Below are 57,671 nucleotides of genomic sequence, written 5' to 3'. Positions count from 1 at the left end.
TCACCGCCCTTTCTTTGAACGATATGTCACTGAATAAAATCGGCATCAAAAAAGGACTGCCCGAAACAGAAGACCAAGCACTGGTGTACCTGTTCATGGCATCTTCACAACAAAATCAGGACGAATATATCACCACATTAAACGATTTCCTGGAACAATATCCCAACAGCGCGGACGGATATATACGCCGTGCCACTACTTATATGGGATTTAATGATGATGAACACAACGCTTTGGCAGATGCCGACCTGAAGAAAGCACTGGAAGTGACAGCCAACAAGAGTGAAACGCAATATAATATCGCTAAATTAATTTATTCGTACACCATCTCTTTAGGTGACAAGAAACCATACGGTGACTGGAGTTACGACAAAGCTCTCTCCATTATTCATGATGCCATGCAGGCCGACAACCAACCCATTTACACACAATTGGAGGGAGACATTCTGTTTGCTATGAAAAAATATCCTGAGGCATACGCCGCTTATGAAAAAGTGAACCAGTCTTCCATAGCCTCTGCCGCTACATTTTACTCGGCAGCCAAAACCAAACAACTGATTGAAGGAACAGATATGAACGAGGTTATTGCCTTGATGGATAGTGCTGTGGCACGTTTCACCAAGCCTTATACATCGGAAGCGGCTCCTTATTTCTATGAACGGGCAGAGATAAAAGCCCAGACAGGCAAATACCGTGAAGCGGTAATAGATTATGATACTTTTTATGATGCCATCGGTGGACGCGTTACAGCCGCCTTTTATCTGCAACGCGAACAGGCGGAAATACAATGTAAAATGTATCAGCAAGCTATCAACGACATTAATAAAGCAGTAGAAATGACTCCTGAGGATGTAGCCATGTGGGTGGAAAAAGGTTCGGTGCATCTACGTGTAGGGCAACATAACGAAGCAATAGAAGCATTGGAAAAGGCTATCTCTTTAGACCCGAAAGCCGCAGCCGCATATCGTATGCTGGGATACTGCCAGATACAATTAAAGAAAAACAAAGAAGCCTGTGCAAATTTTGCCAAAGCAAAAGAACTGGGCGATGAAGTGGTAGACGGACTGATACAGAAGTATTGCAAATAATACCGGGAAGCTCCATCTGAAATCCGCGAATCTTGCTACATGATTTCTGAAATCTTGTTGCATGATTCGCGGATTTTTGCTACAAGATTTCAGGAAACATTCCCTGTCATTCATGAAAAAGCAGGAAAGAAAAAAATTCTACTTATCTTCCAACTGCCGTATAATCAGTACCCGTTTCGTATCTTCCGTCACCCGGAAACGGTCATCGCTACGCTCTCCTACCAGCCATACAATCCGGTCTGCTGAGCAAACCACATACTGATTTTCTTTCTGGAAAAGAGAAAACTTACGATCTGTCAGATAATCGCTGACCTTCTTTTTCCCTTTCATTCCGAAAGGAACAAACTTATCCCCCTGCCGCCATTTACGCACCGTGAGAGGTAGTACCACCTTATCCGCATCCAAACAGGCCGTATTCTTATTCCTGGGGATGACAAAGTCCGGCATTATTTCCTGCGTTTCCATTGCAAGCCGGAATGGGGGCACATTTTCCTCCACTTCCTCATCCGCCGGCTTCCTCCTGCGAATAATCAGCTCCGTCCTGTCGCGCAACACCTCCCATCCGGCAGAAACGAATCTTTTTCCCGACTGGGCAGACAAACTGCGGAATACATCTCCTATCTGAACGGAATTGAAACCTAACGGATGAAGAATCTCAAACAGCAAAGCCGCCGGAGCACTCTCTTCCATCAAACGAGAAATAAGAATATGGCCGGACTTTTCCATCACCCTTTCTTTCCCCGCCTCTATTTCCTTATTATATATAAGAGAAACATCAGTCAGACGTCTGGATGTTTCAGCTATACTTTCACTGACAGAAGGATTCAGCTCACGCAACATCGGAAGAATATTCAGACGGATTTTATTACGCATATATTCATCTTGCAGATTGGTACTGTCTGTAACATAACCTTGACGCAAACAACGCAAATAATCCAAAATATCCTGACGGCTCACCTCCAACAAAGGCCGTACAATGCAGCCGTTATGCGGACTGATACCTTTCAAGCCATTGATTCCCGCGCCACGTATCAAATTCAATAAAAAAGTTTCCACACTATCGTCCCGATGATGGGCTACGGCAATAACAGCCATCCCCCTCTCCTTACGCAGTTGTTCGAACCAATCATAGCGCATTTCGCGAGCTGCCATCTCAACAGAAACATGATGCCTTGAAGCATAAGTGACTGTATCAAAATGAGTAACATGCAAAGTCACTCCCAGCCCTTTACACAACTCATTGACAAACCTTTCATCTCTATCGGACTCCTCACCACGAAGATGGAAGTTACAATGGGCAGCCTCACAATGATACCCTAAAACAAGCAAGACACGCAACAAAGCTACCGAATCTGCTCCGCCACTCAATGCCACTAACACCTTATCATGCAAAGTGAAAAGTTGTTTTTCCTCTATATACTTCTGAATATTCCAATGAAACATGACACAAAGATAAGGGTTCTGCAAGACAAAAACAAAGTGCCTGTTCTTTATTTAAAAACAATCTAAATAGTTTGCATACTTCTAAGTAATAACTTATCTTTGCGAAAAATTTAAAACAAGATGCGTTTATCCGAATTAAGAACAGGAGAAAAAGGCGTAATAGTCAAGGTTTTAGGTCACGGTGGTTTCCGCAAGCGAATCGTTGAAATGGGTTTTATTAAAGGAAAAACCGTAGAGGTAATCTTGAACGCCCCTTTGAAAGACCCTATAAAATACAGACTACTAGGTTACGAGATCTCTCTCCGAAGACAAGAGGCAGATATGATTGAGGTGGTAAGCGAGCAGGAAGCACGCACGATGCAAAACCCTTACCATGGTTCCATAACAGAAGATGTACCCGTGTCCGAATCAGAACTGGTGGCACTGGCAAAAGGCAAACGCCGTACAATCAATGTAGCCTTAGTAGGTAATCCTAATTGTGGAAAGACTTCGCTATTCAATATTGCATCCGGCGCCCATGAACATGTAGGAAACTACAGTGGTGTGACAGTAGATGCCAAAGAAGGTTTTTTCGACTTCCAAGGTTATCATTTCCGTATTGTAGATTTACCCGGAACCTATTCTCTTTCAGCCTATACTCCGGAAGAACTTTATGTACGCAAACATATCATTGAAGAAACTCCGGATGTAATCATCAATGTGGCAGACTCTTCCAACCTGGAACGTAATTTCTATCTTACCACCCAATTGATTGACATGAATGTGCGTATGGTCATCGCACTGAATATGTATGACGAACTGGAAAGCAGCGGCAACAAACTGGATTACATCAAGTTAAGCCAATTGATCGGAGTGCCTATGATACCTACTGTCTGCCGGCGGGGTGAAGGCATAGACCAACTGTTTCATGTTATCATCGGTATTTACGAAGGCGGGGATTTCCTGTCACAAAAGGGCGAAATACGTTCTGAAATTCTGGAAGATCTGAGAGACTGGCACAAAACCTATGTACCCGACCACGAATTCGGAAGTCACAAAGAAGAGGAAGATGCCCGCCCACGCGGATATATGCGCCATATTCACATTAACCACGGTCCTGAACTGGAGCGCAGTATCGAAGAAGTAAAAAAAGCAATCAGTCAAAACGAAGACATACGCCATAAATACTCCACCCGCTTCCTATCTATCAAATTACTGGAAAACGATAAGGAAATAGAAAATTTCATCTCTACACTGCCTAATGGCAAAGAAATCATAGCGATACGCAACAAGGAAACCTTACGTATCCGTAAAGTGATGAACGAAGACAGCGAGCAAGCTATTACGGATGCTAAATATGGTTTTATTACCGGAGCTTTGAAGGAAACATTCACCGACAATCATTTGGAAAAAGAACAAACAACCCGCGTGATAGACAGTATTGTGACACATCGCATTTGGGGATATCCTATTTTTTTCCTGTTCCTTTACATCATGTTTGAGGGAACCTTTGTTTTGGGTGACTACCCTATGCAAGGTATTGAATGGCTAGTAGACCAGTTGGGCAACCTGATACGGAACAATATGGCTGAAGGTCCTTTGAAAGACTTACTGATAGATGGTATTATCGGTGGAGTGGGCGGTGTTATCGTTTTCCTGCCGAATATCCTCATATTATACTTTTTTATTTCTATATTGGAAGATTCGGGGTATATGGCACGCGCTGCATTTATCATGGATAAAATAATGCACCGGATGGGACTGCATGGCAAGTCCTTTATTCCACTGATTATGGGATTCGGCTGTAATGTACCTGCCATAATGGCAACACGTACTATAGAAGACCGAAAGTCCAGACTAATCACCATGTTGGTGAATCCTTTAATGTCCTGTAGTGCTCGTCTTCCCATATATTTAGTTATGATAGGTGCTTTTTTCCCTAACTGCGCCAGCTTTATGCTACTTTGCATCTACACAGCAGGCATTTTATTGGCAGTAATAATGGCCCGTATTTTCAGTAAATTTCTGGTGAAAGGAGAAGATTCTCCATTTGTGATGGAACTCCCCCCCTATCGTATGCCTACCTCTAAAAGTATCATGCGCCATACATGGGAAAAAGGAGCACAATATCTGAAAAAGATGGGAGGCATTATCATGATTGCCTCAATTATTATCTGGTTTCTAGGGTATTATCCACAACATGATGCTTACGAAAACGTGGCTGAGCAACAAGAAAATTCATATATCGGACAAATAGGCAAAGCCATAGAGCCTGTTATCAAACCGCTAGGATTTGACTGGAAGTTAGGAATCGGACTTATTTCAGGTGTGGGTGCTAAAGAACTGGTAGTAAGCACACTAGGAGTATTATACACAAATGAAGGAGATGTGGAAAATGTGAATCTTTCTAACCGCATCCCCATTACTCCACTGGTTGCATTAGCTTACATGCTGTTTGTATTGATTTACTTCCCCTGTATTGCCACTTTCGCAGCAATCAAGCAAGAATCCGGCAGTTGGAAATGGGCCATATTCACAGCAGGATACACCACTGGATTGGCTTGGCTTGTTGCATTTACTGTATTTCAAATAGGAAGTCTTATCGTTTAATAAACCTAAAATTATTTGTTTATCAAGCATGGAGTTACAACAAATTATAGTTATTGCAATTGTATGCCTCTGCACCATATGGATAAGCATACGTATCTTTCAGTATTTCAAGCGCATAAAGAACAATAGCAATCCGTGTGAATGCTGTAGTTCGGACTGCGCCATGAAGTCTATGCAGAACAAGCCAAAGTACGGTTGCGAAAAAAATGCAGAAAAAGTGAGAAAAAAATAGCAGAATATTTGCAGATTAAAAAAAATGTCGTACCTTTGCAACCGCAATCGAGAAACAAAGATTGCTAACGACAAGGTTCCTTGGATGAGTGGCTTAGTCAGCGGTCTGCAAAACCGTGTACGGCGGTTCGAATCCGCCAGGAACCTCCAAAAGCGAAAATGGATTAGAATGAAAATTTCTAATCCATTTTCGCTTTTCAGCTACTTACGTCCTCTATGGTAGAAGTAGAGAAGGGTGGGCTTTCCACCCCCGCGACTCCACTGGAGATGTTGAGGCTTTATAGCTCCCTCTATAAATTATATTACAGACATCCATCTGCATGCGAAATCAAACAACAAACCGTTTTCACCCCGTATGACGAATGTGAATATTTTATGGACGGGTGCGATATAATGTTAGATCAACTTTATTCTTATCCCCTGGGATTAAAATGCATTATATGCCATGAGCAAAGGAATTATAGTTGTAGAAGGTGCAGAAGAGGAACATTACAACTTATTAGGCAAAGACAGACTTCATCCTATCATCAACGTATACCCTGAAGAAAATGACATTTATAATAAACTAGATAGTTTATTAGCTAACCCAAATTTCTCAATTATCCGCCGACAGCATTGAATATATCAAAAAATACCATTGCCCAATAAGGTGGCTAAAGAATGTTTGGATTTTTGGGAGAAAAATTAATTCCATCCATTAGCACTTCACTATCAGCATCTTATTACTTCCATCAAAAAAAATATATCTAAAAAAAGAGCAAAATGTTTGCATAATTCAATTTATCCCCTTATCTTTGCACCGCGTTTGAGAGATAACGCTTCTGAAAAGAAGGAAGTTTGGGTGAGTGGCTGAAACCACCAGTTTGCTAAACTGACGTACGGGTAACCGTACCGGGGGTTCGAATCCCCCAGCTTCCGCAAGCGGGTCATAAAAGTAGTTTATGACCCGCTTTTATTTTTCAACGATTTGAGATCAAGGCTTTCGGAAGCCCTAAAAAGACGGCTCAAAATACTTCATTAAAACTTCAGGGAAGATAACCAGTAGTAACTTATGTAGATTGCGATCAGAATCGCATTGGGTTGTTTTTTTAATCCAACCGCACTGATAGCTTACTTTCGCGTATTAACATAACATACCCACAGTTTTTTCGGACTGACCATTAAATTCCTATTTTATAGTAACAGCACAAAAAAAATCATTTTTTATTTTGCAGATTAAAAACAAACTTTTAACTTTGCAGCGTCTTAGAAAAAGAGTTAAGAGCAACTGATGGCGGTATCGTCTAGTGGCCTAGGACGCGGCCCTCTCACGGCTGAAACTCGGGTTCGATTCCCGGTTCCGCTACCTTTAGAAGCTAATTGGTTTATTGTCACCAATTAGCTTTATTTTTTTATAAAACTAAAATAAAAAGAGTACTTATCATTTTTTCATTTATTGACTACTTTATACTTAAAAATGCACAAGTATTCGCATTATACCGGGTCAACGTAACAATCTGAGGGATTTTATATTTAAGCATATAATTTAGCAAGTCTATATAAGAAAAAAGCTCTATCTCTTACTCCTCTGAACTGTGCTCTAAATGCTTTGATTTTAGCATAGAATGACTCAGCTTCGGCATTGGTTGCCCTCCTTTCAAAAAAATTGATTATATCCAGATAATGTGTTTGTATAGAACGTGCGACCCTTCCAAAGGTGAGGAACCCTGATTTATCTACTTCATCATACCACCTTGCCAGCCTTGTCAAAGCAATATCCTTAAACTTACACTGATGATAGATTAAGCCTAACCGCATAGACAGATAATATCCTTTCTTTATATCGGGATATTCCTTGAAAAGAATTTCAGCCCGTATTCTTTGAGACTGAGTCCATAAGGATTCCTTCTTGTAAAGCAGATAAATACTTCTCGCTAACAACTGCTTTCTTATATCTCCATTAGCGAAAACAGGTGCATGATACATCTTTCCACAGGCCTTTGCATAAGCAAGCTGAGTGGACTCTTCATCCAAAGCCTCCCAGCGAGCTTTTACACGCATCTCCTGCACCGCTTCATAAGCTAACTTCTGTACGTGAAAGCGATCGGTAACACGTTTGGCCGCAGGAAAGCAGATGCGTGCAATCTGCTCCATGTTAGGAGCCATATCCAAAGTAATCTCGCGCACTTGGTAACGGCGGCGACGGGATAGCTTAAGCAGGACAGAAGTGACCGTATGAACGTCCGTACCTTTAATGATAGCAATCATACTACCTTTACCACCGTGAGCTTCTTTATTGGTCAGGACAGTATAGAGTTCCCCACGCGAGAGGGCTACCTCATCAATACAGATACAAGCACCGATATTCTTTTCGAATAGTAGCCAACTCTCTGCATGAACAAGTTGGTCCCAATGGAGATAACCACTTAGATGGTTACGGTATTGACGCTCCAATAAATCCCCGTCAACTCCAGATAAAACACCTAAGAGCTTGCAACTGATCGGATAGCTATCAATATAGTTCTTTTAAAAAAGACGCAAAATCTTGCGTCATACGAGTACCTTCAGCCACCATACGCCAGTTACGAGAGATATACTCATTATGCTTCTTTAAGAGCCAGCGACGACGACGAATATTAAGGAAGACCTTCTTGCCACGAAGAGGAAAATCCTGAACAATAACAGGGTCATAAAAGCCTTTACTCTCAGTATCCTGATCTGTATACTTCTCAGGAACGATATTTTTCTCCTCAAGATAGATCACAACTTCATTTACGCTTTCCTTCACATCAACAAGATCAAAGTAATCTAAAGTGCCTTCAGGAAGAAGAAGGCGATAACCGTTTAACTCCATAAGCTATGAATTTGGAAACAAAGATAACAATTTATAAATTTACCCCTCAGCTTTTTACATTGACCCTAAAAATGCACAAGCATTCGCATTATACCTACTAATAGTGATGCATAGCTCACAAAAAAGGAGTACCTTTGCAGCCCTAAATCATCATTAATAATGACAGTATGGAAATGAACAAAGTTTTTAAGGATGGATTGTGGAGTAAGGAAATTAATGTTTCAGACTTCGTATATACCAACATTACCCCTTATGAGGGCGATGCCTCATTCTTGGCAGGCCCCACAGAGCGAACTAAAAAAGTGTGGAACGAATGCCTCAAGGCACTAGAAGAAGAACGTGCCAATAACGGAGTTCGTTCCCTTGATAATGTAACAGTATCTACTATCACCTCACATAAAGCAGGATACATTGACCGTGAAAACGAACTGATTGTAGGTCTTCAGACGGACGAACTTCTGCGCCGTGCCATCAAACCTTACGGTGGTATCAAGGTCGTAGAAAAAGCCTGCCATGAAAACGGTGTGGAAGTAGATGAAAAAGTAAAGGATATCTTTACTCATTATCGCAAAACCCATAATGATGGCGTATTTGATGCTTATACCGAAGAAATCCGCTCTTTCCGTTCACTCGGTTTCCTGACCGGTCTGCCCGATAACTATGCACGCGGACGCATTATTGGTGACTACCGCCGTTTGGCACTGTATGGTATCGACCGACTGATTGAAGCAAAACAAGAAGATTTGCGCAATATCACCAGTCCGATGACCGATGCCCGTATCCGCCTGCGCGAAGAAGTAGCCGAACAAATTAAAGCACTGAAAGAAATAAAAATATTGGGTGAATATTACGGACTCGATTTGAGCCGTCCCGCTACTAATGCACAAGAAGCGGTTCAGTGGGTTTATATGGCATATCTTGCTGCCGTGAAAGAACAAGATGGAGCAGCTATGTCATTGGGCAACGTTTCTTCATTCCTGGATATCTATATTCAATATGATTTGGATCATGGTAAAATTGACGAGTCATTCGCTCAGGAGCTAGTGGATCAGTTTATCATCAAGTTACGTATGGTCCGCCATCTGCGTATGCAATCATACAATGACATCTTTGCAGGTGACCCCACCTGGGTGACCGAATCTATCGGCGGACGATTCAACGACGGACGCACCAAAGTAACAAAAACTTCTTTCCGCTTCTTACAAACACTATACAATCTGGGTCCGTCACCTGAACCCAATATGACTGTACTGTGGAGTCCGGAGTTGCCGGAAGGTTTCAAAGAATTCTGCGCACAGGTTTCTATCGACACTTCTTCCATACAGTACGAAAACGATACGCTGATGCGCGAAGTGCGTAACTGTGACGATTATGGCATTGCCTGCTGTGTGTCTTATCAGGCTATCGGCAAACAAATCCAATTCTTCGGGGCACGCTGTAATCTGGCTAAGGCTCTGTTACTAGCTATCAATGGCGGACGTTGCGAAAATACAGGAACTGTAATGGTGAAAGATATTCCTGTATTGACAGGAGACTTGCTGAACTTTGAAGAAGTATGGTCTAATTATAAGAAAGTATTAATGCAGATTGCACGTGTGTATAATGATGCGATGAATATCATTCACTATATGCATGACAAATATTATTACGAAAAGGCTCAAATGGCATTCATTGATACCGATCCACGTATCAATCTGGCATATGGCGTAGCCGGTCTGTCCATTGCCATTGACTCATTGTCTGCCATCAAATACGGCAAGGTACGTGCCAAACGTAATGATATAGGTTTGACTGAAGGCTTTGATATTGAAAATACATATCCTTGCTTCGGTAATGATGATGACCGCGTAGACCACTTAGGAGTAGATTTGGTTTATTTCTTCAGTGAAGAATTAAAGAAACATCCGGTATACAAAAACGCCCGTCCTACCCTGTCACTGCTGACTATCACCTCCAATGTAATGTACGGTAAGAAAACAGGTGCCACTCCTGACGGTCGTGCCAAAGGGGTTGCTTTCGCTCCGGGTGCCAACCCGATGCACGGACGTGATAAGAACGGTGCCATCGCCTCATTGAGTTCTGTAGCCAAACTACGCTATCGTGATGCTCAGGACGGCATCAGTAACACATTCTCTATCGTACCAAAATCACTAGGAGTGGATCGGGAAACCCGTATAGAGAATCTGATAACCATGATGGACGGTTATTTCACCAAAGGGGCACACCACCTGAATGTAAATGTGCTGAACCGTGAAATGCTGGAAGATGCAATGGAGCATCCTGAAAAATACCCGCAACTTACTATCCGCGTATCAGGTTATGCCGTAAATTTCATCAAATTGAGCCGTGAACATCAGCTGGAAGTAATCAGCCGTTCTTTCCACGAAAGAATGTAACATCACATATACATTAATCGTAGGGGCGGGTTTTAAACCTGCCCTTACCAGTTTAAAGACAAACCATTATGATCAGAGTACATTCTTACGAGTCAATGGGGACGTTTGACGGTCCCGGCTTACGCTTAGTCGTATTTTTACAAGGATGCAATTTCCGATGTCTCTATTGTGCCAACCCCGACACAATTGACACCAAAGGTGAAAGTACGGAAACGGCAATAGACGAAATTGTGCATATGGCTGTCAGCCAAAAAGCTTTTTTCGGTAAAAAAGGAGGTGTGACTTTCAGCGGCGGCGAACCTACATTGCAAGCAAAAGCACTGATTCCGTTATTCCAGCGGTTAAAAGAACAAAACATCCACATCTGTATAGATACCAACGGCAGTATATGGAATGAGGAAGTAGAGGAACTGCTAAAATGGACAGACCTCGTATTATTAGATATCAAGGAATTTAATAATGTGCGACATCGGCAACTGACAGAACGTAGCAACGAACAAACCATACGTACCGCTGAATGGCTTGAAAAAAACGGAAAACCTTTTTGGTTGCGCTACGTATTAGTTCCAGGCTATAGTTCCTTTGAGGAAGACATACGGGCATTAGGAGAGCACTTCAAGAACTATCACATGATTCAAAGAGTAGAAATACTACCTTATCATACATTAGGCGTACACAAATATGAAGCCATGGGAAAAGAATACAAACTGAACGGAATAAAAGAAAATACCCTAGAACAATTGGAAACAGCCAAAACGTTATTTGGTGAATATTTCAATACCGTATATTTAAATTAGAAAAGACAAACTTACCGTCTATCCGGTACTTAAGTTCCGTTAAGGAGATGAGCCCCATAATTTTCGCCTCATCTCCTTTTTATGTATAAGAAACAATATATTTATATCAGCACTACCATCACATCCCGTGCCCCATGAGCACCCATTACCAAGGCCTGCTCAATATCAGCTGTCTTTGACGGACCGGAAATAAAGGTTCCGAAACCATATTCGCCTGTATCTATCAGTTTATATGCTTCATGCATATTGTTCACAATCTTATTCTTATCTAGAAGAATAACCAACTTTTCGGCAATAAAATAAATGGCACGCTGCTTTACATCCTGCTCTATCCATACCCCACCATTCTCCGCAACCCCAATCTTTCCATCTATGACAGCCAAATCCGTCCCATTCAATTCTGCAGGATCTTCCAAATCATCGGGATTAAATGTTGCACAAGTAATACTCTTCAGATTAGAAGCGATGCGTTTGGCTCCAGGATAAGCTTTTTTAATGAAATCATTCACGTTCTCCTCTTTTTCCAAAAAAATGGCTTCTCCTCCTACTTGCTTCATGACGAAATAAAACTGTTCTACCATACTGGGATAAGTCAATGCCATATCTTCCAATGGCTTTAAATCCGGTTTCTCATATTTTACATGTGTAGCACGCCGGATGCTCTGCAATATATCTTCTCTGCTGCTCATAATTTACTTCACTTTACCTTTCTTCCACATTTCATTGAAACTCTCCTTAGCAAATTTCGGCATTTCACGTCCTTTCCCCCAGTCATTCAATCCGTTATAGATAAGGAAACGCGGCACTCCGTTTACCAATGGCGCCCATTTTAATGCCATATTGAATATCGAAGGGCGGTTCATCATGAATTCCATGCCACCGGACATTACCTTTTTCATCCGGTCTGCCTTACCCAATTTATCCAAATCCTGGCGCCACAAATAGATCTGCTCCGCCAAATCCACTTTAGCCGGACATACAAACGAACAGGAATAACACAAAGAACAAGCCGACACATTGTCATAATAATGTAACGGCGCCTTCAACATCCCCAGGTTAATCCCGATAGGGCCGGGAATAAAATAAGTATAAGAGTACCCCCCACTACGTCTATATACAGGACATGTATTCATACAGGCTCCACAACGAATACAATTCAAAGTCTTGATATGCTTTGGGTCGGCTAATATCTTACTACGTCCGTTATCTACAATAATAATATGAAGTTCCCCACCCTCTCTAGGCTTTCGATAATGAGAAGTATATGTAGTAATGGGTTGTCCTGTAGCCGAACGGGCCAACAAACGGGTGAACACTCCCAATGATTCACGATCCGGCACAATTTTTTCCATACCAAAAGCCGCAATCTGTAATTTAGGCTGGGAAGTACCCATATCCGCATTTCCTTCATTGGTACATACCACAATCTCACCAGTAGAAGCTACAGCAAAGTTAGCACCTGTCATAGCCGCCTCAGCATGAATAAATTTCTGACGGAGATTTTTCCGGGCTGCATGTGTAAGGTAAGTAGGGTCAAAATTTCCTTTCTCCGTACCCATCTCTCGCTCGAAAAGCTCACCTACCTGTTCACGTTTGATATGAATAGCAGGCAATACAATATGGCTCGGCTTCAGATGCATCAATTGCAAGATACGCTCTCCCAAGTCGCTTTCTACCACTTCAATCCCTTTGCTTTCCAAAAAAGGATTAAGTTCACACTCCTCGGCCAACATGGATTTGCTTTTTATAAAATGCTTCACTCCGTGCTGGTTCAGAATATTGTAGACAATGTTACAATACTCATCCGCATCCTTTGCCCAATAGACATGAGCTCCGTTAGCACGCGCATTGTTTTCAAACTCCACCAATAATTCGTCCAAATGGCTGTTACTATATAGTTTAGTAGCACATGCCATATTACGCAATTCCTCCCATTCGGGAACTTCTTTACTCAGTCTGTCACGCTTTGCCCTAACCAGCCAAAGTGTTTCGTCATGCCATGCGGCCTGTTTCTTGTTTTTCAGAAACTCCGCAGCTGCTTTTGAATGTTTCGTACTCATAATCCTGCCGCTAAGATTTCAACAATGTGCAATGTCTTGATAGGAAGTTTGTCACGGGCAATGATACCATTCTGATGCATCAGGCACGAACTGTCGGCCCCCACAATGTATTCAGCACCGGTAGCAATATGACGCATCACCTTGTCATGCCCCATCTGCACGGAAACCGCATCTTCCTCTACGGCAAACATACCGCCGAAACCGCAACATTCGTCTTTGCGTTCCGGTTCCACAACTTCCACTCCTTCTACCAAAGAGAGCAAATCACGCAATTTGCTGAAATAAGGAATATTAAGTTCGCTGGCAGAAGAAAGTTTCATCAATCTCACTCCATGACAACTGTTTTGCAGACTCACTTTATGTGGAAACTTGGCTTTCAACGAAGAAGGCTTGACGATATCATGAATAAACTCACAGATATCATATATCTTACCTTCGCTGGCACACCGATGTTTGTCTTCTTTCAACAGACGACTGTAGTTATCACGCACAAAAACGACGCAACTGGCCGAAGGGCCCACTATATAATCGTAATTCTTAAACTGTTCGTCAAAATGACGGGCCAAATCTACCGCTTTATTCTCGAAACCTGCATTCGCCATCGGTTGGCCGCAACAAGTCTGATTGAGAGGATAATCCACATCCACTCCCAAACTTTTCAGCAGCTTGTACGAGGCTATCCCCACCTGCGGATATACCGCATTGATATAACAAGGAATAAATAAACCTACTTTCATTGTCATTAGTTAATATGTGTCCTATATTGAATAACAAAGTTAGAGGATATTTGTTAAGAAAACAACGAGATTTCTAACGAATAATGAAGCGGAATAGGTAAAAAAGCATAATATTGTGAGCAAAAGCCTTACTAATAAAAAAGTACTCCCCGCGAATCACTTCGCAGGGAGCACTTTTAACTAATAACTAACTTTGTGGTTTACGTAATTTCTATATGACTAACTTATAGTGCAAAGATAGAGGTTAGGGACCACATCCACAATCACTTCATTTAGGTATTCTATCTTATTCCACTCACCATTTGTAGGTATTATAAGTTCATCTTCACCTCGCTTAGTTCAACCAGTTTATTTACGATAGCGTAAATAGTCAATCCGGCAGGTGAATGTATCTGTAGCTTGCGCGCAATATTCCGACGGTGAGTTATCACCGTATGAATGGAGAGGAACAGTTTTTCCGCCGTTTCCTTATTTGTCATCCCACGTACCACGCAACAAATAATTTCTTTCTCACGCTGGCTCAACGCTTCCTGTTCGCCATCTGTTTCATCCACACCAAGATTCATCAGGTCTACTAACTTTTTATTTAAAACTTCGATGTCATCATATAGCGCTATACTCTCATCGTATCCCTTCAACAGATTGGTATCTGTGACTGAACACAACAAAGAAACGCATTTGACAGATGCCTGTGGATAGTTCGATTTGAACTCGTCCACGTTAAACCATCCTCCGAAAGTAGGATTTATGATTAGAATATCCGGCTGATGTCCCTGCATACAATTTTGCAGTCCTTCAAGAGAAGTTATTTCCACCGGCTGTATTATAAGATCAGGCATGCGCTTCAGCACAGCCACAAGTCCGCTACGCACAATGACTGAAGTTTCGGCCACCGCAACGTGCACAAGTTCTGTCCGTTTCATTTCCCCTCCTTTTCCAGCCTAAGTACAGCAGGCACAAACAAGTAATCCTCTACGCGGCAATGAGATGCCAAATCTTGTTCACAACTGAATATGTCGAATAATACGGCGTTCAACAAATGGTTATTTCCTTTTGCCGGATAATATTTAATAATGATGTTTTTTAACTCAGTCAGTGTCGCATCTATCTGATCATGCCTGCGGGCAAACTGTGAGATACGGAATCCTCCCGTTTCTCGTCCCGTCATCAGATTCTCTACATAAGTAAACACATTCATATCTTCATAATCCATGTGTTTACGCACTTCTCCGGCATACTGATCAAAAAATTTCAGAATGAGAAATGCAACCTCGTTTTCCGTGGAACAATCTATAGCTTCTATCAATTTACGGCGTATGGTAGGCAGACAGAAATCAAGGAAATAATGATGTGCCTGTTTTAAATAATTCATCAATGAAGGCATAGAAATATCCTTCACATCATCCTCCATCCGGTCGCTATCTTCAATCATGAAGTTTACCACCGCAAGGAAAGTACGACAATCCACTCCATTTTCACGGCACACCTCCTGTACTGTCTTGTCTCCAAACCCTAACGAAAGATCAAAACGGCTCATTACCTGTAGCAATGTATAGTTATCACAGATAAGATAACTCATTTTGTCCGTCAGAGTATATTTACTTGTTTTATACATAGTTATGTTTTTTGTTTCTCTTTATGGCCGCAAAGTTACGGAAAATCACCAGGGTTATCAATCACTATAAATAGGTATTTTCTCTTGTACCCATAATTCCCGTTCAACCGGCCAATGCCAGTCTTTTAATTATACATTAATATATAGCCGTTAAGATAAGTGGCAAGAAGCAACCACAAAAGATAAGGAACAAAAAGATATGCCGAAGATTTCCTCACCGGATAACTTTCTATCATATAATAAATAACAAGCACATCCAGCACCAGAATATTTGCAAAACCTAGCAACGGACTCCGAAAATAAAAGAAGAAAATGCTCCATGTAAAATTAAACAGAAGCTGGAATCCGAATAATCTGATAATCATTTGTCGTCTTATTGTCCATATATGCCAAATCAACCCGATAGAAATTCCCATGCACAGATAGATAAAACTCCAAGCAATGGGAAAAGCTATATCAGGGGGTGTACAAGAAGGTTTTTCCAATGCAGGATACCAGTTGAGTATGGACTCCGACTGAAAATAAGAAGCAGTACAGCCTACACCAAAACAGATAAGTATAGCAATCAGTATGGGGATTATTCTTTTCATAAGGAGAATTGTTTCTATTTATGCCATAATTAACAAACCAACCTCCGGATTTGTTGCAGAAACAGAACACTTCTCCCCTGCAGGTGTCTAAAAAACGTGCTCCCATTCGTTCGCTTACGATGGGAGCACTTACAACACAAAAACTAAACTAGACTTAACTAAACTATTCTATTAAGAAGTTTCACAACTTCCCTTGTCTATGCTGCAAATATAAAAAGATTATTTCTTTTTTGCAAAAGGATATCGACAAAATATCAACTTTTATCATTCAAATATCACATTTTTCAAACAGAATGACTATTCAAATATATCTGTAACTCCTGTTTATAACTATCGGAAATCGGAATATACTCTTTACCGAAAACAATCCGCCCCCGATCAAGCACCTTAATTTTACTCTTTTGCACTATAAACGAGCGATGTACGCGAATAAAACGACTGGAAGGAAGCTTCTCTTCCATAGCTTTCATACTGATAAGTGACAGGATAGCTTTCGGCTCATCCTCCACATGTATTTTAATATAATCCTTCAACCCTTCTATATACAATATCCGGTCTAAAGCAATTCGGAGCAATTTATAATCACTTTTTACATATATACAATCATCCGCCTCATCGGCATCAACACCATTATCCGCCTTTTGTTTCAATTCATACCATTGCACCGCTTTATTCACCGATTGCAAAAAATCGACATAGCTGATAGGTTTCAACAAATAGTCCAAGGCATTGACTTTATAACTATCCAAGGCATACTGTCCGAATGCAGTAGTAAAAATAATCCTTGTTTCAGGACTGACCATGCGTGAAAACTCCAAACCGTTCAACTCGGGCATTTGAATATCAAGGAACAAGACATGCACCTCCTCGTGAAGAGGAATTTCTGTCATAGCTTGCACCGCACTGGAATACCTCCCTACCAACCGGAGGAAAGACGTTTTTTCCACATAGCTTCTCAGCAATTCCAAAGCCAGCGGCTCATCATCTACAATAGCACAATTCAGTATCATAAACTTTTAGTCTGTATAGTTAATATAGAAGAATATACCTGTCCGTTTTCACTGATCCCTTTTATCCATTCGTAATGTCTCGGATAAATCAGTTCCAACCGCTTGCTTACCTGTTCCAGCCCCACTCCACTTCCACTTTTATCTTGCCCGGACTTCGGATGATTGCTGTTAAGGATCTCACATCTCACCGTACCATCCGTATGCCCAAAGATAGAGATACTGATAAAACTGTCTACCGTGGGGCTGATACCATGCTTGAAGGCATTTTCTATCAGCGATATGAAAATAAGGGGAGCGATTTGCAACGCACCTCCAGAGTCTGCCTCCAAATTCACACTCACTTCTACCTGCTGTGGCAGGCGGATACGCATCAGAGCTACATAATTACGGATAAAGTCCAATTCTTTTTCAAGCGGAACAAAAGTCTGCTGATTGTCATAAAGCACATGCCGCAACAATTTACTCAGCTCTTGTACTGCCTCTTGTGCCTTGTCACTATTAAAAGCAATCAAAGCATAGATATTATTTAATGTATTGAGCAGAAAATGAGGATTCAACTGGTTCTTCAAGTTTTTCAGTTCCGCTTCCGTCTTTTGTCTCTCCGCTTCTATCAACCGCTCTTCCGCCTGACGCCAACGCAGGCTGGTACGAATGGCCGCACCCAATCCGGCAACAAAAATCATCATCCCCATATCCCGCGCATAAAATATCCAACGGGGCGGAATATGACGTGCAAACTCAGGAGGCGGAGGAGTGCTTATACTTTCCAGAAATACATGAAGAAGCACACTCAGACAAAGTATCAGCACGGCATTGCTCAGAATATACTTACGCATTTCGTCCGTGAACATATAGCGGGGAACCAGGCACAAGTAATTGACATAGAAGATAATAAAATAGCACAAAGGAACACAACTATGCCTCAAGAATTGGGCCAGATTGAAGCCGCTTCCACGGTCCATGAATACAAGCGGAAAGCCAAAAACGAGCAACCAACTGACAATATGGATACTCATTTCCAAAAAACGTCGTTGTGAAAATAACTGTTTCATACAGGCAAAGATAAGAAAGATTAGATTAGAAATAAGATTTCCATGATTCTTATTCCATAAAATAAGACTGGCAGGAATCAGTGAAACAAAATTGATTTACAAAAAACATTATAAACAGATAATCGGGAAAAGACCGGAACCCAACTAGCATTCCCATAAATCAATTCTGCTTCACCCCCACACCTTTTCATTCCTACTCGTAACGCAAAGCGTCTATCGGATCCAAATCTGCAGCTTTCTTCGCCGGATACCATCCGAAAAACACACCGGTGACGGTACATACCAGAAATGAAAGCAACACACTCCAAGGCTGGATAAATACAGGCCAATGTGCTATCGTTTTAATCATAAAACTGGCTCCACAACCGATAATCACTCCTATCAGCCCCCCCGTGATACTGATCAGGATAGCCTCTATCAAAAACTGGCTCAGGATATCTACTCCTCGAGCCCCGACCGACATACGCAAACCTATTTCACGAGTACGCTCTGTTACAGACACATACATGATATTCATGATACCGATACCACCGACCACCAAAGATATACCGGCAATACAAGCCAACAAGGTAGTCATCAGGTCTGTTGTAGTGTTGAGCATACTACTCAGCTCCTGCTGGGTGCGGATGGTAAAGTCATCATCATCCGTTTCTTTCAGCTTATGTTCACGACGCAGAATGGTCGTTATCTCATCTACAGCCTCATCGGTCATATCTTCTGTCAGAGCCGAAGCAAAAATTCCACTTAGGTAAGTCTGTGCCAGCAATCGTTTCATCACCGTACTGTAAGGAGCCAGTACCACATCGTCTTGGTCCATGCCCATCGAGTTATACCCTTTTGATTTCAGCACACCAATTACCCGGAAAGGAATTTGATTACAACGAATCACTTTCCCTATCGGATCCGATCCGTCGGGAAAAAGATTATCGACAATGGTTTTACCGATAACACAAACCTTAGCTGCCGTACGGATGTCATTCTCGGTAAACATCTCCCCCTGTTCCACGGTGAGCTGACGTATGGTAAGATAATCCATACTTACACCACTCACCGAAGACGGGTAGTTGTTGGCCCCCGCAACAAGTTGTCCCGAAGAAGAAACGTTGGGACTAATGCCGGAGAGATAAGTACACTCTTCGCTCAACTTTTCATAATTTTCCAGTTTCAGTGTCTGCATGGCCGAAGGGTCTTGGCGGACCCCTCCACGCATCTCTGCTCCCGGATGAATCATAATCATGTTTGACCCCATCTCCGAGATTTGTTGCTGGATGCTCTTTTTCGAGCCCTGACCGATGGCAAGCATAGCAATGACTGATGCCACACCGATGATGATCCCCAACATGGTGAGGAAAGCGCGGAGCTTGTTGTTGGCAAGAGCCCGGAGAGCTATTTTAAATAGATTCGTTCCGTTCATAATGATTCTTTTTTATGGTTAGTCCTCATCATTCTTGGGCAAGGCAGCCAGCGCGGCAGCGGCCGAAAGGATCTGAGGATTGATGGTATCTTCCACTACATGCCCGTCACGCAAGCGGATATTACGGCTGCTATACTGGGCTATTTCGGGATTGTGAGTGACAAAAATAAGTGTACGACCTTCGGCGTGTAACTTTTGGAAAAGTACCAGAATTTCGAAAGAGGTACGGGTATCCAGATTACCGGTCGCCTCATCAGCCAAAATAACGGCAGGATTATTCACCAGAGCACGGGCAATGGCCACACGCTGCATCTGTCCGCCGGACATTTGGTTGGATTTATGTTCCAAACGGTCACCTAGCCCCACGGCTATCAGTGATTCAATGGCACGTTTCCGTCTTTCGGAAGCCGATATGGACGAGTTATACATCAAGGGCAACTCCACATTCTCTACGGCAGTCGTCTTAGGCAACAGATTATAGTTCTGAAATACAAAACCTATTTTACGGTTGCGCAACACAGCCCGCTGAGGTTTGCTCATGGTACGCACGGACACACCATCCAACAGGTATTCACCACTGGTAGGGGTATCAAGACATCCCAAAGTATTCAGCAGAGTGGACTTGCCGGAACCAGAAGTACCCATGATAGTGACAAACTCTCCTTCATAAATGGTAAAAGAGATGCCACGCAGAGCGTGGACGGTTTCATCGCCTACCTGGAAGTTCCGTTTTATATTTTGTAATTCGATTATCTTTTTCATATGATTTATTCTTTCAATGTAAACGGAAGCATTACCTTTTATTACTTGTTCTTTTTCTTATTGCTTCCCGGAGGGCCTGGCATGAACGGACTTCTCTCACCTTCTCCGGCAGACGGCTCTTCCATTCCAGGCATAGCACCTTTCACTTCCGTTTCTGTCACTACCGGCGTATTTTCAGTGATGCCACTCACAATCTCTGTCTTGCTGCCATCAGTAATACCTATTTTCACAGGATGGGCGGTAAAGGTATTGTTATCCAGTGTCCACACTTTATGACTGCTCTGGCAATCGTTTATCTTACGACCTCCCACTATGTCTTTGTTGGGAGTAAAGCGCAAAGCCTTGTTGGGAACGGTCAACACATTATCCTTGGTCAATGTATAAATGGTAGCGTTGGCGGTAAGACGCGGTTTCAGTTTCAAATAAGGATTATCAGCTGTTATCACTACCTCATAAGTAACTACAGTGGTACTGGTGGTTGTTGAAGAGCTGCTGCTCGTGCTGTTCGTACTTCCCAAACGAACCTGTCTGACTACTCCTTCGAACACATCGTCGGGATAAGCATCCACGGTAAAGGTTACACGGGCTCCTTCCTCCACCCCGGCAATATCGGCTTCATCCACATCGGTCACCACCTGCATCTTGGTCAAGTCGGCAGCGATGGTGAACAGTGTCGGAGTTTCGAAACCGGATGCTACGGTCTGTCCTTCTTCCACATCACGGCTGGTCACCACTCCATCGATAGGCGAGGTGATGGTTGCGTATGACAGGTTACGCTCAGCCTTTGCCAGAGCCGCCTTGCTTTGCTCCAATGCACTTTGGGCACGTTGGAAATTATAAACCGTTTCTTCATAGTCCATATCGCTGATTAATTGCTTCTCGTGCAGTTTACGGTTGCGGTCATATAATTTCTTTTGGTAATCGTACTCGGCCTCATTGCCGTCATAAGTGGCCTTTGCCGACTGAAGTTCACTTTGCAGTGTCACTTTATCCATCTCGGCTATCAATTCTCCTTTCTTTACCACAGAATTGTAATCCACATAAATCTTGTCAATAATACCAGATACCTGCGTACCCACTTCCACCTCTGTCACCGGCTCTATGGTCCCGGTAGCAGTAATGAAATTGCTGACATTACCTTTCGTTACGGTTTCCGTTGCGAAATCGACCGTACTTTTTCCCTCCGGTCCGCCAAGCATCCAGTAACCGCCTGCCACGACCACTACGGCTACCGCTGTAGTAAGGATCATTTTCTTCTTTTCCATAATATAATATGTATAGCGTTATGATTATAATTTTATATCCTGACCTGCATAGAAGTTCAGTAGAGTCCGATCCAAGATAGCCATATACTTGGCCTGAATACGTTGCTGCTGTGCACTGAGCAGGTTATTTTTCTCGGTAAGCAACTCTACGGTATTCTTCATTCCCAAGTTGAATTGCTCGCTGACCATCTCATAACTGGCCTGGCTACTTTTCAGCTTACTCTCAGCCGCCGCATATTGCTCTTGAGCATTAGTAGCGTCCAACCACAGACTTTCTATATTCTTATAGAGTTCCTTTTGCTTGTTTATCAAATCGAGTAGACTACTATCATATTGCAAACGTGCCTTCTGCACAGCACTTTTGTTCTGGCGATTATCAAAAATCGGAATGTTTATATTCAATCCTATCATATTATTCCAGCCATATTTCATTTGTTTGCTCCAGCTATTATCACTGGCACTGTTTGTCATACTCCCCGTAGATGCACTCAGACTGATGGTAGGGAGATAGCCGGCTTTAGCCACTGATATGTCCAATTTGGAATTCTCTATGCTCAACTTGCTGCTTTGAATTTCCGGACGTGATGCCAAAGCCTGCTGATAAACATCCTCCTGAGCAGGTAACGGTTGCAAAACATGTTCATCGGCGAGTTCGGGAAGAACCAAATCCATTTCTTCCGTACCATCCAGCTCCAACAACTGCTTCAACTGCAATTTATAGTCACGCAAGGAACTTTCGGAGATCACCAACTGATATTTGTCACTGCCTACCTGTGATTCCAATTGTGCCAAATCGGCTTTTGAAATACTTCCTTTATGAAAGAGTTCTTTGCCCCTGTCGTATGTAGCTTGGCTCACCTGTAAGGTGTTCTGGTTAATTTTCACCGACTCGTCGGCATAAAGTATCTGGATGAATATTTGTGCAATCTGCTCTTGCAAAGAGTTTTCTGTTTCGGCTACGGTAAGCCCTGCAATCTGCTGACTCGTCTTCTTTTGTTTGATGGCATTCAACCGTTTGTTACCATTCCACAATGTCCATTGTGCATTCAGACCATAGTTTCCATTATAAGTGGTTTTACTGTCACTACTGATGATTTCCGTTCCGCTTACCGTGTTACTGGTTTCCTGATACGGACGGTTCGTCACATTCTGTCCTGTGCTGAACGACAGACTGGGAAATAGTGCGGCTTTGGCGGTTTTCACGTCTACCGAACTCTCTTCCAGTGAGATTTTGTCCTGCTGCAATTGGATATTTTTCTCCAATGCATAGTCAATACAGTCGTCCAGCGTCCACTTTTTGGCCTCTTGCGCGGAAACCGAAGTGACCGCGACCCAAATCATTACGAAATATACTACTCGTTGTCTCATCCTTTTTACTATTTAATTTGTTTGTACAAAAGTAGAGGACTGTGATTTTTTTAGCAATAAATATAGATTTGTGGAATATTTCTATGGACAAAAACTTGCTTTTTACCGATAAAGTGTTTTTCTTTGTAATTATTACAACTTTAAGATAAATTTATGAATGATTCTTTGTTGACACGCATCTGGATATTCTATCGCGACGGCTTTCGCGAGATGACCTTGGGACGTACCCTTTGGACGATTATTCTTATCAAACTATTCATCATGTTCTTTATTCTAAAACTTTTCTTCTTTCCCTCCTTCCTTGGCGGGAAGACAACGGAAGAGAAGCAACAGTATGTAGGTGAGGAGTTAATAGAACGGGCAAATCCATAAACATTTAAATAAATCAGAAAGTTATGTTTGAAAACATTGACACTTCATTAATTGACTGGTCAAGAGCACAGTTCGCTCTAACGGCCATGTATCACTGGCTTTTCGTACCTCTCACTTTGGGATTGGCTGTGATAATGGGGCTCATGGAGACCTTTTATGTAACAACAGGTAAGGAATTCTGGAAGAACACAGCTAAATTCTGGATGAAACTGTTTGGAATCAATTTCGCCGTAGGTGTTGCCACCGGTCTGATTCTGGAATTCGAGTTCGGAACTAACTGGAGTAACTATTCCTGGTTTGTGGGCGATATCTTCGGAGCCCCACTGGCTATCGAAGGAATCCTGGCATTTTTTATGGAAGCCACTTTCATTGCCGTCATGTTCTTCGGCTGGAACAAAGTGAGCAAGCGTTTCCATCTGGCATCCACCTGGCTCACCGGACTGGGAGCAACGATCTCCGCTTGGTGGATTCTGGTCGCCAATGCCTGGATGCAATACCCCGTAGGGATGGCTTTCAATCCCGAAACAGTAAGAAATGAAATGGTGGACTTTGCAGCTGTCGCCCTCTCTCCCATGGCTATCGCCAAGTTCTTCCACACAGTGTTAAGCAGCTGGATACTGGGAGCCGTTTTTGTAGTAGGAATAAGTTGCTGGTATTTACTGCGCAACCGTCAGAAGGAGTTCGCTCTGAGCAGTATTAAAGTTGCCGCCGCCGTAGGTTTGTTCGCCTCTCTCGTCACTGCATGGACGGGGGATATTTCGGGAGTACAGGTAGCCAAAGTGCAACCTATGAAAATGGCTGCCGCTGAAGGATTGCACGATGGCGGAAACGGAGTACCCTTCACCATTGCAGGCGATTTGAAAATCCCCAAAATGCTTTCTATCCTTGCCACTCACGACATAGACGGTTATGTACCGGGTATCAACAATCTGCTGGAAGGTGGTTATCAGATGCCCGACGGTACAACGGCTTTATCGGCCGAAGAGAAAATTAAACGCGGACAGATTGCCATCGCCGCCCTGGATGCATTCCGCAAAGCGCATAAGGCAGGTGACGAAGCAAGTGCCGCAGCAGCTCGCAAGACATTGGACGAAAACGTAAAATATTTTGGTTACGGATATATCAAGGATCCCGCCCATCTGGTTCCTAATGTAGGACTTACTTTCTGGTCATTCCGGATCATGGTGGGGCTGGGAGGTTATTTCATCCTGTTCTTTATTATAGTACTGATTGTATCGAAAAAAGAGAAACTGGCTGATATGCGATGGTTGCAACGGGTGGCTTTGTGGACTATTCCACTAGCCTATATCGGCAGTCAGGCAGGCTGGGTGGTAGCCGAAGTGGGGCGCCAGCCATGGGCTATACAGGATATGTTGCCTGTAGGAGCAGCCATCTCCAAATTGCAGACAGGTTCCGTACAGCTTACTTTCTTTATCTTCCTTCTATTGTTTACCGTTCTGCTCTTTGCTGAAATAGGTATCATGCTGAAGGCCATCAAGAAAGGACCGGAGGGAATTAAGAATTAAGGAATAAATGAAACAGGTGGAAATAATTCAGGCTGCGCAATAAATGGGCTACATACAGGAGATTAATTCCGCCATCAAGTCATTCTTTTTTTAGTTCAAGTTTCTCTAATTCTATTTTTCAATATTCAATTCTCAATTTTTAATTTAGAATATTATGGACTATATATTTCTACAAAATTATTGGTGGTTCCTAGTATCGTTACTGGGTGCTTTGTTGGTGTTCCTGCTCTTTGTGCAGGGTGGCAACTCTTTGCTGTTCACGCTGGGACGCAATGACGAAGAACGTGCCTTGCTGGTAAACTCCACAGGACGCAAGTGGGAGTTTACTTTTACTACCCTTGTCACTTTCGGCGGCGCCTTCTTCGCTTCTTTCCCGCTGTTCTACAGTACCAGCTTTGGCGGTGCTTACTGGTTGTGGATGATTGTTCTTTTCAGTTTCGTATTGCAAGCTGTTTCATACGAGTTCCAGTCCAAGCTGGGCAATCTGCTGGGCAAACATACTTACCAATGGTTTCTGGTTATAAATGGTATTGTAGGACCTCTATTGCTAGGAGGAGCTGTGGCTACTTTCTTTACCGGCTCCAATTTCCTGGTTAATAAAGGAAACATGGGTAATGAGCTGATGCCTGTCATCAGCAGTTGGGCAAACGGATGGCACGGACTGGATGCGCTGACCAATCCTTGGAATCTGGTCTTGGGATTTGCCGTATTCTTCCTGGCCCGCCTTTTGGGCAATCTTTATTTTATCAATAACATCCGGGATAAAGACTTAATCCCCCGCTGCCGCCGTCAGCTTATAACAGATGCTATTCCTTTCCTTATTCTATTTCTGGCATTTGTTATCCGTACTTTATTGGCTGATGGTTTCGCTGTAAATCCCGAGACAAAAGAAGTTTATATGGAACCTTACAAGTATTTCATCAATCTGATGGATATGCCTCTATTGCTGGTATTGTTCCTATCAGGCGTTGTCGGAGTACTTTGGGGTATCGGAAGGGCTGTCTTCAGCAAGACTGCGACCAATGGTATCTGGTTTACCGGAATAGGAGTTGTATTGACTGTATTAGCTTTATTGCTTTGTGCGGGATATAATAATACGGCTTATTACCCGTCCACAGCCGATCTACAAAGTTCGCTGACCTTGGCAAACAGTTGCTCCAGCGAATTTACCCTGCGCACCATGGCATACGTTTCCATTCTGGTACCTTTCGTTCTGGCCTATATTATTTATGCTTGGCGTGCCATAGACCGCAAGCCCATTACAGCAAAGGAACTGGAACAAGACGGACACGCTTATTAAAGAGTCTTAATGGATTATAGTGAAGGCATCCTGTTTTGCAAATAGCTGTAAACAGGATGCCTTTCTATGTTAAATAACATTGTTTCAACCTATAAAATGAAGAGAATATCTTGCAAATTTCCGAAATATCCGTACCTTTGCATTGTGTTTTTCATAGTATTAGATTTAAGGTTAACAAAGGTTGGAGCAAGGCGTTGCTCCTTTTTTTATATCTATAGGAGACATAGCATCCATAGTTGATTCATTTCCCATCTAGAAAGTTATTTTCGTTTAAACTCTTCATCTAAAAGAAATATTATGATACAAGTGATGCATACAGTTGCGGATTACGTGCATGATGCCAAATATAAGATGCCGGATAGACCCCTTCCTTGTTTTTATCAAGGATTTCTTTCAAAATACTGCATTTGTTCTCGCCCGTCACCAGAAAACAGGTATGCCGGGCTTCTATCAAGGGACGTCCCGTCATGCATATACGCACTGTTTTATTATAAGGATTGACGGACACCTCATACGGTTCCCCGGCGGTAAGAAGTTCCTGATGGTCGGGGAAAATGGATGATGTATGCCCGTCCTCTCCTATCCCTAATAATACAAAATCAAAAACAGGCACACCGTCCACGGTCGGAACGGTGGTCTTGACTATGGAAGAATACTGTTTGGCTTCTTCTTCGGGAGCGCCCTCACCCACAATACGATAGTAATGACTGGCAGGAATACCTACCTTACTAAACAACAGACGATAGGCCAAGCCAAAGTTGCTCTGATCATCGCCAGGTGGCACACAACGCTCGTCTACCCAATAGAAATAAATACGGGACCAAGGGGTATATGTGGCATATTCACGCTCCCAAACCTCAAAAAGTGTGGCAGGAGTAGTCCCTCCGGAAAGAGCAATGGTAAAAGGCCGTTCAAGCTCTTTATCCATCGCTTCCAATATATGAGTTATCAAGGTTTGCGACGCTTGTACAGGCGACGCATAAAAGTTATGGTCAATCATCTTATTCACTATTTATTACTTAGAGTTTGCTGTTTTAAATTTACTATCCACAGATGACGACTTACAATTTACAGTATAAATTGGAATGTGTCAGATTCTTGCACGGGTTTGTCCACTCGGAATGACTGCGGTTGATCAATACATCCGCTTCTTTCGGTCCCCATGTTCCTGCAGGATACCCATAAAGAGGAGTTTCGGGATGCTTCTTCCAATAATCCAGAATCTTATCAAAGTAAGTCCAGCTCTCGTCCACGGCATCGGAACGGGTAAAAAGTGTAGGATCACCCACCAGACTGTCTTCCAACAGGCGTACATACGCATCCCCCGTTTCCTGATCGTGCTGGTCATAGCTGAAGTCCATCTCCATGGTTCCCATATAGAAACCGGCACCAGGTTCTTTCATGGCTATGCGCTGAAGAATTCCCTCGTCGGGTTGAATACGGATAATCAGTTCCTCACCTTTGTAAAAACCTTCCTTCATTTGGAACATCTGCATAGGAGCAGGTTTGAAATGAACCACAATTTCGGTCACCTTGGTAGGCATCTGCTTTCCGGTACGGATATAAAAAGGCACTCCCTGCCAACGCCAGTTATCCACATACAGACACATCGCCACGTAGGTATCTGTACGGGAATCAGGACGAACATTCTTTTCTTCACGATAACCGATACGGTCATCACCAGCAATATATTGTCCGCGGATAACATTATCACGGATATACTTATCAGTCAGCGGACGAAGGGATTGGTAGACCTTGATCACCTCGTTACGGAAACCATTCTTGTCAAACTTGGCCGGTGGTTCCATGGCAGTAATAGCAAGCAACTGCATCAAATGGTTCTGTACCATATCGCGCAGAGCTCCCGCCCCGTCATAATATCCTCCGCGAGTACCTATACCCATATTTTCCACCGCAGTGATTTCTACATAATCTATATAGTTACGATTCCATATCGGTTCGTAAATAGTACTTCCAAAACGGGTCACCATAATATTCTGCACCGTTTCCTTGCCCAAAAAATGATCGATGCGGTAGATATCCTCTTCTTTAAAATAAGCGGCATAGATTTTATTTAGTTTCTGAGCGGAAGCCAGGTCGTATCCGAAAGGCTTCTCGACAATGATACGCTTTAATCCAGGCTTTTTCAACAAGCCCGCATCATGCAGACATTTCGGAATCAATTCATAAAGCAAGGGCGGAGTTGCCAGATAGAACAAATAGTTCCCATTATTCTCATATTGAGGCGAAAGTTCCTTCAAACGGTCATTTAACAGAAAATAAGTGGTTTCGTCAGCCGGGTCCATGGACTGGTAATGAACAGTAGAGAGAAAATCGTCCAATGTTTCCATTTCCTCTTTAGTAAGAAAACCGAATTTTATCAGTTCTTCTTTCAGATAGGCACGATAAGTTTCGTCCGTGTATGCAGTACGGGCACAGCCGATAATGGCAAAATGCTCGGGGAAGCGTTTCCCGTTATGTATCTTTATCAAGGCAGGCATCAGTTTGCGACGGGTTAAATCACCGGATGCACCGAAGATGACCAAAAATAAACTATGTGGTAAACTCATGATTCTTTGTTTTAAAAATGAATGTATAATGCTTTGTGTTGCGACATATCAATAGTTGTCTTCCCAATGTTCGTGGAAAAATTCCCCCCGTGGACTGTCCACACGCTCGAAGGTATGAGCTCCGAAATAATCACGCATCGCTTGAATCATATTAGCTGGGGAACGGTTGGTGGTCAGACCCAGAAAATAATTCAACGCTGCGGAAAGTACAGGTACGGGCAACCCTTCTCTCAACATGACACCGATGTATTTCTTCCACGCGGGCAGGGCTTCCATTACTTCCCGTCCGAAATGCTCGTCCAGCAACAGATGCGACAATCCCGGTGCACGGTGATAGGCCTCGGCAATGTCGTTCAGAAAAGCAGAACGAATAATGCATCCGGCGCGCCACAACAGCGCGATAGTGGAAAGATTCAACTTCCAGCCATATTGCTCACTGGCAGTGCACATCAGAGCAAACCCTTGCGCATAGCCTGTCAGACGAGCCGCATATAAGATACTTTCCAATCCGATCACCGTATCCTGATAATTATATACCGGATGATTCTCCACATGCATATAATGTTTGGACATCAGCACGCGCAAGTTCTTCTCTGCCGACAGATTACGGGCAAAAACCGCCTCGGCAATCACGTCCAGTGGTGTATTTAGTTGTAGGGAGTTAATGACACTCCAGCGACCCGTTCCTTTTTGTCCCGCAGCATCCAGAATGTTATCGAGCAAATAATCGCCTCCTTCTTCTTTATGACGCAGAATGGCCGAAGTAATCTCTATCAGGTAACTATGCAGACGTCCTTTGTCCCATTGTTCAAAAATATCCGCCATCTGTTCATTCTTCAACGCCAGCAGGTGCTTCATGGAGAAATAAGTTTCAGCAATCAGCTGCATATCCCCATATTCTATGCCATTATGCACCATTTTTACATAGTGGCCTGCGCCACCGGGACCTACCCACTCACAACACGGAGTACCATCCTCAGCTTTTGCCGCAATACTTTTCAGCATCGGCTGAATGACTGGCCATGCCTCTTGCGCACCACCGGGCATGATGGACGCTCCATGCAAAGCACCCTCCTCACCTCCTGAAATGCCGCAACCTACAAAGTACATACCTTTATCATAAAGTTCCTTTACACGACGTTCCGTATCTTCATAATAAGAGTTGCCTCCGTCAATGAGGATATCACCCTTTTCCATCAAAGGAAACAGCTTGCCCGTCAGTTCATCGACAGCGGGACCCGCCTGTACCATCAAAAGGATGACACGCGGAGTTTTCAGTGCTTCGACAAAATCTGTCAGTTCATTACTGCCTATGATGCCTTTTCCTTTGGCGCGGTTGGCTATAAAGTGTTCCACTACATTTTCTTCTTTTCCAGGAACGGTACGGTTCCATACTACAACCTTCCATCCCTTGTTGGCAAGATTCAGAGCAAGGTTCTGCCCCATCACACCTAATCCGATTAATCCTATATCTGCCTTTTCCATAAATTATTCTTTTTATATTTAACAATTTGATAGGTTATTTGTTCAATAATTCTATCTTTGCAATTTGAATAATAACACATTATCATGAAGAGGTTAAAAATCGGCTTATTAGCCCGAATTATCATCGCCATCACATTGGGTATAGGATTCGGAAACGTTCTTCCCGGCGAATTGGTCAGAGTATTTGTGACTTTCAACGGAATCTTCAGCGAGTTCTTGGGTTTCATCATTCCACTGATTATTCTCGGGCTGGTCACTCCTGCCATTGCCGATATCGGTAAGGAGGCAGGAAAGATGCTGGTGATAACGACATTGGTAGCATACAGCGCCACGTTGTTCTCTGGTTTCCTGTCTTATTTCACCGGAGTGACTTTTTTCCCTTCCATGATTACTCCGGGAGCACCGATAGAACAAATTAGCGAGGCACATGATATTTCTCCATTCTTCACTGTAGCCATCCCCCCAGTGATGAATGTGATGACTTCCTTGATTTTAGCCTTCACACTAGGTCTGGGCATCGCACATTTGGATAGTACAGCGCTGAAAAACGTATGTAACGATTTCAAAGAAATCATAGTCAAAACCATCCAGACGGTGATTCTGCCCCTACTGCCTATCTATATATTCGGTATATTCCTGAATATGACCCATTCCGGACAAGTATATAACATTCTGGTGGTATTTATCAAGATCATCGGAGTCATTTTCCTGCTTCACATCTTCCTGTTGGTTTTTCAATATACCATTGCAGCGCTGTTTGTACATCGGAATCCGTTCAAACTACTGGGAAAGATGATGCCTGCCTATTTCACAGCATTGGGCACACAGTCATCGGCAGCCACCATTCCGGTGACTTTGCGACAGACTGTCAAGAATGGGGTCACGGAGGATATAGCCGGATTTGTCATTCCGCTATGTGCCACAATTCATCTGTCGGGAAGCACGTTGAAGATTGTTGCTTGCGCACTGGCACTGATGATTATGCAAGGAATGCCCTTTGATTTCCCCATGTTTGCAGGATTCATCTTTATGCTGGGAATCACGATGGTAGCTGCACCGGGAGTACCGGGAGGAGCCATCATGGCTGCATTGGGGATCCTGTCTTCCATGCTGGGATTCGGAGAAAGTGAACAGGCTTTGATGATAGCACTTTACATTGCCATGGATAGTTTCGGTACTGCTTGTAATGTGACGGGCGATGGGGCTATCGCATTGATTATTGATAAGTTTTTCGGAAAGAAAAATCTCCGGTCCATACAATAAACAGGAAAAATATTCCCGAATCAGATAAAGTCAGGAAACTCTGTAACCCATTCATGAAAAGTTGCCAGGCTGATTTATGACGTGTATGATAAAAAAGGTAACGGCTTTAACTCTGATAAAAGAAAGACATTTTCATGATAAATAGCAGGCAGGCAACAAGTTGCCTGCCGATTCTTCATAACAAACAAAAAAGGAAAGCATGAGCTAGAATACAGGCATCTGCCAAATGAATCCCACTGACACACGATGGGTACTGAAATTATCCTCACCCAACGCCTTTGCACGATCGGTATATTTATAGGAACGCCCCACGTATGCCAGGAAGAAGTGCAGATTGCTCTCCATCGGATAAAATTCTATACCTCCTGCATATCCCCATGCCGTGCGATATTTCCCTTTTTCCACTTCATCACTTGCCTTATAAACGGAAGCAGTTTCATACATTCCTTTTGCAAACAAGTTCCACTTTGGGGCAAAACGATAATTCACATGCAACACATAGGACATATATTCGGCATTAAAAGCATTGTGTGCCTGATTATCAGTTCCTACGATGTTAGTTATAATCCCTTTACGGTCTACTCCTTCACGAGAATACATCCAGTCAAAATAGGCATGCCATTTAGGGCTGAAATTAAATTCATTACCCAAAGCGTAATAATACATCTTTTCGCCCTTCGTTTCGTTCATAACAGAGGCAGACCAACGGGTTTTGAAAACATCCAGGAAATTTCCGTTCCAGTTCAAGGTATAAACTAACGGCAGTTTGGTACGTTCCAAATCCCCATACATCTCCTCGGACGGTCCGTTCCGACTGTTCAATACCTGAAATTGTATCTGCTGATAAGAATTATAGTTGTATGCCACATTCAAACCAGTCATGAAGTTACTCATGTGCTCTATCATGTCACTATATTCGTAAATATCAATCGGATTCAAATCAAATTCTATACCACCATACGAGACACATTGCTTTCCGGCAAAAAATGAGAACTTATTTAATTTGATGCCTACTCCTGCCCAATCTATGCTGGTAGGTACATTATCTATATTGCCGGAACCATCGTTACCCCGATTCAGACGCTGACGGTAACGGTAACTCAACCAATCATTGATATCTCCCTTCATTTCGATACGGAGCTGCTTCATTTCGAATGCGCCCTGATCAAATCCGGAGTCGTTCCATTTCATATTGAAATCACCGTGCATATTAAGATAGAGATTGAACTTGTCCGTTTTCTTCTTGATACCGGTGACTTCTTCAAACAGACTTTTGTCACCGGCCATGAAATCACTTCCGGAAGATTGGGCATATAAAGGGTAAGTGCCTGAGACAGCAAGGGCTGTCAGGCATACTAACATTATTCTTTTCATAAGTCAAAGTTTTAGGTTATAATGTATTCTCTTTTTCTTTTATGCGCGCAAAAGAAAAAGAGATAAAAAGAAAAAGTGCCGGATGGACTAGTATACGTTGAAGTATTCCTGAATCTTCTTCCAGTCTTTTGTTTTAGTTAATGCCAACATCAACAACACACGCGCTTTCTGAGGATTCAACTCTTGTGAAGCCACGAATTGATATTTATTATCATCCACCTCGGCATCCAATGTGGTCGGTCCGGTAGGAACACGGCTGGAACGCACTACCAAAATACCTTGCTGACGGGCCTTTTCCAACATCGGAAACAAATTCTGATGAATGTTGCCATTCCCCACACCGGCATGAATAATACCTTGGTAACCATTATTCAGGAAAGGGATCATAACATCAGCCTCTACATTGGAATAACTGTAAACGATACCTACTTTCGGCAGCTTGTCAAGGTGGGCCACATCAAAATCGGAACCGGTGGTATGGCGTTTCAAAGATTCCATATTATAAAAAACCTTACCATTCAATACATATCCCAACGCACCGGAGTTAGGAGACTGGAAAGTTTGTACATCCACTGTATTGGTCTTCATGGCTCCGTGGGCTCCCAAAATCAAACCGTTCATGGCAATTACGACACCTTTACCCCGTGATTCCCTGGCGGCGGCAGTAACTACTGCATTATACAAGTTCAACGGTCCGTCCGCACTCATGGCCGTAGAGGGGCGCATGGCTCCTACCAATACAACAGGCTTGTCACTCTTCACAGTCAAGTTCAGGAAAAAGGCGGTTTCTTCCATCGTGTCAGTCCCGTGAGTAATCACGATACCGTCCACATCTCCACGGCTGAAAAGCTCGTTGATACGCTTGGCCAACGTCAGCCATACGGCATCATTCATGTCCTGAGAACCGATTTTTACAATCTGTTCCCCGGTCACATTGGCTATTTTGTTCACTTCGGGAACCGCTTCCAGCAATGTGCTGATAGCCACCTGCCCGGCAGTATAATTTGTTTTAGTAGCCGAAGCGCCTGTTCCGGCAATAGTCCCCCCTGTAGCCAATATATGGATATTAGGCTTTTGGGCGACAGCAGCCAATGTGGTACATACCAGCATTGCCGCCATAAGGCTGAGTTTTCTTAATCCGTTCATAATCTTTTCAAGTTTAGGTTTTATTACTATAATAATTATTTGGAAATTTTGTTCACACAAAGAAGAAGATGTGCCGATGATATATATGTTATACATCGAATCATTATAAATGTTACAGGCAGAAGATCACTCATCTTCAAGTCCGAATACACCTACCCCCTTTCCTTTCTAGAACACCTGTACCAGCAGCAGACCTACCACAATAGAAACAATGGTGGCCACCATCCCAGGCATCATGAACGAATGATTCAGAATCCATTTTCCAATGCCTGTTGTTCCTGTACGGTCAAAATTTATAGCTGCCACTACTGTAGGATAATTAGGAATAAAGAAATATCCGTTGACAGCAGGGAACAAAGCAATCAACATCATCGGAGAAATACCCAGTGCTATTCCTAACGGCACAATGGCACGCACCGTAGCAGCCTGGCTATAAAGCAAAATGGACATGACAAACAATGCCAGACCGAACAACCAGGGCATTTGGCGCACAATCCCCTCAATAGAGCCTGTCAGTTCCGTAATGTTTCCATTAATGAAGGTATCTCCCATCCATGCAATACCAAATATAGCGATTACCGCCTGCATCCCGGCAGGAAACACACTGCCTTGTGTAGCTTTAATTCCATCCGTACGTGAAATGAGAAGAATAACAGCCGCCGCACACAACATCAAAATCTCAATAATAGCCGGCATATCCAAAGCCGTACCATTGAACATAGGACGCATGGCAGGAATAGAACCGAACAACACTATCAACAGCGTGGCGGCAATAAAAATTATCACCGAGATACGGGCATGAAACATATTCTTCACATCGTTCAGCTCCACATGTTTTGTATCAATCATCCCGGCTTCCAAGCGGCGCAAGTATTCGGGATCTTCCAACAACTCTTTACCCACCTTCTTTGAAAGGAAAGCTCCCACCAACACACCGATTAATGTAGCGGGAATAGTAATCTTTAGAATATCAAACAGAGTGATGTCAAATCCTGTCAGCAATCCCAGCAACGCTACGGTAGCGGCAGAGATAGGGCTGGCGGTAATAGCCTGTTGCGAGGCGATAACGGCAATGCCTAAAGGACGCTCAGGACGAATTTTAGTTTCCGTAGCCACCTCGGCTATGACAGGAAGCACAGAGTAGGCTACATGCCCCGTACCTGCGACAAAAGTAAACAGATAAGTAACCAACGGACTCAGGATAGTCACTTGTGAAGGGTTACGACGCAACAACCGTTCTGCTAATTTCACCATATAGTCCAGTCCGCCGGCAGCCTGCATACAAGAGGCGGCAGAGATAACGGCGACAATCATCAACATCACATCAATAGGGGGAGCGGTAGGTTGAAGTCCGAAAACAAAGGTCAATATGGCAAGGCCCACACCTCCCATCACTCCCAGTCCGATACCTCCCAGACGGGCACCTACAATAATAGCGACAAGTACAAATAGCAGTTGTAATAACATGTTTTTTATCCGTTTATAAATATACAATTTTAATTCTGAGAACAAAGATAGACCATTTCTGTTCTACAAACCTTAAAATTTCTAAGAATTTTTCCTTTTTTCACTACTTTCTCCCTAAAACATTCAATAAAAGTTAGTTGTTTTGTATAATGAACAATTCGTCAATGTGCTAATCGGCTGTATTATGTCCCACATAGTTATTGGTACATTAGCAAATAGACAAATTATTAAATTATTACATATGAACAGAATTTGCAATCTTTTTGGAATAAAGTATCCCATCATACAGGGAGGAATGGTATGGTGTAGCGGTTGGCGACTAGCCTCCGCAGTAAGTAACGCCGGAGGACTGGGACTGATAGGAGCAGGCTCCATGCATCCCGAGACCTTACGCGAACACATACAGAAATGCAAAGCGGCGACAGACAAACCTTTCGGAGTAAACATTCCGCTGATGTATCCCGAAATAGACATCCTTATCAATATGGTAATAGAAGAGGGTGTGAAAATCGTCTTCACCTCTGCCGGAAATCCAAAGACCTGGACAGAACACCTGCATGAGCATGGAATCATTGTGGCCCATGTAGTGGCAAGCACCAAGTTTGCCGCCAAATGTGAAGAAGCAGGTGTAGACGCCATCGTAGCCGAAGGATTCGAAGCAGGAGGACATAACGGACGGGAGGAAACGACCACCCTATGTCTTATTCCAGCCGTCAGACAGATCACCACTGTGCCGTTGATAGCTGCCGGAGGTATCGGATCGGGAGAAAGCATACTGGCTGCTATGGCATTGGGGGCCGACGGGGTACAAATAGGCACGCGCTTTGCATTAACCGAAGAGAGTTCTGCTCATTTCACATTCAAAGACCGGTGTCTGCGACTGAATGAAGGAGATACCCAACTGACATTGAAACAGCTCTCTCCCGTCCGGTTGGTCAAGAATGATTTCTTCAAACAAGTAGAAGAAGCGGAAAGCCGTGGCGCAACAACGGATGAACTACGCACTTTGTTAGGAAAAGGACGTGCCAAAAAGGGAATCTTTGAAGGAGATTTATTCGAAGGTGAACTGGAAATAGGACAAGTCGCATCATGCATACATAAATTACAGACGGTAGACGAAGTGATGAAAGAACTGGTGGAAGATTTCAATGCCGCATTAAACAGGGTCAATGAGCTGAAAAGATTTATCTGATAAGGAGAACGATGAAACGATTAATAAACCGGAGAGTGAATCAAAACCAAAATGAACATTCTAAAGGTTACAGATTGTAACCGACAAATACAGAAAAGCCGTATCATTACTCAAAAGTGATACGGCCTTCTTATTGTCAATGAAGAATGTCAAGTTTCAGATGAAAAATTCTTTTCTATAAAGTTGAGTTTTATAAAATTAAGTTATTCTACTTACACCTTCTCTTATTAAGCAGATTAGCACTCAGGAATCCCACCAAAAATATCAGCAACGTCCCGAACACGATAGCCAGATTGGCATGTACAAAGGGGGATATCACAATCCAACAAACCAGAATTACTCCACAAACGACTCCCAGTACCGCATCAAAATTACGTGCCTTCTTCGAAATATACCCCAATAGAAACAGTCCCAACATGCCTCCGCTGAAAATAGACGCCAACGCCCACCAGGCATCCAGCGCACTTTGCACACTCATAAAGGCAAAAGCCACCAGAATCCCTGCCACTCCCACTCCTACACTGGAGAGTTTCAGCACCAACATCCGCTCCCTGTTTCCGGCATGTTTGCGGAACCGCTGATAATAATCCGTCAGAATGATGGTAGACGAACTAGTGACACTGGTCGCAATGGTACTCATACCTGCGGCAAAGATAGAAGCAATCAGCAGGCCTGTCAACCCCACCGGCAACTCATTGACTATAAAAAACGGAAAGACATAATCCGCCCTCACCCCGTCGGGCAAGATCCCCGGATGCACTTTATAGAACGCATACAGCCCAGTCCCTATCATAAAGAAAACGGCCGAAACGGGAATAAACAAATATCCTCCGAACAAGGCCGAAAACTTAGCCTCTTTCTCATTCTTCGCCGTATGATAACGTTGCACATAACTCTGGTCTATACCATAGTTCTGCAAATTAGTAAATATACCATAAATCAGACACACCCAAAAAGTGGACTCACTTAAACTGCTTCCAAAGCTTCCCAAGCTGAATTTACCATCTTCCATGGCGATGGAGAAAGTCTGCACCGGACCTCCGGGCATATCAAAAAGCAAAATAAACATACATACCAACGCACCTCCGATCAGAATAATTCCCTGTATGGCCTCTGTCCAAATGACAGCCTTCATGCCACCCAACATGGAATAAAGCACAATAGCCACACTGGTTACAACAATAATGGTCTGGATATGCCATCCCAACAATACATTCATGGGCAACGCCAACAAATACAGGATAGACCCTGTACGTGCTATCTGGGTGAGCAGATAGCAGGACGAAGCATATATACGTGCCCAAGGACCGAAACGGTTTTCCAAAAAGCTATAAGCCGATATGCTGTCCTGACTCCGGTAAAAAGGCACAAAGTAACGAGCCGCAAAATAAGAGGCGATAGGAATAGAAAGACTGAATACAAATGCATTCCAATCTCCCGAAAAGGCCTTTCCCGGATATCCCAGATAACTGATACTGCTGACATACGTGGCGAAAATGGACATCCCCACCACCCAGCCGGGCAAACTTCTTCCGGCAGAAGTGAACTCCTCGGAGGTACCTTTCTTCTTAAAGAAAGAACAACCGAAGGCCACGACTCCGCCGGTAAACAACAAAAAGACGATTATATCAATGATATGCATACAGACCGAGCATTTAAGGTTTCAATTCCGGACAAAAAGGGAGTGCCTCCAACGCCTTGCGTATCTTCTCGCGTTCCGGAACATTGAAGCGATGGAAAGGAGCCGCAACAAAATCATCACAAACGCCCAATAAAGACAACGCGCATTTCAATCCTTTCAAATAACTGGAGCCATGCTGCCCCACGGTATAAATACTGCTACTGATTTGCATCACCAAGGGTTGCAGCCGACTTACGGTTTCCATGTCACGCGCTACCGCAGCATGATAAAGATCTACATATAATTCCGGGAACATATTGGCACCTCCGTTGATCCCCCCATGTCCACCCAGCAACACACACTCTGCCGTAATTTCCTCCGGTCCCACCAACATGGCGAAATCCTGTCTGTCCTTCATGACATACATCACGGACTGGAAATAAACGGCATTAGCCGAACTATCCTTGAATCCCACCACCTGAGGATTACGGGCAATGCGTTGAATAGTAGCCGGAGCAAAATTCACTTTCGTGTGCGACGGCATATTGTACAAGAAGATAGGTAACGGCAACTGAGGAATCAGGTCCTCATAAAATTCGGCCAGTTCAGGCTGTCCCGGAGCAAAGTAGTAAGGGGGAGCGGAAACTACGGCTGAAGCACCACACTCGGCCCCTACATGTGCCAGATGAATACTTTCTACAATTGATGTATCGGAAATACAAACCAGAACCGGAAGTCTTCCGGCATTGATACGGCAAGTTTCCTTTATCATTTCATGGCGAAGCCGGTAACTGATACTCTGCGCTTCTCCGGTGGTACCCAGTATAAATAATCCGTGCACCCCTCCTTTTATCAATCGTTCTATCAACCTTTCCAAACCGTCAATATCCAGTTTGTCATTATCCAGTAACGGAGTCACTAAAGGAGGAATAATGCCTGTCATAGGCTTTTTTAATGTGTTTTCCATGATTCGTTTTCTTTTAAAAATTTCAATGCTATATTTATGAAACGAACAGTAGGATTATTTGTACTCAGCCCAACATCCCGGCTTGTCCGGAAAGCGACAGGGCACTATCGTTTAACCTGTTGTCTTCCGTCTGCCCGGAACGTACCTTTAGAAAAAGAACTTTTAATTCCGCTTCAAGAAAAGAAAGTTAGTTATACATGCGGGCAACTCTTCCTGATAATGTGTCACCATAATCATGGTCTTGTCCTTACGACGACAGAAAGTTTCTATCACATCTTTCACCAACCGGCGGTTGTACAAGTCCAACCCATGCAAAGGCTCATCCAAAATAAGCAACTCAGGATCCTTCACAAAAGCACGGGCCAACAACACCAGACGCTGCTCGCCACTGGACAACTGCAAGAAATTCCGGTCTTTCAAATCTGCAATACCAAAAATATCCATCCACCATTCACAAGCCGCCATCTGCTCGGGACGCGGACGTTTGTACAACCCCACAGAATCATGTAGTCCGCTTGCCACAATATCTATGGCAGGAAGGTTCTTCAGATAAGCGCGATGCATCTCAGGACTGACATATCCTATATGCTTCTTTATCTCCCAAATACTTTCTCCGGAACCGCGTTTTCTGCCGAACAAGGTAATATCACAAGCATAGCTCTGCGGATTATCCGCACAGACCAAACTCAACAACGTAGACTTTCCTGAACCGTTCTCTCCACTCAAAGCCCATTTCTCGCCACATTTCACTGTCCAGTCCAAATCTTTCAAAATGGTACGCTCGCCATAACGGATGCTTACCTTGTTCAAATCGACTACGTGCTCGGTGTGATACAAATCACCGCCGTAAGGCAAATTCAGAATCCGTGCCTCCTTTTCTTCGGAAAGTATCCGTTCCGGTATCGGCTTACGGACCGCCAAATATTCCTGCAAAGTTATCTTTTTACCACACACCCTGTCTTCCACAGGAATAACATGAGTAATAAAAGCAGGAATATCATCGGACTTAGACAAGATAAGGATTACCTGCAAATGGGTTACTTTAGTCAGTTCGCCCAACAATGTATGAAGCAGGTCTCTCGTCTTCGCATCCAGTCCGATAAAGGGATTATCCATAATCAGTACACGCGGATTACTCAGCAAAGTCTTTGTCAGTTGAAACTTACGTAACTCACCACTGGAAAGCAGAATAATATGTTTATCCAGCATCCTCTCTATGCCAAACAGTTCATACAAAGCCTTTTTCAGACCTGAATCGGTCGCTTCGGGCAACAAATCACGTACCAGTGGGGTTTCATCCAAATCATGGGCATTCCATCGTTGCTGATAATAGTAATTTCCATCGGAATCTCCGTATGAATCACGGAAAGCAATATACTTTATATTCTCGTATGCCATCTTCGAAGGAGAAGGAGAGAAATCATACTTCACTTCGTTCATCAACAACGGCCACCGGCCTGTAATCGTATCTACCAATATACTTTTTCCTGCCCCGTTTCTTCCCACAACAGCTATATGTTCTCCGGTGGCAAGTGTCATATTCACCGGTTCCTTCATCCGGTACAGCGGATGGCGGGTCACACCATTTTCTATCGCAATAATATTCTGCATTACAAATCTCTTTTTTATCCAACAGGATGCAAAGGTAACAAAATAATATAAAAATGAGATAATATATTATCATCTTGTTACATCAATCATCCACCTTAATTATATATGATACCAATTATACAACACTGAATAACCAACAAAATATTACCTAAACTATATGTTCCATAACAGAATATAGGCTCAAATTTATTAAGCATCAACAAGATATATATTTGCACTAAATTAAGACAAAAGGAAATAATAATAGAATAAATTATAGACAAAATGGTAACAACAATCAAGTTCACAAAGATGCAGGGAGCAGGTAATGACTATATATACGTAAACACCCTAAAGCACCTCATGTCCTAAAACTGCATACGGAGAACGAGCTGGTAGAAGAAGTAACAGTGGACATGGATCTTCCCCTGCTTGCCAACTCCAGACAAATAAATACCCCGGACGGCAAAATGTTGGCAAAAACAATCACAGTAGATGGAAAAGAATACAAAAGAACATTTGTTTGTATGTGAAATCCACATTTAGTGGTTTTCATAGATGATATAAAAGATGTAAATTTGCCGGCAATAGGTCCGAAACTGGAGAATCATCCGCTTTTTCCCGAACGAACCAATATAGAATTCGTTGAAGTATTATCACATAACAAGCACAAGCCATTACAAGAAAAACAAATACATACGAGATATAACAAACTCACTATTATGAATTAAAAAGGTAAAAAGCAATGAAAAAGAGTTCTAGAAAAACAACATTTCTGTCGGCCTTGGCAATAGCTGTTCCGGCAATGGGCATGGCGCAGGACAAAGTGGAAGCCAGCGTAGGAGCCGATCTCGTAAGCGGATACATCTGGCGTGGTCAGGATTTAGGGGGTGTCAGTATCCAACCCACGTTGTCAGTTTCTTACAAAGGGTTCTCATTGTCTGCATGGGGAACAGCAGGTATCGAAAAAGAAGATACAAAAGAGATTGACCTCACATTAGGCTACGCCACAGGAGGTTTCAGTATCTCCGTCACAGATTACTGGTTCAATGGAGGACCGGGGTATTTTCATTACGGCTCACACAATACCAACCATACCTTCGAGGCACAAATAGGTTATGACTTCGGACCGCTGGCCTTGAACTGGTATACCAATTTCGCCGGAACCGACGGAGTGAATAACGGAGGAAACAGAGCCCATTCGTCCTATATCTCGGCTACCGTACCTTTCACACTGGCAGGGCTGGAATGGACAGCGGAAATAGGAGCGACTCCGTGGAGCACAGACTTTTACAACTATTCCGAAGTCCCTGTATGCAACGGTTCCAACGGTTTCACCGTATGCGACATCAGCCTGGGAGCCGCCAAGGAGATAAAAATCACTGATTCATTCTCCGTTCCAGCTTTTGCAAAAGCCACCGTAAACCCACGCACTGAAGGGGCTTATTTCGTTTTCGGGCTAAGTTTTTAATCATAAAGAGCATAACCAGACAAGGATAACAACAAAGTATTAGTTTTTTAGAAGGCAAAAAGATTACATTATATACAAAATACAAATACAACAATAAAAAAATTGAAGCTATTATCTGTAAGACCCAATTCGAGGACGTAAAAGAAGCATTGCTCGAAGCCAAAATCGAATGGTTTTCCTATTACAATGTAAAAGGCATTGGCAAAACATGTCAAGGACGCATTTGAATGCCGTCCGCATCCGTACAGAAGAGCGCGGATATATCGCCTTGTACAATGCAGAACAGGAGAACTAACTCATTACACGGCCAAGACTACTCCACAAAGTAAAAATCATACTATAACTTAAGCGGAAAATTATGGATACAACTAACAAAAAGAGGTCGTCAGATGTAGAACAACCTCTTTTTATCAGGTAAACACATCATAAACAAGAAAGATGAATTACAAGCAAGGTACCTTCACAAATGCTGTATCCGGGAAATGCTTCTCTATATAACGACAAATATAAGTTTCTGTATCTGCTTGAATGATTTTATCCTCTCCTTCGGGAAACAGATTGTACATCACTGTATGAAGCTTTATCCCTCTCCGTTCTATAGCCTCAAAACTCAATAATGTATGGTTGATACTTCCCAATCGTCCCGAAGTAACAAAAACTAAGGGATAACCCGATTCCTGAACATAGTCTATAGTCAGATTATCTTCTGTCAACGGCACCATCAGCCCCCCGGCTCCTTCTACTAAAACAGCATCATAGCGCTCACTCAGCACCTCCGTGGCATGCTTTATTTTATCAAAATCAATGGCGCGGTTATCTATTCGTGAAGCCAAATGGGGAGAAGCCGGATAAGAAAATATTTCAGGTTTGGTAAGTCCCTGCTCATCCTCAGGCAAATACTCCATCCCCATCAGACGACGATGCAACTCAATATCCTCCGAATAACCTTCCGGATTTCCAGTCTGTATGAATTTTTGAGTAATAGTACGACATCCTTGTTTGTTCCAAAGATGTGCCAGATAGGCCGTGGCATAACTTTTGCCAATATCTGTATCAATACCACTTACGAAAAATACATTCTGTTTCATGATTCTTTTTATTTCTATTGTCTTTTCTTTGCAATAATATAAATAGGATGATAAGTCAAAGTCACCGAACGACCATCACTGAACAAACGGGCATACTTGTCACAGAAATCCTGCAAATCCCTTTTAGTCCACGCTTGTTGCCTGACAGCAGCCACCCCGGTGTGTTTCAAGTGATAAAGCACTTCGAGCGGAGTACCGAAAGTCAGACAGATACGTTCCTCATGAGCCTTCACGATCTCATAGTGTATGCGCAGCGCTTCTTCTAATTCCTCTAAAGAACGATAGTGAAGACCGCTGCCGGTAACCGATGCAACTTCTTTCAGATTATCCCTGCCGAACGTAGTAAAAGCAAAATATCCTTTCTGCTTCAACAAAGTATTACAACGTTCAAAAAACAGCTCGGGAGAAACAAACCACTGTAATGCCGAGCATGATACAATCAAATCCTGTCCTTTTGGAAAAGGAAGGGACTCGGCATCCCCTGCCAGAAAGGTAGCCTGCCCGCTTCCCAACAAATCGGTGAAACAAGAACTCATCTCCTGACAAATGTCATTCAACACCAGTTTTTCAGGATGGAGGGTTTCCATCAACCTACGGGTAAGAAAGCCCGTCCCGCTACCAATTTCCAATATCCGGCCGCACGGACGGGGCAAATAATGATTTAGCATATCACTCATGCGGTATGCTATCTGCTTTTGTGCCACCGCCTCACGGTTATAACTCTCTACAGCGCGGGAAAAGCGACGGGTTATCAATTGCTTATTAATCATATGTTTTTGTTTTAAATAACAGACGGGCATAGCAAATCTCTCATTATTTCTTCTGAATAATGAGGAATATCATACTCTGCCACTTCCGTCCCGGTCCATGCATTTCTTTGGTTGACCGCCGTAAAAATCAAATCATTCTTGCCTATAACAGCCCGTTCCCATGCAAAACTGGGAACAGCGCAAGATTTTACCTGTTCTCCAATCCTCCGAAGCTCTTCTTGCAGTTCCTCTACCGCACGTTGCGGACGTTTCGACAAGAATGTTTCCAGATTCTCCTTTTTCAAACACATCCTGCGGATAAACTTTTCCAACGTACCCTCATTCAAGCCTTCCAGTGTTCCTTCAAAAACTTGCTGCGGAATACCTTTCAAATCATCGACAGGAGTTACCGTGCCATTCAAAGCAACACGCTCACAAATAGGCAAGTCCATATCCTGCAATACCATAGACGCGGCCCATACTCCCATAGACCAGGCTATCAGGCGAATCTCCTGATAACCCTGCAACAACGTGAAATCAAAATCCAGCGAACGATAATCATAACAAACCAACAGATCGCTATTTTCGGGGCAATAATCCATGAAAGGACATTCATCCATTCCCCAACCGGCAAAAAAAAGTGTCAATCGGGGAAGATGCTTTTGTTGTATAAAATAATGTTTCATATCAATTCTATCAGACTTTTTATTTCTTCTTCAGTAATATCCGCTGTCAACGAAAAACGGATACGCGATGTTCCTTCGGGCACAGTGGGAGGACGCACCGGCAACGCATAAAAACCTTTACGCTGCAAGAAATCGGCCTTTAACACCGTATCACCGCTATCGCCTATCGTCATTGGCAGAATATGGCTGGTAGAAGGACAAGCGTAGCCTTTCTTTACCAACGCGTCTTTCAAAAGAGAGGATATTCTCTTCAACCTTTCCCTCCGGAAGCTGAAACTGTCCAAATGCTCCAGGATAAAGAATGTCCATAGCAAGTTGACAGGAGGAAGAGCCGTTGTAAATATGAATGTACGCATTTTATTGATCAAATAATCACGGATGGTCTTCGAACAAACAATATAGCCTCCTACTGAGGCCAACGCTTTACCAAAAGTTCCACATAAAAAATCGATGTCAGCCACACAATCCTGTTCTTCCGCACACCCCAGGCCATGTATCCCCCGCACCCCTACAGCATGCGCTTCATCCACATACAGCAATACATTATCATATTGTTGCTTCAAAGTGACCAAACGGCGGAGATCGGCCTCATCACCGTCCATACTGAAAATACTTTCGGTTACAATAATTATTCTATCATACCCGGCATGATTGGAAACCAGCAACTGTTCCAATTGGTCATATCGGTTATGCCGGTACCGGATACACTTGGCCGCCGATAAACGAATGCCGTCAATAATGCTGGCATGTACCAGTTTATCGGCAAGAATCAATGTACGAGCATCGCTCACTGCAGGAAGAATACCGGCATTCATGTGATAACCACTATTAAAAACCAACGCGCTTTCCTTCCGAAACAGTCGGGCAAGCAAATCCTCTATCTGAACATAGATATTAAAATTTCCTGTCAGCAGCCGAGAGGATGAAGAGGAAGGAAGAAAAGTGTCGGGAGTAAGACTTTGCAAGAATTCCGTACGTAATGGCAGGTAAGCAGCCAATCCCAGATAATCGTTGGATGAAAGGTTAAGCATCACTTTTCCATTCACCTCCACCTCTCTTCCCCAATGGCGGATAACAGGCAACTTACGAAGATTACTTTTATTTTCAAGCAGGGCTAATTCCCTTTCCCAGTCTGTTAATGAATTCATTTTTTCTATTTTTCCCAATACTATCACTTATTCTTTTAATTCTCCTACTATCTTTACCAGTGAATGCGTCAATTTGCTCAATTCTTCCGGCTGAATTATAAAAGGCGGCATGATATACACCAGTTTTCCAAAAGGACGTACCCATACTCCTTCTTCGACAAAACGACGTTGCATGAAAGCCATATCTACCGGTTTCTTCACTTCAATAACCCCGATAGCTCCCAATACACGCACATCAGCCACCTGCGGCAATAAAGCAGCAGGAGCCAGCTCCCTCTTCAATTGTGATTCAATAGCCTTTACCTTTTCCTCCCAACTATATGAAAGCAACAATTCCACGGATGCTTTCGCTACGGCACAAGCCAACGGATTTCCCATAAAAGTAGGGCCGTGCATAAAGACTCCCGGATAACCGCCGGAAATGGTATCAGCCACCTCATCACTGGCAAGGACAGCAGAAAAAGTCATGTATCCACCGGTCAGTGCCTTACCTATGCACATGATATCGGGCTGGACACCTGCATGCTCCCAAGCAAACAGTTTCCCTGTTCTTCCGAAACCTGTCGCTATCTCATCAAAGATTAACAACAGACGATATTGCCTGCAAAGTTTCTCTACCTGGCGCAAAAACTCAGGATGATAAAAACGCATTCCGCCCGCCCCTTGTACAATAGGTTCCAAAATCAATGCAGCCATTTCTTCATGATGCTGTTCCAATATTTCCTTCAAGGGTTCTATATCCTCTTCATACCAGATTCCGCCAAAGCGCGACCGAGGAGCAGGAACAAAATAACGCACAGGCAATGTAGGGCCAAAAATATGATGCATACCGGTCACCGGATCACAAACGGACATGGCATTCCACGTATCTCCATGATATCCGGACTGAATAGTTACAAAATTATTTTTCTTTTCCTTCCCTTGCGCATACCAATATTGCACGGCCATTTTCAGTGCCACTTCTACCGCAACCGAACCGGAATCAGCATAAAATATTTTCTGCATACGGGGAGGAACAATCTTCAGCAACAACTTGCCTAATTCGATGGCCGGATCGTGTGTCAGTCCGCCGAACATGACATGGCTCATACGGTCTATCTGTTCCTTGAGCGCTTGGTTCAATACCGGATGATTGTATCCATGTACCATGCACCACCACGAAGACATCCCTTCTATCAAACATCTTCCGTCCTCCAATTCTATATATACTCCATCCGCCCGTCTTACCTTATAAGTGGACAGCGGATGAGTAGTCGATGTATAAGGATGCCATAAATGCTCCCTGTCAAAATTTTCCATATATTATTTCCTTATTGTTATAATAACTTTATAATGTATCAAAGCGAATACCCGGCCTCTTCTATCAATATTTTATCTTCTGATACTTTGGAACCTAATGTAGTCAGCAAATCTCCCACAATGGCAGAATTAATACCGATATACAATGCTTTCTTTACAGCTTCCACACTCATCTGTGAACGCCCTCCGGCAAAACGAAGAAAGGCTGTGGGATTGATAAAACGGAATAAAGCGATGGTTGTCAGAATCTCCGCCTCTGCAAGACGATCCATTTTTTCCAATGGAGTGCCGGGTATAGGCTGTAACAGGTTTATAGGAATAGACTGTACTTCCAATTCCCTCAGTGTAAAAGCAAACTCAATACGCTGTTCCATTGTTTCGCCCATGCCGATGATTCCTCCGCTACATACATCCATCCCCACCCTGCGTGCTGCCTGCAACGTTTCTATTTTCTGTTCTTGTGTATGAGTAGAACATAGAGATGAAAAATAAGAGGGAGCCGTTTCCAGATTACAATGATAACGGGTGATGCCTGCCTTAAACAGCCGTTCCAATTCCGCTTCATCCAGCAATCCTAAAGAAGCGCATAACTGAATATGCGAATGCGCACGCATGTACTCTGTTGTCTCACATAGCCGGTCCATGTTACGGCTACCCGGTTTCCTGCCGCTGGTCACCAAAGAAAAACGGGATACTCCCTGCGCTTCGTTATACAAAGCATGGCGCAGACATTCTTCCTTCCCAACCAAATCATAAACATCCGCTTTTGTTTTATAATGTGCAGACTGTGCGCACCATTTACAATTCTCAGGACATTTACCGGATTTAGCATTGATAATGGAACACATATCGAATTTCCGAGAAGCCAGGACCCGTGTTATCTCATGAGCCGCATCATACAAATCCTGTTTCTCTGCCTGGCAGGACAGCCAACGGGCTTCTTCTACGGTAATCTTCTCACCGCCCAACACTTTGTTTCTTATTGCATTCAGCATCATATACAGTTCATATTAAGACAAAAAAAGCCGAAAAGATGCATGGCACATCTTTCCGGCAAACAAATATTTATTTAAATAAAAAAGACAAATCACGTCAGCCACCTGTGGTTGAGGCAGTTGGATCCGAAACATTTGCAACATGGATTCAACAGGGGCCATTCCTTCTTCATATTCCTCTCCAGCATCCTCTTTCCGTGCGGAAGAGCAAACAGAGAATGCCGTGCAAACATTTGCCTGTTTACCCAACGATACATCGGCAATCTCCTTTTTCAGATTACCAATAGTTACATATTTGCCCAAGCTATAAAACATAGCGTACTTCTTCCGGCTCCAATAGCGGAAACGTATCGTATGTTTATTCTGGCACAATTGTTTCATGTTTTTTCGTATCTGAGATTGGCAAAGGTAAATAAAATATTCAATGCAGCAAACTTTTATATAGAAAAACACCGTTCCGCCTCTTACAACCTTAAAACCAGTTTTCCGAAAGCACAACGGTGAATTCTTAAGTCCTTTATATTATATTTCTGTTATTCTTCTTTCTTCGAAGCAGCTTTCTTGGCAACCGGCTTCTTTGCCGTTGCTTTCTTGGCCGCAGGTTCTTTCTTTACGGCAGGAGCCTTTTTGCCTTCAGCTTTCTCCAGTTTAGCCTGCAATCTCTCCACTTCCTTGTTCAAAGCCACCAATTCCTCGCCCTGATTCTTAATGGTAGTAAGCAACGAATTTAATTCTTCGTTATCCATATCTACCGGATACAACGAATTGACACGACTTATAAAATCACCCAAAATGTTCATATAGTTGGTGAAAGCATCATACGGAGAATCATAAATACCACGATTCAACCAAATACCGGTATTCTTAGTGGTCATGAAGCGGAAATTATTACTTGCCTGCAAATAATCCCAATCCTGCTTAATACGGCGATCATCGCACAAATGAACACGTTCTGCCACACTATAAAGTTTATTGAAAGCCTCACGCTGCATCACATTGCCTAACCACGGACTGATATCGCGTTCCTCGTCTATCCATGACATAGGATAAGGAACATCCACCTGATCCACAGATTTCAGTTTGGTAATGATATCGGTCGGAGTAGAGAAAGTAACCCCTCTTTCTTTTGCGCAGACAGGCAGTGCTTTCATAAATTCCAAAATATTGGAAGACAATGGCTGGGCGATACCCAAAGCAGAAAGTTCCATGAAAATATTGATAACCTGCTCCTCCTCCGGCAAAGCTGCAATCCAATCTATATATTTGTCGGCAAACAACGGATATTCATTCCATTCGGAATTAGAGAAACGCAGGCTGATGTCATCAGACAATTTGAAATCGCGAAGCAATAACTTCAAGTTCGGATTCATGGCACAATGATACAGGTAGTGCGGGCTCTTCCAACCCAAAATATGTTTCGCGCCTTCAGTCAACATACCTTTAAAGCCCATATCGGCTATCGTAGCGCCAATATCATTCGAATAAATCAAGCTGGAGTTACGGAATACCTTCGGCTCCTTGCCAAATATTTGTTTAATCTTGGTACGCATACGTTCCACTTCTTCGCGGAAACAATCTTCATTAGCCAATGAGGAAAGACCGTGAGAATAAGGTTCGCACAAGAATTCGCAACATCCGGTCTCATTCAACTGATGCAACAACTCGATTACACCGGGCGCATGCACTTCCAACTGTTCCAGCGCCACACCCGAGATAGACAAAGCCACCTTGAAAGTATCACCGTGATTCTTTGCCATTTCAATCAACGCACTCAGCGCAGGAATATACGAGCGTTCGGCTATATCACTGATGCCGCGCTCATTTTCATAATCATCATAATAATAATGGTCACGGCCTATATCAAAACAGCGATAGCGTTTCAGATGGATAATTTGATGTATTTCAAAATAAAGACATATTGTTTTCATATCCTAGTTATTGTTTTATTATTTACCATAGTTTTTTAACACCTGCTCATAGAGGGCACGGATTCTCAAGCCGACTTTCTCCCATGTAATGCCATCCACCTCTTTCTTTCCTTCTTCCTGCAGATATTGGAAAAGAGAAGGATTCGTACAAATAGAATAGATGGCATCGGCCATAGCGTTGATATCCCAATAATCTGTCTTGATTACTTTATCCAAAATTTCACCGCAACCCGATTGCTTTGAGATGATAGAAGGAGTTCCGCACTGCATAGCCTCTAAAGGAGCAATACCAAAAGGTTCTGACACGGAAGGCATTACGAATACATCACTGTTTTTATATGCTTCATAAACCTGACGCCCACGCTGGAACCCCGGGAAATGAAAACGGTCTGCAATACCTCGTTCCGCAGCCAGATTGATCATGGCGTCCAGCATGTCTCCCGATCCTGCCATTACAAAACGGATGTTACGGGTACGCTTCAAGACCAATGCGGCGGCTTCCACAAAATACTCGGGTCCTTTCTGCATCGTGATACGCCCCAGGAAAGTCACCACTTTTTCTTTCGAGTGATCAGGACGAGGAATGTCCAGCAAATCTTGCGAAAGCGGATAAACGGCATTGTGCATGGCAAAACATTTGCGCGGGTCTTGATGATATTGGTGAATAACAGTCTGACGGGTCAGCTCGGACACACACATAATACAGTCGGCATGATCCATGCCATTCTTTTCCATAGCATATACTGTAGGATTCACTTTACCGCGCGAACGGTCAAAATCAGTAGCATGCACATGGATGCACAAAGGTTTGCCACTTACCAGCTTGGCATGCACACCAGCCGGATAAGTCAGCCAGTCGTGCGCATGGATAATATCAAATTCTTGCTGGCGCGCAACCACACCGGCAATAATAGAAAAGTTATTGATCTCATCATGAAGGTTTCCCGGATAGCCGCCGGCAAACTCCATACACCCCAGATCATTGACGTGCATATATGAGAAATCAGAATAGATATGATCACGGAAAGCATAATACTGTTCCGGAGTCGAAGTCGAAAGACGTGACTTTAAGTAATCATAATCCACATCACGCCACACAATGGGCACTTGGTTCATGCCTATAATGTTCAGAAACTTTTCTTCGTCGCCACAAGGTTTGGGCAAACAGAAGGTTGTTTCCATATCACCTTGCAGACTCAGACCTTTTGTTATACCGTAAGATGCTACAGCAAGACCACCATATATTTTGGGAGGAAATTCCCATCCAAACATTAATACTTTCATACAGGTCCCTCCTTTCAATAATTGTATTTACTCAATAAATATAATACTCGCAATATCTCTGCCACATTCATAGCGAATGATACAGCTCCACGACCTTTGAAAGGCGGGTTACCATCAAACAGTTCAGGTATAGAGCCAATACAATGAGAAGTCATTTCGTCTTCGTAGCCTATCAGCTGACGCTCCACAAATCCTATGCTACTCATTTTATAAATACGAAGGTAAGCTTCAAAATAGAAGCCAGCCAGCCAAGGCCATGCGGTACCTTGATGATAAGCATAATCACGCTGCATCTGAGGACCTACATAGTTCGGGTTGTAACCGCCACTCTTCGGGCTGAGCGAACGGAGCCCTTTCGGGGTAAGCAGTTCTTTGGTCACAATGTCCAACACCCCTTTCTTCTGACGGGCATCAAGCGGAGAATAGTCGAATGCTACAGTAAATATCATGTTCGGACGCACACTCCAGTCCATCATATTGCCATCCACATAATCCAGTAAATAACCATACTCATTCAAGAAAGTATCCACGAAAGCCTTTCCCGTCTTTTCTGCCAATACATTTAACGTTTCAGCCAAATTATTGTTTCCACCTTCGCCCAACAGTTCATTTGTAAAGCGTAAAGCATTATACCACAAAGCATTAATTTCTACGATATAGCCTGTACGAGGAATCACAGGACGTCCGTTTGCGGTAGAATTCATCCATGTGATAGCCTTTTCCGTTCCGTTGGCATATAGCAGACCGTTTGAATGCAAGAAAAGGTTCGGATGATTCTCCCGGCGAAGGTATTCCATAATGTCCTGCAACAATGTACCATATTTCTCACGGCATTGGTCACGCGACACCATCTTGGCATATTGCTGGATACACCACACTGCCCAAAGCAAAACATCAGGATGCTCCATTTCGTACACTTTAACATCATCAGGCTCATCATTAATAAAGTCATGAATTGCCTTGCGGGCCGTTTCCATCACCATTTCAAACTTAGCCACTTCATCAATCGCCAATGTCAGTCCCGGCAGGGAAATAAACATATCGCGCGCACGGCATTTAAACCACGGATATCCTGCCAGAATATAAAACTCATCTCCCTGTTTATTTAAGAACTGATGGGCAGCATTTATCAGACAGTGCTGGAAATTATCACGCGGAGTACGTTCTTCCACCTCCTCTTCAAAGGTTCTCTTTAATGTACGGGTACCGGCCTCGGAAACACCTCCTGAAAAGACAATGCTTTCACCTTTCTTTATGTCCACTTCAAAATAACCCGGAACATACAAATCTTCATTAAAATCATATCCTCTCTCCTGCTCTTTGGGATACTCAATTCCCCGATACCAATCCGGCTGATAGTGGAATTCGTTCTTCTTGTTCAATTGCATATATAATTCGGGATAGCCCGGATACATGCATGTCTTGATCCCATTGTCCACCTCCTGATAGTCACGGCTGGCTTGTGCGTTCTCATGAGTATACTGACGGACGCTGCGGAAAGCCAGAAACGGACGCAAACGCAACGTAGTGGCCGAATGTGCCTCCAGCAAAGTATAACGGATTAAAATTCTATTTTCATGATGAACGAAAAGCTTTTCCTTCTTCAGAATCACACCACCTACCCGGTATATAGTGGTAGGAACTTTCTCACACTCGAATTCCCGGATATACTTGTGTCCCCTGGGGCTGTAATTGTCACCCTGATACTTATGAAGCCCCAGGTTAAATTCAGCGCCGTGTTGTATCACTGTTTCATCCAACGACGATAACAATACATGGTTTTCATCATCCAGCTCAGGCACCGGAATGACAAGCAATCCATGATATTTTCTCGTATTGCAATCAACAATGGTTGTACAATGGTAAGCCCCTGAACGGTTTGTGCGGAGAATTTCTTTCGGTAATGATTCCCCGAGGTTCGTCATAAGAGTCTTGTCAAATCGTAAGTAACTCATAGTTGTTATTTTAAGGTTATAAATCAAATTTCCATATCAATTTGTGTCACATATTATTTTTGTATGCAACGCTCAAAATTAGTAATTAAATGGATAAAGCAAAATTAAATAGCAAAATATTTTTCATTTTTCGCTCAAATATCCGTAGTATTGCACAGAAATCAGCATAATTATGACAAAATGAAACTTGAAATTCAAAAAATTCTATTGGCTTTTGCTCTTCCGTTATTACTTCTTTTCATTCTGTACACCCTGCGTACAATGGAAAGTGTCATGAATTGGGATTTTATCACCTGGGGCATATATCCCAAAGAAACCAAAGGAATAATGGGGATTCTCACTTCTCCGTTGATACACGCCGATTGGGGACATTTATTTGCGAACACTTTTCCTCTTCTTTTTTTATTATGGTGTCTGCTCTACTTTTATCGTGATTTGGGCATTGGTATACTTTTTTTCATCTGGATAGTCAGTGGAATACTTACATTTATAATAGGCAAGCCTGGATGGCATATAGGTGCCAGCAGTATAATTTATTCACTCGCCTTCTTTCTGTTCTTCAGTGGCATTCTCCGCAAACACGTTCCTTTAGTAGCCCTGTCATTGCTTGTCACCTTTCTATATGGCAGCCTGGTATGGAACATGTTCCCGCAGTTCGCTTCCTCCACCACTTCTTGGGAGGGACACTTGGGGGGCGCAGCGGCCGGAATAGCCGCAGCTATATTGTTCAGACACAAAGGTCCTCAACAACCGGAACTTTTCATTGACGAGGAAGAAGAAGATAACAGGAGTTATCCGGAAGACGAAGAAGTCATTACAAATCCGGACCAAGAAAAGAAAGAATGACTAAACCAATCTTTCCGCCTCATGAAGTCCAAAGGACCGGAAGGGATGAAAAAAGCAATAACCCGCTAACGGAATTAAACGAATGCTCATATCCTCCCTATTGTATAAGCCTTTTCTATCTTCAGATTAAACCTTTTTATACGGATATATTCTATCTCCATAGCCTTTGGAGTTATCTCCCAAGGCTATGGAGTTAACTCCAAAGCTTATGGAGACAACTCCAAAGGCTTGCGGAGATAAAACAGGCAGGAAGAAAACCCTTAACCATACGTCAGGAAAGGTTTAGGAATCCGAATAAAATATTTTAAGGATGAATCTGATTACAAGGCCACATACTCCTTACAGAAAAAAGTCTCCCTACGCCCTTCTTTTAAAAAGAAAAACTATAAAACCTTGTTTCAGGGAAGCACACCTTTGGAACAACAAAAGGTCCGGACTTGGAAAAGCCCGGACCTTTATTTTATATCCATCAATACAAGATATTAATACACCTCTACCTTTGCAGCAGCAGCCTTGCACTTGTCACGCAAAGCGTCCAAGTCACTGCCATTAGGAGCATAACAAACCACAACTCCCATACGGCGGTTCAATTTTGTATAAGGTTTACCAAAAATACGGAGATAAGTATTTGTCTCCTTACAAACTTCCTCTTCACCACGATAACGGGGAGCTTCCTTGCTGGCAATTGGAGAAAGAATCACTGCACTGGCCCCTATGCGTTCTTGTGTAATTTCAGGGATAGGAAGTCCTAACACCGCACGCAGATGCAACTCAAACTCATTTAAATTCTGAGTACCTGCCAAAGTCACCATTCCGGTATCATGCGGACGGGGAGAAAGTTCGGAGAAATAAACTCCGTTTTCATGACTCAAGAAAAATTCAACTCCCCAGATTCCCGCACCGGTCAAAGCCGCCGTCACTTTATCGGCCATACGCTGTGCCTCCTTCAAATGTTCGGGATCAATGTGCGCCGGCTGGAAACTTTCCCTATAATCTCCCCCTTTCTGTACATGTCCGATAGGCGGACAGAACAAAGTAGGACCGTTTTTCTGAGTGACGGTGAGCAAAGTAATCTCACTATCGAACTGAATAAATTCCTCAATGATCAATTCTTTAATATCTCCACGACTGCCTTCACACCCATAATGCCATGCCTGTTCCAACTCATCCGCGCTCTTGACCAAAGACTGGCCTTTGCCGGATGAAGACATCAAAGGTTTCACCACACAGGGAAAACCAATCTCTTTTGCGGCCTCCTGCAATTCTTCCAAAGACTTGGCATAGAAATACTTGGCTGTCTTTAATCCTAATTCCTTAGCTGCCAAATCACGAATGGCCTTGCGGTTCATCGTGAAATTCACTGCACGGGCACTCGGCACTACTTGAATACCTTCCTGTTCCAAATGATACAGACGTTCGGTACGGATAGCTTCAATTTCAGGCACAATTATATCCGGCTTGTGTTTGGCTACCACAGCATCCAACGCATCACCGTCAAGCATACTGAACACTTCAAATTCATCAGCCACCTGCATGGCCGGAGCACCTGCATAAGAGTCGCAAGCAATAACATACTGCCCTTTACGTTTTGCCGCAATGACGAATTCCTTACCTAATTCGCCAGAACCCAGCAATAAAATCTTCTTAGTCATAGTATTTATATATGTTTGATATTCCTTACAAAAAACGGAGAGTTGAGAACAAAACACCTCTTGATTCCCAACTTTCCATCTGCAAAGATAGTGTATTTTATAAACTATACGATATCATTGAAGCAATATTTGGATCATTCAGTACAAAGAAAACACCCACTCCCAACGCGATGAGCCACAATACGATAAATATAATTTTAGTTACAATGGACATGGGTTGCCAACCTCCAAAATGACGCATCAGCATGTGTATCAGTCCTATAATAGGAATACCGATAACCAGAATACCTGCTACGGACATAGCGACAGTCAACCCCGGAGAGCTACCCACCGTAGCCCAATTAACCGCAGGCAGCACCTCATAAAGCACAGCCGGCAATGCAGCAATCAGTCCCGTAGCCGCCATCAGCAATGCAAAAAAGACAATCAATAATACAAACAATACAGGCGCACAGCAAATAGCAATGAAAACAAGCAGGAACTTGATAAGGAACCCTGCCACAGACACAATCCCCTCCCCTATCTTTTGCAAGATACTCCTAGGACGGTCTGAGCGTACATAATCATTCACTTTTTCAAATCCGTCTGTTACAGTCTTGCCTATATTCTCCATATTAATAGCAGCCCCCTTCATGGCGAGTTTCTCGGGAGCGGTACGCGCCATAGGAATAATAATCCACGCTATGATATAAGCCAATATCACCCCATGAACAAAGAAACCAAGAACCAATAGAATGATACGTACCCAAGTAACATCCCATCCCATATAAGCAGCCAGTCCGGAAGCCACTCCACCTAGTACCTTATTGTCCGGATCACGAAACAAGCGGCGCATAGTGGTTCCTTTTTGTTTTTCCGAACCCGATGCTTCTCCACTTTCTTCATCGGAAAGATCTTCGGGTTTACCCATCCGGGCTATGATTTCTTCCACATCTTCAATGGTAATAACCTGTTTACCTTCATTCAAACGGTCGGTAAACAGCTCAGAGATACGTAATTCTATATCATGTACAATTTCTTCCGCTCCCTCCTCACGACAGAAGTGAATACGCAGGTTAGTTAAATAGTTATCCAACAAATGGTAAGCGTCTTCGTCTATATGATAAACGGTACCTCCTAAATTTATGGTTAAAGTCTTTTTCATTGTATCCTGTTTTTAATTGTTTTTTAAATGATTCACTGTATTCGCCAGCTCCTCCCAGGCAGCCTCCAGTCCGCTAAGGAATGTTTCACCCTGAGGAGTGAGACTATAATATTTACGAGGTGGTCCCTGAGTGGACTCTACCCATTCGTATGAGAGCAGGTCATCGTTTTTCAGCCGGGTAAGCAGCGGATAAAGCGTCCCTTCTACTACAATGAGCCGGGCTTCTTTCAATTTTTGAATGATATCCGAAGCATATGACGGCTCTTTGTGCAACAACAATAAAATGCAGTATTCCAGCATTCC

Annotated in this window: 49 protein-coding genes, 3 tRNA genes and 2 pseudogenes (2 of these 54 cut by a window edge); 17 read left to right on the top strand and 37 right to left on the bottom strand. The window is 43.1% G+C overall.

Features of this window, described 5'->3' with window-relative positions:
• Positions 1–1,088: the 3' portion of a serine protease gene (locus tag AB5062_RS02270; protein ID WP_005843437.1), read on the top strand. It extends 613 nt beyond the left edge of the window; the window shows 1,088 of its 1,701 coding nt (coding positions 614–1,701); its start codon lies beyond the left edge, outside the window; it ends in the stop codon at positions 1,086–1,088.
• A gap of 138 nt (positions 1,089–1,226) precedes the next feature.
• Here AB5062_RS02270 and tilS read toward each other — a convergent pair whose 3' ends face one another.
• Positions 1,227–2,531 (bottom strand): tRNA lysidine(34) synthetase TilS, encoded by a 1,305-nt coding sequence (gene tilS, locus AB5062_RS02265; protein WP_117870476.1) that lies wholly within the window; start codon positions 2,529–2,531, stop codon positions 1,227–1,229.
• A 120-nt stretch (positions 2,532–2,651) separates the two neighbouring features.
• Between tilS and feoB the strand changes: the two genes are divergently transcribed.
• The 5 genes from feoB (at position 2,652) to AB5062_RS02240 (ending at position 6,696) form a co-directional block, all read left to right on the top strand.
• A complete protein-coding gene (gene feoB, locus AB5062_RS02260) occupies positions 2,652–5,120 on the top strand; it encodes a ferrous iron transport protein B (RefSeq protein WP_005843433.1) in 2,469 nt (822 codons plus the stop codon).
• Between the two features lie 306 nt (positions 5,121–5,426).
• Positions 5,427–5,501 (top strand) — tRNA-Cys (locus AB5062_RS02255).
• A 295-nt stretch (positions 5,502–5,796) separates the two neighbouring features.
• Complete coding sequence (locus AB5062_RS02250; protein ID WP_224205405.1) at positions 5,797–5,970, top strand: hypothetical protein; 174 nt, start codon at positions 5,797–5,799, stop codon at positions 5,968–5,970.
• Between the two features lie 212 nt (positions 5,971–6,182).
• Positions 6,183–6,269, top strand: a tRNA-Ser gene (locus AB5062_RS02245).
• 354 nt (positions 6,270–6,623) lie between these two features.
• Positions 6,624–6,696: transfer RNA gene (locus tag AB5062_RS02240), tRNA-Glu, on the top strand.
• Positions 6,697–6,863: 167 nt separating this feature from the next.
• Here AB5062_RS02240 and AB5062_RS02235 read toward each other — a convergent pair.
• Both AB5062_RS02235 and AB5062_RS02230 read right to left on the bottom strand, forming a co-directional pair.
• Positions 6,864–7,784: a transposase gene (locus AB5062_RS02235; RefSeq protein ID WP_315977105.1), complete on the bottom strand. Its 921-nt coding sequence runs from the start codon at positions 7,782–7,784 to the stop codon at positions 6,864–6,866.
• 58 nt (positions 7,785–7,842) lie between these two features.
• On the bottom strand, positions 7,843–8,184 hold the full coding sequence (locus AB5062_RS02230; protein ID WP_008668438.1) for a hypothetical protein: 342 nt from the start codon (positions 8,182–8,184) through the stop codon (positions 7,843–7,845).
• A gap of 167 nt (positions 8,185–8,351) precedes the next feature.
• Between AB5062_RS02230 and pflB the strand changes: the two genes are divergently transcribed.
• Together pflB and pflA are read left to right on the top strand one after the other, a co-directional pair.
• Positions 8,352–10,580, top strand: a complete 2,229-nt coding sequence (pflB, locus tag AB5062_RS02225) for a formate C-acetyltransferase (RefSeq protein ID WP_005847919.1) — start codon at positions 8,352–8,354, stop codon at positions 10,578–10,580.
• A 68-nt stretch (positions 10,581–10,648) separates the two neighbouring features.
• Positions 10,649–11,377, top strand: a complete 729-nt coding sequence (gene pflA, locus AB5062_RS02220) for a pyruvate formate-lyase-activating protein (protein WP_008667336.1) — start codon at positions 10,649–10,651, stop codon at positions 11,375–11,377.
• Between the two features lie 101 nt (positions 11,378–11,478).
• On the opposite strand, the gene AB5062_RS02215 is transcribed toward pflA, so the two are convergent.
• The 12 genes from AB5062_RS02215 to AB5062_RS02160 form a co-directional block, all read right to left on the bottom strand.
• Positions 11,479–12,066 carry an LUD domain-containing protein gene (locus tag AB5062_RS02215; RefSeq protein WP_057099113.1) on the bottom strand — a complete coding sequence of 196 codons (588 nt, stop codon included), beginning with the start codon at positions 12,064–12,066 and terminating at the stop codon, positions 11,479–11,481.
• A 3-nt stretch (positions 12,067–12,069) separates the two neighbouring features.
• On the bottom strand, positions 12,070–13,437 hold the full coding sequence (locus AB5062_RS02210) for a lactate utilization protein B (protein WP_005847923.1): 1,368 nt from the start codon (positions 13,435–13,437) through the stop codon (positions 12,070–12,072).
• The gene (locus AB5062_RS02205; RefSeq protein WP_005843421.1) at positions 13,434–14,174 is read right to left on the bottom strand and encodes a (Fe-S)-binding protein; all 741 of its coding nucleotides are present in this window, start codon (positions 14,172–14,174) and stop codon (positions 13,434–13,436) included. Before AB5062_RS02205 ends, AB5062_RS02210 begins: the two co-directional genes overlap by 4 nt.
• Positions 14,175–14,485: 311 nt before the next feature.
• Positions 14,486–15,097: a response regulator transcription factor gene (locus AB5062_RS02200; RefSeq protein ID WP_005843420.1), complete on the bottom strand. Its 612-nt coding sequence runs from the start codon at positions 15,095–15,097 to the stop codon at positions 14,486–14,488.
• Positions 15,094–15,789 (bottom strand): hemerythrin domain-containing protein, encoded by a 696-nt coding sequence (locus AB5062_RS02195; RefSeq protein ID WP_057099112.1) that lies wholly within the window; start codon positions 15,787–15,789, stop codon positions 15,094–15,096. Before AB5062_RS02195 ends, AB5062_RS02200 begins: the two co-directional genes overlap by 4 nt.
• Positions 15,790–15,914: 125 nt before the next feature.
• Positions 15,915–16,379, bottom strand: coding sequence for a TspO/MBR family protein (locus AB5062_RS02190; RefSeq protein ID WP_005843416.1), 465 nt, complete (start codon positions 16,377–16,379; stop codon positions 15,915–15,917).
• A gap of 284 nt (positions 16,380–16,663) precedes the next feature.
• A complete protein-coding gene (locus AB5062_RS02185; RefSeq protein ID WP_005843414.1) occupies positions 16,664–17,389 on the bottom strand; it encodes a LytTR family DNA-binding domain-containing protein in 726 nt (241 codons plus the stop codon).
• Positions 17,386–18,441, bottom strand: a complete 1,056-nt coding sequence (locus AB5062_RS02180; protein WP_057280867.1) for a sensor histidine kinase — start codon at positions 18,439–18,441, stop codon at positions 17,386–17,388. Before AB5062_RS02180 ends, AB5062_RS02185 begins: the two co-directional genes overlap by 4 nt.
• A gap of 193 nt (positions 18,442–18,634) precedes the next feature.
• A complete protein-coding gene (locus AB5062_RS02175) occupies positions 18,635–19,855 on the bottom strand; it encodes an ABC transporter permease (protein ID WP_005843410.1) in 1,221 nt (406 codons plus the stop codon).
• A gap of 18 nt (positions 19,856–19,873) precedes the next feature.
• The gene (locus AB5062_RS02170; protein WP_005843409.1) at positions 19,874–20,617 is read right to left on the bottom strand and encodes an ABC transporter ATP-binding protein; all 744 of its coding nucleotides are present in this window, start codon (positions 20,615–20,617) and stop codon (positions 19,874–19,876) included.
• 41 nt (positions 20,618–20,658) lie between these two features.
• Positions 20,659–21,882: an efflux RND transporter periplasmic adaptor subunit gene (locus tag AB5062_RS02165; protein ID WP_368326882.1), complete on the bottom strand. Its 1,224-nt coding sequence runs from the start codon at positions 21,880–21,882 to the stop codon at positions 20,659–20,661.
• Between the two features lie 24 nt (positions 21,883–21,906).
• On the bottom strand, positions 21,907–23,250 hold the full coding sequence (locus AB5062_RS02160; RefSeq protein WP_008667330.1) for a TolC family protein: 1,344 nt from the start codon (positions 23,248–23,250) through the stop codon (positions 21,907–21,909).
• Between the two features lie 153 nt (positions 23,251–23,403).
• On the opposite strand from AB5062_RS02160, the gene AB5062_RS02155 reads away from it, so the two are divergent.
• From AB5062_RS02155 to cydB, 3 genes are all read left to right on the top strand, one after another.
• The gene (locus AB5062_RS02155; RefSeq protein ID WP_005843404.1) at positions 23,404–23,622 is read left to right on the top strand and encodes a DUF4492 domain-containing protein; all 219 of its coding nucleotides are present in this window, start codon (positions 23,404–23,406) and stop codon (positions 23,620–23,622) included.
• A gap of 23 nt (positions 23,623–23,645) precedes the next feature.
• The gene (locus tag AB5062_RS02150) at positions 23,646–25,148 is read left to right on the top strand and encodes a cytochrome ubiquinol oxidase subunit I (protein WP_005843401.1); all 1,503 of its coding nucleotides are present in this window, start codon (positions 23,646–23,648) and stop codon (positions 25,146–25,148) included.
• 154 nt (positions 25,149–25,302) lie between these two features.
• Complete coding sequence (gene cydB / locus AB5062_RS02145; RefSeq protein ID WP_016270379.1) at positions 25,303–26,448, top strand: cytochrome d ubiquinol oxidase subunit II; 1,146 nt, start codon at positions 25,303–25,305, stop codon at positions 26,446–26,448.
• Between the two features lie 295 nt (positions 26,449–26,743).
• Here the strand turns inward: cydB and pgl are convergent, their stop codons facing one another.
• The 3 genes from pgl to gnd all read right to left on the bottom strand — a co-directional run bounded on the left by pgl (position 26,744) and on the right by gnd (position 30,503).
• Positions 26,744–27,448 carry a 6-phosphogluconolactonase gene (gene pgl / locus AB5062_RS02140; protein ID WP_016270378.1) on the bottom strand — a complete coding sequence of 235 codons (705 nt, stop codon included), beginning with the start codon at positions 27,446–27,448 and terminating at the stop codon, positions 26,744–26,746.
• A 61-nt stretch (positions 27,449–27,509) separates the two neighbouring features.
• Positions 27,510–29,018 (bottom strand): glucose-6-phosphate dehydrogenase, encoded by a 1,509-nt coding sequence (zwf, locus tag AB5062_RS02135; protein WP_005843394.1) that lies wholly within the window; start codon positions 29,016–29,018, stop codon positions 27,510–27,512.
• Between the two features lie 48 nt (positions 29,019–29,066).
• The gene (gnd, locus tag AB5062_RS02130) at positions 29,067–30,503 is read right to left on the bottom strand and encodes a decarboxylating NADP(+)-dependent phosphogluconate dehydrogenase (RefSeq protein WP_008667325.1); all 1,437 of its coding nucleotides are present in this window, start codon (positions 30,501–30,503) and stop codon (positions 29,067–29,069) included.
• 84 nt (positions 30,504–30,587) lie between these two features.
• Here gnd and AB5062_RS02125 point away from each other — a divergent pair, with 84 nt between their 5' ends.
• Positions 30,588–31,766 (top strand): dicarboxylate/amino acid:cation symporter, encoded by a 1,179-nt coding sequence (locus AB5062_RS02125; RefSeq protein WP_008667324.1) that lies wholly within the window; start codon positions 30,588–30,590, stop codon positions 31,764–31,766.
• 204 nt (positions 31,767–31,970) lie between these two features.
• Here the strand turns inward: AB5062_RS02125 and AB5062_RS02120 are convergent, their stop codons facing one another.
• The 3 genes from AB5062_RS02120 to AB5062_RS02110 form a co-directional block, all read right to left on the bottom strand.
• On the bottom strand, positions 31,971–33,140 hold the full coding sequence (locus tag AB5062_RS02120; protein ID WP_008667323.1) for a porin: 1,170 nt from the start codon (positions 33,138–33,140) through the stop codon (positions 31,971–31,973).
• Positions 33,141–33,227: 87 nt separating this feature from the next.
• Entirely contained in the window at positions 33,228–34,286 is a 1,059-nt protein-coding gene (gene ansB / locus AB5062_RS02115) for an L-asparaginase 2 (protein ID WP_008667322.1), read from the bottom strand.
• Between the two features lie 168 nt (positions 34,287–34,454).
• Positions 34,455–35,753 (bottom strand): anaerobic C4-dicarboxylate transporter family protein, encoded by a 1,299-nt coding sequence (locus tag AB5062_RS02110; protein ID WP_032953583.1) that lies wholly within the window; start codon positions 35,751–35,753, stop codon positions 34,455–34,457.
• A gap of 241 nt (positions 35,754–35,994) precedes the next feature.
• On the opposite strand from AB5062_RS02110, the gene AB5062_RS02105 reads away from it, so the two are divergent.
• On the top strand, positions 35,995–36,945 hold the full coding sequence (locus tag AB5062_RS02105) for a nitronate monooxygenase family protein (RefSeq protein ID WP_008667319.1): 951 nt from the start codon (positions 35,995–35,997) through the stop codon (positions 36,943–36,945).
• 208 nt (positions 36,946–37,153) lie between these two features.
• On the opposite strand, the gene AB5062_RS02100 is transcribed toward AB5062_RS02105, so the two are convergent.
• The 3 genes from AB5062_RS02100 to AB5062_RS02090 all read right to left on the bottom strand — a co-directional run bounded on the left by AB5062_RS02100 (position 37,154) and on the right by AB5062_RS02090 (position 41,144).
• Entirely contained in the window at positions 37,154–38,587 is a 1,434-nt protein-coding gene (locus AB5062_RS02100; protein ID WP_008667317.1) for a sodium:solute symporter, read from the bottom strand.
• A gap of 13 nt (positions 38,588–38,600) precedes the next feature.
• Positions 38,601–39,533, bottom strand: coding sequence for a dihydrodipicolinate synthase family protein (locus AB5062_RS02095; RefSeq protein WP_005847966.1), 933 nt, complete (start codon positions 39,531–39,533; stop codon positions 38,601–38,603).
• A gap of 162 nt (positions 39,534–39,695) precedes the next feature.
• Positions 39,696–41,144, bottom strand: coding sequence for an ATP-binding cassette domain-containing protein (locus AB5062_RS02090; protein WP_032953584.1), 1,449 nt, complete (start codon positions 41,142–41,144; stop codon positions 39,696–39,698).
• A 264-nt stretch (positions 41,145–41,408) separates the two neighbouring features.
• Here AB5062_RS02090 and AB5062_RS02085 point away from each other — a divergent pair.
• From AB5062_RS02085 to AB5062_RS02075, 3 genes and pseudogenes are all read left to right on the top strand, one after another.
• Positions 41,409–41,779, top strand: a pseudogene (locus AB5062_RS02085) (hypothetical protein); the annotation flags it as partial.
• 89 nt (positions 41,780–41,868) lie between these two features.
• Positions 41,869–42,594, top strand: a complete 726-nt coding sequence (locus tag AB5062_RS02080) for a hypothetical protein (RefSeq protein ID WP_032953585.1) — start codon at positions 41,869–41,871, stop codon at positions 42,592–42,594.
• 62 nt (positions 42,595–42,656) lie between these two features.
• A pseudogene (locus tag AB5062_RS02075) lies at positions 42,657–42,889 on the top strand (P-II family nitrogen regulator).
• A 148-nt stretch (positions 42,890–43,037) separates the two neighbouring features.
• Here the strand turns inward: AB5062_RS02075 and bioD are convergent.
• The 10 genes from bioD to AB5062_RS02025 form a co-directional block, all read right to left on the bottom strand.
• Positions 43,038–43,682, bottom strand: a complete 645-nt coding sequence (gene bioD / locus AB5062_RS02070; protein ID WP_016270368.1) for a dethiobiotin synthase — start codon at positions 43,680–43,682, stop codon at positions 43,038–43,040.
• Positions 43,683–43,696: 14 nt separating this feature from the next.
• Positions 43,697–44,452 carry a malonyl-ACP O-methyltransferase BioC gene (bioC, locus tag AB5062_RS02065; RefSeq protein ID WP_011965735.1) on the bottom strand — a complete coding sequence of 252 codons (756 nt, stop codon included), beginning with the start codon at positions 44,450–44,452 and terminating at the stop codon, positions 43,697–43,699.
• An 11-nt stretch (positions 44,453–44,463) separates the two neighbouring features.
• Positions 44,464–45,117 carry a DUF452 family protein gene (locus AB5062_RS02060; RefSeq protein ID WP_016270366.1) on the bottom strand — a complete coding sequence of 218 codons (654 nt, stop codon included), beginning with the start codon at positions 45,115–45,117 and terminating at the stop codon, positions 44,464–44,466.
• Positions 45,114–46,265, bottom strand: coding sequence for an 8-amino-7-oxononanoate synthase (locus tag AB5062_RS02055; RefSeq protein WP_032934688.1), 1,152 nt, complete (start codon positions 46,263–46,265; stop codon positions 45,114–45,116). The genes AB5062_RS02060 and AB5062_RS02055 overlap by 4 nt, the downstream gene beginning before the upstream one ends.
• Before the next feature lie 27 nt (positions 46,266–46,292).
• Positions 46,293–47,564: an adenosylmethionine--8-amino-7-oxononanoate transaminase gene (gene bioA / locus AB5062_RS02050; RefSeq protein ID WP_016270364.1), complete on the bottom strand. Its 1,272-nt coding sequence runs from the start codon at positions 47,562–47,564 to the stop codon at positions 46,293–46,295.
• A 38-nt stretch (positions 47,565–47,602) separates the two neighbouring features.
• Positions 47,603–48,562, bottom strand: coding sequence for a biotin synthase BioB (gene bioB / locus AB5062_RS02045; RefSeq protein WP_016270363.1), 960 nt, complete (start codon positions 48,560–48,562; stop codon positions 47,603–47,605).
• Positions 48,563–48,574: 12 nt separating this feature from the next.
• Entirely contained in the window at positions 48,575–48,940 is a 366-nt protein-coding gene (locus tag AB5062_RS02040) for a hypothetical protein (protein WP_005847981.1), read from the bottom strand.
• Between the two features lie 152 nt (positions 48,941–49,092).
• Positions 49,093–50,487 carry a glycoside hydrolase family 57 protein gene (locus AB5062_RS02035; RefSeq protein WP_016270361.1) on the bottom strand — a complete coding sequence of 465 codons (1,395 nt, stop codon included), beginning with the start codon at positions 50,485–50,487 and terminating at the stop codon, positions 49,093–49,095.
• 18 nt (positions 50,488–50,505) lie between these two features.
• A complete protein-coding gene (locus AB5062_RS02030; protein WP_005843349.1) occupies positions 50,506–51,771 on the bottom strand; it encodes a glycosyltransferase in 1,266 nt (421 codons plus the stop codon).
• A 14-nt stretch (positions 51,772–51,785) separates the two neighbouring features.
• The gene (locus tag AB5062_RS02025) at positions 51,786–53,726 is read right to left on the bottom strand and encodes a glycogen debranching enzyme N-terminal domain-containing protein (RefSeq protein WP_032953587.1); all 1,941 of its coding nucleotides are present in this window, start codon (positions 53,724–53,726) and stop codon (positions 51,786–51,788) included.
• Positions 53,727–53,906: 180 nt separating this feature from the next.
• Here AB5062_RS02025 and AB5062_RS02020 point away from each other — a divergent pair, with 180 nt between their 5' ends.
• A complete protein-coding gene (locus AB5062_RS02020) occupies positions 53,907–54,572 on the top strand; it encodes a rhomboid family intramembrane serine protease (RefSeq protein WP_005847985.1) in 666 nt (221 codons plus the stop codon).
• A 482-nt stretch (positions 54,573–55,054) separates the two neighbouring features.
• On the opposite strand, the gene purT is transcribed toward AB5062_RS02020, so the two are convergent.
• From purT to AB5062_RS02005, 3 genes are all read right to left on the bottom strand, one after another.
• Entirely contained in the window at positions 55,055–56,233 is a 1,179-nt protein-coding gene (gene purT, locus AB5062_RS02015; RefSeq protein WP_255323734.1) for a formate-dependent phosphoribosylglycinamide formyltransferase, read from the bottom strand.
• A gap of 88 nt (positions 56,234–56,321) precedes the next feature.
• Positions 56,322–57,368, bottom strand: coding sequence for a PspC domain-containing protein (locus AB5062_RS02010; protein WP_016270358.1), 1,047 nt, complete (start codon positions 57,366–57,368; stop codon positions 56,322–56,324).
• A 12-nt stretch (positions 57,369–57,380) separates the two neighbouring features.
• On the bottom strand, positions 57,381–57,671 hold the 3' portion of the coding sequence (locus tag AB5062_RS02005) for a PadR family transcriptional regulator (RefSeq protein ID WP_005843327.1). It continues 36 nt past the right edge of the window; only the last 291 of its 327 coding nucleotides appear in the window; the start codon falls outside the window, past its right edge — the gene reads right to left on this strand; the stop codon is at positions 57,381–57,383.

The organism is Phocaeicola sp. RTP21359st1_B8_RTP21360_211022, from assembly GCF_040911965.1.
In the GTDB taxonomy this organism is placed as follows: Bacteria; Bacteroidota; Bacteroidia; order Bacteroidales; family Bacteroidaceae; genus Phocaeicola; species Phocaeicola vulgatus.
This window is presented reverse-complemented; position numbering and strand designations above follow the sequence as displayed.

Coding starts and splice junctions, on each gene's coding strand:
- AB5062_RS02020 (WP_005847985.1), top strand. CDS start 53,907: ATGAAACTTGAAATTCAAAAAATTCTATTGGCTTTTGCTCTTCCGTTA.
- AB5062_RS02195 (WP_057099112.1), bottom strand. CDS start 15,789: ATGTATAAAACAAGTAAATATACTCTGACGGACAAAATGAGTTATCTT.
- bioA (WP_016270364.1), bottom strand. CDS start 47,564: ATGGAAAATTTTGACAGGGAGCATTTATGGCATCCTTATACATCGACT.
- AB5062_RS02185 (WP_005843414.1), bottom strand. CDS start 17,389: ATGATACTGAATTGTGCTATTGTAGATGATGAGCCGCTGGCTTTGGAA.
- AB5062_RS02030 (WP_005843349.1), bottom strand. CDS start 51,771: ATGAAAGTATTAATGTTTGGATGGGAATTTCCTCCCAAAATATATGGT.
- AB5062_RS02165 (WP_368326882.1), bottom strand. CDS start 21,882: ATGGAAAAGAAGAAAATGATCCTTACTACAGCGGTAGCCGTAGTGGTC.
- AB5062_RS02100 (WP_008667317.1), bottom strand. CDS start 38,587: ATGCATATCATTGATATAATCGTCTTTTTGTTGTTTACCGGCGGAGTC.
- AB5062_RS02190 (WP_005843416.1), bottom strand. CDS start 16,379: ATGAAAAGAATAATCCCCATACTGATTGCTATACTTATCTGTTTTGGT.
- bioB (WP_016270363.1), bottom strand. CDS start 48,562: ATGATGCTGAATGCAATAAGAAACAAAGTGTTGGGCGGTGAGAAGATT.
- AB5062_RS02230 (WP_008668438.1), bottom strand. CDS start 8,184: ATGGAGTTAAACGGTTATCGCCTTCTTCTTCCTGAAGGCACTTTAGAT.
- AB5062_RS02210 (WP_005847923.1), bottom strand. CDS start 13,437: ATGAGTACGAAACATTCAAAAGCAGCTGCGGAGTTTCTGAAAAACAAG.
- AB5062_RS02200 (WP_005843420.1), bottom strand. CDS start 15,097: ATGAAACGGACAGAACTTGTGCACGTTGCGGTGGCCGAAACTTCAGTC.
- AB5062_RS02035 (WP_016270361.1), bottom strand. CDS start 50,487: ATGAAAACAATATGTCTTTATTTTGAAATACATCAAATTATCCATCTG.
- AB5062_RS02060 (WP_016270366.1), bottom strand. CDS start 45,117: ATGAAACATTATTTTATACAACAAAAGCATCTTCCCCGATTGACACTT.
- AB5062_RS02080 (WP_032953585.1), top strand. CDS start 41,869: ATGAAAAAGAGTTCTAGAAAAACAACATTTCTGTCGGCCTTGGCAATA.
- feoB (WP_005843433.1), top strand. CDS start 2,652: ATGCGTTTATCCGAATTAAGAACAGGAGAAAAAGGCGTAATAGTCAAG.
- pflA (WP_008667336.1), top strand. CDS start 10,649: ATGATCAGAGTACATTCTTACGAGTCAATGGGGACGTTTGACGGTCCC.
- AB5062_RS02150 (WP_005843401.1), top strand. CDS start 23,646: ATGTTTGAAAACATTGACACTTCATTAATTGACTGGTCAAGAGCACAG.
- gnd (WP_008667325.1), bottom strand. CDS start 30,503: ATGGAAAAGGCAGATATAGGATTAATCGGATTAGGTGTGATGGGGCAG.
- AB5062_RS02040 (WP_005847981.1), bottom strand. CDS start 48,940: ATGAAACAATTGTGCCAGAATAAACATACGATACGTTTCCGCTATTGG.
- AB5062_RS02095 (WP_005847966.1), bottom strand. CDS start 39,533: ATGGAAAACACATTAAAAAAGCCTATGACAGGCATTATTCCTCCTTTA.
- AB5062_RS02125 (WP_008667324.1), top strand. CDS start 30,588: ATGAAGAGGTTAAAAATCGGCTTATTAGCCCGAATTATCATCGCCATC.
- AB5062_RS02175 (WP_005843410.1), bottom strand. CDS start 19,855: ATGAACGGAACGAATCTATTTAAAATAGCTCTCCGGGCTCTTGCCAAC.
- AB5062_RS02090 (WP_032953584.1), bottom strand. CDS start 41,144: ATGCAGAATATTATTGCGATAGAAAATGGTGTGACCCGCCATCCGCTG.
- AB5062_RS02025 (WP_032953587.1), bottom strand. CDS start 53,726: ATGAGTTACTTACGATTTGACAAGACTCTTATGACGAACCTCGGGGAA.
- pflB (WP_005847919.1), top strand. CDS start 8,352: ATGGAAATGAACAAAGTTTTTAAGGATGGATTGTGGAGTAAGGAAATT.
- AB5062_RS02250 (WP_224205405.1), top strand. CDS start 5,797: ATGAGCAAAGGAATTATAGTTGTAGAAGGTGCAGAAGAGGAACATTAC.
- ansB (WP_008667322.1), bottom strand. CDS start 34,286: ATGAACGGATTAAGAAAACTCAGCCTTATGGCGGCAATGCTGGTATGT.
- tilS (WP_117870476.1), bottom strand. CDS start 2,531: ATGTTTCATTGGAATATTCAGAAGTATATAGAGGAAAAACAACTTTTC.
- AB5062_RS02105 (WP_008667319.1), top strand. CDS start 35,995: ATGAACAGAATTTGCAATCTTTTTGGAATAAAGTATCCCATCATACAG.
- AB5062_RS02155 (WP_005843404.1), top strand. CDS start 23,404: ATGAATGATTCTTTGTTGACACGCATCTGGATATTCTATCGCGACGGC.
- AB5062_RS02160 (WP_008667330.1), bottom strand. CDS start 23,250: ATGAGACAACGAGTAGTATATTTCGTAATGATTTGGGTCGCGGTCACT.
- cydB (WP_016270379.1), top strand. CDS start 25,303: ATGGACTATATATTTCTACAAAATTATTGGTGGTTCCTAGTATCGTTA.
- AB5062_RS02205 (WP_005843421.1), bottom strand. CDS start 14,174: ATGAAAGTAGGTTTATTTATTCCTTGTTATATCAATGCGGTATATCCG.
- AB5062_RS02010 (WP_016270358.1), bottom strand. CDS start 57,368: ATGAAAAAGACTTTAACCATAAATTTAGGAGGTACCGTTTATCATATA.
- AB5062_RS02110 (WP_032953583.1), bottom strand. CDS start 35,753: ATGTTATTACAACTGCTATTTGTACTTGTCGCTATTATTGTAGGTGCC.
- zwf (WP_005843394.1), bottom strand. CDS start 29,018: ATGAGTTTACCACATAGTTTATTTTTGGTCATCTTCGGTGCATCCGGT.
- AB5062_RS02180 (WP_057280867.1), bottom strand. CDS start 18,441: ATGAAACAGTTATTTTCACAACGACGTTTTTTGGAAATGAGTATCCAT.
- AB5062_RS02120 (WP_008667323.1), bottom strand. CDS start 33,140: ATGAAAAGAATAATGTTAGTATGCCTGACAGCCCTTGCTGTCTCAGGC.
- AB5062_RS02170 (WP_005843409.1), bottom strand. CDS start 20,617: ATGAAAAAGATAATCGAATTACAAAATATAAAACGGAACTTCCAGGTA.
- AB5062_RS02215 (WP_057099113.1), bottom strand. CDS start 12,066: ATGAGCAGCAGAGAAGATATATTGCAGAGCATCCGGCGTGCTACACAT.
- AB5062_RS02055 (WP_032934688.1), bottom strand. CDS start 46,265: ATGAATTCATTAACAGACTGGGAAAGGGAATTAGCCCTGCTTGAAAAT.
- pgl (WP_016270378.1), bottom strand. CDS start 27,448: ATGATTGACCATAACTTTTATGCGTCGCCTGTACAAGCGTCGCAAACC.
- bioC (WP_011965735.1), bottom strand. CDS start 44,452: ATGATTAATAAGCAATTGATAACCCGTCGCTTTTCCCGCGCTGTAGAG.
- bioD (WP_016270368.1), bottom strand. CDS start 43,682: ATGAAACAGAATGTATTTTTCGTAAGTGGTATTGATACAGATATTGGC.